Genomic DNA, 46916 nt, shown 5'->3' on the forward strand with positions numbered 1-46916 from the left:
CGCGTTAGAAAAACGGGTACCGGTCGTCATCCCAGCGTTAGAGAGCCTTCCGCATATGCCGGCACGTTGGGCAAGGCTCATTGTCATGGCTCAAGAGATGTTGACCCAACAAGCCGCATCCTAAGGACGGATTCGGCGGAGCGTACCCTTGACCATCCGAACCTCGCCAAAGGTAAAATCAGGATAGGGCAAGGGCTGCTTTCCTATGCCCTTCTTTTCTGCCCTTGCCCTTACTGACCGTTTTTCTCCTTTGGCGAGTGTTGGTCAAGGGCGAATCCGATTCCACCATCCCCTTTATTTCCCTTCAAAAGGTAGCCCGTGATGACTTTTCATAGATTTTTTGACGCTACCCTTTTTTGTGTAAAACGTGATACAGTGAGTATAAGCTGATTATAATGGAAGTAGTGTAAAGAAAAAATATTGACAAAACCGTTGTTCAAACGTATAATTTTCTTTGTTGTCTTGAGGTGATTATCATTGAGATGGTCTATTCATCAGCTTCATCAGTTGCAACATAAAGGGTTGACGATTGACGAAATGGCCGATGTGTCCGAGCTAAAAGAAGTGGACGCTTCCATTCGCGACATTTCACCTGTTCGTATTCACGGACGGGCAGATGTGAGCGCGAAAAAGTTTACGTTTCACTTAACGATCGAAGGGACGATGCAACTCCCTTGTTCTCGTACGCTTGTAGATGTGTCGTATCCATTCGCAATCGAAAGCACAGAAACGTTTTTTTTGAACGATTATGATGCAACAGATGAAGAGTCGCATGTTGTTCAAGGGGATGCGATCGACTTAATGCCGATCGTCAAAGAACTCATTCTCCTTGAAGTGCCGATGCAAGTGTTTAGCGAGCAACCGGATCATCCCGATGCCGTTCCGCAATCCGGAAAAGGATGGACGGTCATTTCGGAAGAAGAATATGAAAACAAAATTGATCCGCGCCTTGCGAAGCTAGCAAAGTTTTTCGAAAACAACAATGAATCTTAAGGGAAGATCCGGAACTACACCGGCCTCCATATTCGCCTAAATCTCTTTAAGGAGGTGGAAATGATGGCAGTACCTTTTAGAAGAACATCGAAAATGAAAAAGAGACTACGTCGTACGCACTTCAAATTGCGCGTACCTGGTATGGTAGAATGCCCAAACTGCGGTGAAATGAAACTTGCTCATCGCGTATGTAAAGTTTGTGGAACATACAAAGGAAAAGACGTTGTAAACAAATAAGAAAAGCGCGGGGAATTGCCCTTGCGCTTTTCTTATTTTGAAGGGAAAAAAGCGCGCGGGAGCGAATAAAAAGGGCGTACATACAGTAAAGGGGAGAGGGGAAAATGATTGAAAAACAACATCATATCGTCTGGTTCACGATTTGTCGTCCGGCAAGACGAAATGCGATTGATTATGCAGTCATGGACGAACTCGAGCAAGCGCTTACGCTCGTTGAACACGACGATGATGCGAAAGTGCTCGTCATTACAGGTGAAGGAGAAGAGGCATTTTGTGCGGGCGGTGACTTGCAAGTGTTTCATCAACTCAAAACAAAAGAAGAAGCGCATGCGATGTTAGCGAAAATGGGTAACATTTTATATCGACTGTTGACGTTGCCAAAACTAACGGTTGCTTTAATCAATGGAACGGCTATTGGCGGAGGTTGTGAATTAGCGACAGCATGCGATTTTCGTTTTGCACGTGCTGGGGCGCGCCTTGGATTTGTGCAAGCGAATTTAGCGATCACAACTGGTTGGGGCGGCGCTGCGATGTTGTTTGAAAAAATGCCGTACGATAAAGCGCTCGATGTATTGTTGCGCGCGCAAACGATGACGGCGGAAGAAGCGGCGCATATCGGCTTCGTTCATCGCATTTTTCCTGACTCGTTGCGCGAACGATGTGAAAAAGAGTTAACGGACTATACGAATAAATCAACGGCCGTCTTGCGCGCTTACAAAGAAGCGGCGGTTGCACGTTGGAAAACAGAAGCATTTCGCCAACGTTTTTTCCTTGAAATTGAACGATGTGCATACTTATGGGAAAGCGACGAGCACAATGAAGCAGTACAATCATTTTTAGCCAAACGAAACAAATAATCGTCTATCTTCTCTATTAGCTGCATACTCATATAGTAAAATGCAGCGAGGAGGGATAGAAATGATGCGCCAAGATGCATGGACAGAGGAAGAAGATGTATTGCTTGCTGAAACGGTGTTAGCTTTTGTGAAGGAAGGTAGCACACAATTACGAGCGTTTGAAGAAGTAGGAAAAAAACTATCGCGAACGGCAGCAGCTTGTGGTTTTCGTTGGAACGCATACGTTCGCAAAAAATATGAAGAAGCGCTAGAGATGGCTAAACAACAAAGAAAAAAGAAAAAAGAGCAACAATCGCCCGAACGTGACATGACGTTACAAGATGTTATTTCCTTTTTACAAACGTTGCAACAACGTGGGGAAGGACAACAAGAAATTGAACAATTGCGTCAACAAGTACGAATGCTCGAAAAAGAAAAAGAAGAGCTTGAAAAGCAACTACAAGCGGTACAACAAGAATACCAAGCGGTCATGCACATTTTAGAGCGTGCACGCCAATTGTCTGTATAGTAGCTGATAGACGCCAGCTACTTTTTTTTATACAATAAAACATAGGAAAAAAAGAGGAGGATTGTTGGGTGCGCATCGGAATTATAGGGGGCGGAGCGGTCGGATTGTTGGCGGCGGCTTACTTTAGTAAAAAATATGATGTGACGATTTATACACGCCGATATGAGCAGGCAGAACAATTACGTACGCATGGGCTGACGGTCATGTATGGCAATGAGCGGACGACGCATCGTGTCCATGCTGAACCGTTCGTTCGAGCCATTGAAGAAGATGTGTTGTTTCTCGCGGTCAAACAATACGATGTAACAAACATATTAAACACGCGCATACATATGCTTCAAGCAAACGCCATGATGTTTTTGCAAAACGGCATGGGGCATGTACCGTATTTACCGCATTTGCCACATAAGCATATTGCGCTTGCTGTCGTTGAACATGGCGCCTTAAAAATCGATGATACGACCGTTTCGCATACCGGCATCGGACGAACGAAATGGAGCGTATGGCGAGGAGAGAAAGAAACGTTTTCATTTTTATCCGAAGTAGATGCGCGCTTTCTATTTGAATACGTTGACGATTGGGAAACGATGTTAATTGAAAAATTAATGGTCAATGTATGTATTAATCCACTTACCGCTTTATTGGGTGTTCCAAACGGCATGTTAGTGACACATGTGCCGTATCGACAAGCGATGGAACAATTGTTTCATGAAGTGGCGTCTATTTTTCAGCTTGAGCAACAGGAGCGCATATGGCGGCACATTCAAACGGTTTGTGAACAAACAGCCGCTAATCGCTCATCGATGTTGCGTGATATCGAGGCAGGGCGGAGAACCGAACTAGATGCGATTTTAGGCTATGTCATCGAGCGGGCGAATGAGCGACACGTTCCAGCCCCAATTAGCACGTTGTTATATGCGCTTGTGAAAGGGAGAGAACTAGAGGGGGAGAAGAAAAAGTGAAAGATGTACTCGCCTCTTTCATTGCAGTAATGATTGTTATGCCGTTTTTTTCGTTTTTTTTCATGTTTGTGCTTGCCAAAACCGTTTTTCGGCGAAAAGGAAAACGTGCGTTTCATTTTGCTGTGAACGGATCGACGATTTTTTTTATTTTTGCTGTTCACGTTTTATTACAAGCCATTTTTCAACGATCGTATATCGTTGAATTGCTCATTTTTTTTATTGTAACATTTATGATTGGAATGATTTTATATTGGAAAAAAACAGGGGATGTATCGTTACAACGAACGTTTAAGCTATATTGGAGAATGCAATTTTTATTATTTACAACCGCTTATATTGGATTGTTTATATATGGGATCATTCATCGTGCCGTGATCGCATTTTCATCATGAATGAGAAAGGAAGTTTACCATGGAAGTCATCGAGCTGTCATTGCCAGCAACGAACCGTTTAGCAACGGAATATATTGAAGGGACGTTTCCCGTTCACGAGGCGTTTCATCCTTGTTCGTTTGAAGAGCGTTTGCAAAAGTTACGAAAACGGACGTACTTACGCGATGCGCTCGTTCATCATTTGCTTGCGTATCATAAGCAGTTTCAGGCAAGCGATCAAACGATTGCAAATATTGAAAAATTGCGCCATCCTGACAGCGTTGTCGTCATTGGAGGACAACAAGCCGGCCTTTTCACTGGACCGCTATATACAATATATAAAATCATTTCTATTATTACATTAGCGAAACAGCAAGAACAACAGCTTGGCGTTCCTGTCGTTCCGGTGTTTTGGATGGCTTCTGAAGACCATGACATCGCAGAAATTAATTATGTGCATGTTGCTGAAGACGGCAAAGTAAAAAAATATGTATATTCCCCATTAGCGAAAGAAAAGCGAATGGCCGCCCACATTGAACTTAATGCAGACGAGCTAACGGAATGGGTTGATGATATATTAAAAACATATGGTGAAACAAATGTGACGAATGAGTTGCGGACATACATACATGAATGTATTGCAAAATCGAGAACGGTGGCGGAATTTTTTGCAAACGTTATTTTCACGTTGTTTGCCAAAGAAGGAATCGTCGTTGTCGATGCGGCTCATCCACAATTGCGAGCGATAGAGCGCGAATGGTTCATGACGCTCGCTCATGAACATGAGGCCATTACACACGCCCTTCAAAACCAACAGCAACATCTCGAACGACTAGGCTACAAAAAAGCGATTGATGTGACGCCGATGTGCGCGCATTTGTTTTACGATGACGGTCAACGTCGCTTGTTGTATTACGACGATACTCAACATTGTTTTTACACAAAAGATGGAGTGTACCGTTTCACACATGATGAACTAAGACAACGAATTGAAAGCGAACCGCAATCGTTTAGCAACAACGTCGTTACACGACCGCTCATGCAAGAATGGTTATTTCCGACGCTCGCTTTTATTGCCGGTCCCGGTGAAATCGCTTATTGGGCGGAGTTAAAACAAGTATTTGAACATTTCCAATGGCATATGCCGCCGATTGTACCGCGCCTTTCGGTTACGCTTGTTGAACGCCACATTGCTACGGATTTGGCGGATGTGCATATGACGGTAGAAGAAGCGTTAACGACTGGCACGAAGCGAGCGCTAGAGGAATGGATACGCAACAATCAACCAGCGGCATTTGATGAGACGTTTCGTGAAGCAAAAAAACAAATGGCACTTATTCACGAACAACTTCGCCAACTCGGCATGCAAGTGGATCCGCATCTGGAGGAAGTGATGTTGAAAAATGCCGAACGAATGGAGACACAAATCGATTATCTTCAACAATTGATTACACGTCGCATGTTACAAAAACATGACGTACATGTGCGTAAATATGAGCGTATTGAGCTGTCGCTGTGCCCGAACAATATGCCACAAGAACGCGTTTGGAACGTGCTTTACTATATGAATCGGTACGGTCTAGACTTTGTTGACCGTCTGCTTCATGTCGATTATCGTTGGAACGGCATGCATAAAATTGTATATATTTAACTATTTTCGTCGATAAAAAAATCCTGTCGCGTACAGGATTTTTTTTGTATACAATAGAATAGTTCGGAAGTAAGTAGTGAATTTTGTGAAATGATGGTACAATACAATTGCACTCATTTTTTACGTATTTTTTAGGTAGGTGACATCGTTGTTTCATCATGTAACGGTATTATTAAAAGAAACTGTTGACGGATTAAATGTTAAAAAAGATGGTACATATGTAGATTGTACGCTCGGCGGAGCTGGACATAGCGAATATTTATTATCGCAATTATCGCCAGAAGGACGATTGTTTGCTTTTGATCAAGATGATGTGGCGATTCGTCATGCACAACAAAAACTCGAACGATATAGCGGACAGTTTACAATCATTAAAAGTAACTTTCGCTATTTGAAACAACAGCTAGCGCTTTACGGTGTGCATGAAGTAGACGGCATTTTATTTGATCTCGGCGTATCATCACCGCAGTTAGATATGCCTGAACGCGGCTTTAGTTATCAACATGAGGCACCGCTCGACATGCGCATGGATCGCGACCAAACATTAACCGCATACGACGTTGTCAACACATGGCCATATGAGCAACTTGTGAAAATTTTTTTCCAATATGGCGAAGAAAAATTTTCAAAGGCGATTGCTCGTAAAATTGAGCAAGCGCGCAAGCAAAAGCCAATTGAAACGACAACGGAGCTTTCAGATATTATTAAAGAAGCGATTCCGGCACCAGCGCGTCGCACGGGAGGTCATCCGGCAAAACGCGTGTTTCAAGCGATTCGCATCGCGGTCAACGATGAATTGCGCGCGTTTGAAGAAGCGATTGAACAAGCGATCGATTTATTAAAGCCAGGGGGACGCATTAGCGTCATTACGTTCCATTCGCTTGAAGACCGCATTTGTAAGCTAGCGTTTAAACAAGCAAGTGAAACACCGCACTTGCCGCCAGGATTGCCGGTCATTCCAGATGAGTATAAACCGAAATTAAAAATGATTACAAAAAAACCGATCGTTCCGTCCGAAGAAGAATTGCAACGTAATCACCGCGCACGATCTGCAAAATTGCGCATCGCTGAAAAACTGTAAAAGGGGGAATGGTGTATGGCTGCTGTTCGCATGCAACAAAAAGTACAAAAAGTACAACAAGAACAACACGTTCAACGTGTACCGAGAAAAAAACCGAAACGGAACATACGTTGGACGGCTGGAGAGAAAATCGTATTTGTTTCGTTTCTTGCCTTTGCGCTATATAGTAGCGTCACGATCATCTCGAATCAATTTACAATTTATCATGTCAATAAAGAAGTGCAACAGTTGCAAACGAGCATTGAAGAGCAAGAAAAACGAAACCGTGATTTATATGTGCAAGTACAAGAGTTAAGCACATATGAACGTATTTTAGCGAAAGCGAAAGAGCTCGGCCTTACATTAAACGAAAATAACGTAAAAGTTGTGCAGGACTGATGCCAGATGAGAAAGCATAAACATACGCATAGAGGAGCAGCTATATGTTTCGGTTTTTTTAGCTTGCTCTTTTTTCTATTGTTTGGACGTTTCGTTTATTTACAAGCAACAGGTGTTGCGGACGGACAAGTGTTAGCGGTCGAGGCGCAAAAACGGTATTTAAAAAAACAAGTGCTTGAAGCGAAGCGCGGAACGATTTTTGATCGAGACGGGGAAATCATCGCTGAAGACATTCCTTCATATACAGTTGCCGCCATTCTCGATCCGGACATGCCACAACATGTGACCGATCCTGAAAAAACAGCACAAAAGTTGGCACCGCTATTAAAGATGGACGTGGCGGATGTTGAGCGCATTTTAAAAAGGAAAGCGAAGCAAGTCGAGTTCGGTCCGAACGGTCGAGGAATTACCCAAACGTTGAAGCAAAAAATTGAGGCGTTAGAGCTTCCGGGCATTACTTTCATACGTGACTCGAAACGATTTTACCCGAACGGCACATTTGCTTCGTACGTTGTCGGCTACGCACAAAAAGATGAAGCAACGAACGAAGTGGAAGGAAAAATGGGCATTGAAAAGCAGTTTAATGAGCAGCTGAAAGAAAAAGATGGACACGTTGCTTATGAAGGCGATCCACAAGGATTTAAACTCCCGTATGCAGACGAACAAATCGTCCCACCACAAAATGGAAATAATATTTATTTAACGATCGATAAACACATTCAAACGTTTTTAGAAGATGCGATGAACGCTGTTGAAAAACAATATGCACCGAAAAAAATGATCGCCATTGTTGCCGATCCGAAAACAGGGGCGATTTTAGCGATGAGCACGCGCCCAAGTTTTGATCCGAACAAACGAAACATTGAAAACTACTTTAACGATGCGATTTCTTATCCGTACGAGCCGGGATCGACAATGAAAATTTTTACGCTCGCTGCGGCGGTGAATGAAGGAGTATTTCAGCCGAATGAAACGTACCAGTCCGGTTCATATCAAGTCGGTTCTCATCGCGTTCGTGACCATAACAAAGTCGGTTGGGGGCAAATTACGTTTCTTGAAGGGGTGCAACGTTCATCAAACGTCGCATTCGCAAAAATTGTGCGCGAAAAATTAGGAGAAGATCGCTTTTTGCAATACTTACATCGTTTCCACTTTAATGAACCAACCGGCATTGAGTTGCCGGGTGAAAAAACCGGAAACATTTTATATCGTTATCCGATCGAAAAAGTGACGACAGGCTTTGGACAAGGGACGTCGGTCACACCAATTCAACAAGTTCAAGCAGCTACCGCCATCGCAAACGGTGGGAAAATGATGAAGCCGTACGTTGTCGATCGTATTGTCGATCCGGAAAGCGGAAAAACGGTCGTAAAACATGAACCGACTGTTGTCGATACGCCGATTTCAAAACAAACAGCCGAAAAAGTACTCGACATTTTAGAAACGGTCGTCACATCTGAAAAAGGAACAGGACGTCCGTATCAAATTGAAGGCTACCGCGTCGCAGGAAAAACCGGAACGGCGCAAATTCCAGATCCGAAAGGCGGGTATTTAACCGGTCATCAAAACTATATCTTTTCGTTTTTAGGAATGGCACCGCGTGAAAATCCGCGTTTAATTATGTATGTTGCGGTGCAACAACCAAACATTTCATATACGGAAACAGGAGCAGCTCCCGTATCCATGATTTTTAATTCTGTCATGAAAAGTAGTTTACAATATTTAAACATTCAACCGACGGTGGAGAAAAAACGAGTGAAAAAAGAAAAAAGCATTTCGCTGCCTTCCTATGTCGGTCAATCGGTTGAACAAGCTACGCAGTCATTGAAAAATCAAGGGTTACACGTAACGATCATCGGAAAAGGAACGAAAGTGCGTGCACAATTTCCGAAGGCAGGGGAACACGTCGTCGCCCCAGATCGCGTCTTGTTGCAAACGGACGGAAACGCCATGATGCCTGATGTCACAGGCTGGTCGCTGCGCGATGTCATGAAGCTTGCGGAACTGTTGCAGTTAAAGCCAAGCTTTATCGGCAATGGATACGTATTTAGGCAAAATATTACGCCGGGGGCAGTGATCAAACGAAACGACTATATCATTGTCGAGCTGGCGAAACCATCGGAAATCGATGAAAAGCAGCAAACCGAAACAGAACAACAAGAAGCAGACGGTCCGGTCGATTAGTTCTATATGAAACGGTACAAGCATATAGTGGAACGAGCCGAAACATATAAGGAGGTTCCGCTATATGCGTGCAGTAACTGTTCGAAAACGATTGACGGTCGTTTTGTTGATTGGATTTCTCATTTTTGCGATTATTGACATTCGTCTCGGTTATGTGCAATTTGTTTTAGGAGATATGTTAACAGAGCGGGCGAAAGATTTATGGAGTCGAAATATCCCATTTGAGCCAGAGCGTGGAGAAATCGTCGATCGCAACGGGGTGCCTTTAGCAACAAACATGAGTGCCCCATCTGTGCTCGTCGTCCCAAGACAAATTGAAAACCCATCGGAAGTAGCAAACGAGCTCGCGCGCATATTGCACATGCCGGTAGAAAAAGCATATAAACATGTGACGAAAAAAACATCAATTGAACGCATTCATCCAGAAGGGCGAAAAATTTCGAACGAGCAAGCGAAACAAATTCGCGACTTAGGGATGAAAGGAGTATACATCGCTGAAGATTCAAAACGGTATTATCCGTTCGGAAGTTATTTATCGCACGTGCTTGGCTTTGCCGGAATTGATAACCAAGGATTAATGGGGCTTGAGCTTTATTACGATAAACAATTGAGCGGCAAGCCAGGTTCCGTTCAATTTTATTCCGATGCAAAAGGGAAGCGCATGCCAGGGATGGCCGATGCGTATACGCCACCTGTCGATGGACTTGATTTAAAATTGACCATCGATACACGCGTCCAAACCATTTTAGAACGAGAACTGACGATTGCAGAGGCGACGTATCGCCCGGACGGAATTATTGCGATTGCGATGAATCCAAACAACGGTGAAATTTTAGGAATGGCAAGCCGTCCGACATTTGACCCCGCTGACTTTCAAAACGTGCCACCTGAAATTTTTAATCGCAATTTGCCTATTTGGAGCACGTACGAACCGGGATCAACGTTTAAAATTATTACGCTGGCTGCAGCTTTAGAGGAAAAAAAAGTTGATTTATTAAAAGAACATTTTTACGATCCAGGATATGTTAAAGTTGCTGGGGCGACGCTTCATTGTTGGAAACGTGGCGGCCATGGCGATCAAACGTTTCTTGAAGTCGTTCAAAACTCTTGCAACCCCGGATTTGTAGAGCTTGGTGACCGACTCGGTAAAGAAAAACTATTTGAATATATTCGTGCATTTGGCTTCGGTGAAAAAACGGGCATTGATTTACAAGGGGAAGGAAAAGGTATTTTGTTTCCACTTCATCGTGTCGGACCGGTCGAACAAGCAACGACCGCTTTCGGTCAAGGAGTAGCCGTCACGCCGATTCAACAAGTGGTGGCGGTCGCTGCTGCTGTAAATGGAGGTATTTTATACCAACCTTATATTGCAAAAGAGTGGCTTGATCCAGTCACAGGAGAAGTTATACAACGACAAACGCCAAAAGCAAAAAGAAGGGTTATTTCCGAGGAAACGTCAAAACAAATTCGTTATGCGCTCGAAAGCGTTGTAGCACAAGGAACAGGGAAGGGTGCGTTTGTCGATGGGTATCGTGTCGGTGGCAAAACCGGAACAGCCCAAAAAGCAAAAGACGGTCAATATTTAAAAGACAACCATATCGTTTCATTTATCGGCTTTGCGCCAGCGGATGATCCACAAATTGTTGTATATGTGGCGGTCGATAATCCGAAAGGGACAGTGCAATTTGGTGGCGTTGTGGCGGCACCGATTGTTGGAAATATTATGGAAGATAGCTTACGTGCACTCGGTGTGAAACCGCGTAAACAACAAATTGAAAAAGAAACGACGTGGCTCGATCCGCGCTATGTAGAAGTGCCAAATTTAATCGGTTTAACAAAAAAAGATTTGCAACAGCAGCTTTTTCACTTAAAATTAGATGGTAGTGGCGAAGGCGATACAGTCATTGAACAGGCGCCGAAGCCTGGAGTCAAAGTGAAAGAAGGAGCGACGATCCGGGTTTATTTTGGAACGAAACGGTAAAGCCTAGAGGAAGTATCCTCATGGCTTCTTTTTCTGTTTATATAAAGAAGAAAGGAACGATCGGTATGAAGTTACAAACGTTGCTTCAACATTTACATAGCTTTACCCCACTTACAACAGAAAATCCGACGATCACATCGATCGATATGGATTCAAGAGACGTACAGCAAGGTTCGTTATTTGTTTGTATCAAAGGATTTACAGTAGATGGACACGATTTTGCTGAACAAGCGGTCGCCCGCGGAGCCGTTGCAGTCGTGGCCGAAAAACCGCTCACATTGCCTGTGCCGGTCATTTACGTGAACGATAGCCGCCGTGCACTTGCTGTATTAGCCGATGCATTTTACGGTCAGCCGACGCATCAGCTGCATGTCATTGGTGTAACAGGAACAAACGGAAAAACGACGACGACACATTTCATTGAGCGCATATGCCGCCATGCTGGAAAAAAAACCGGGCTCATCGGCACGATTAACATGAAAATTGGTGATGAAACGTATGATGTAAAAAATACAACACCTGAATCGCTCGTTTTACAAAAAATGTTTCGTAAAATGGTTGACGCGCATGTGGACATTGTTGCGATGGAAGTATCATCTCACGCGCTACATATGGGAAGAGTACACGGATGTGACTTTGATGTCGCTGTGTTTACCAACTTAACGCAAGATCATTTAGACTACCATCAAACGATGGAGCATTATCGTTGGTCGAAAGGGTTATTGTTTGCGCAACTTGGCAATCGTTTCGATCATCAACGTCCGAAGTTTGCGATATTGAATGCGGACGATGCTGCCTCAGAAGAATATAAAAAAAGCACAGCAGCGACAGTTGTAACATACGGCATTCATCATCAAAGCGACATTATGGCGAAACATATTGAGATAACAACGAGTGGCACAACATTTCAACTTGTTACTCCGATCGAAACCGTACAAGTGAAAACGAAGCTCATCGGCATGTTTAATGTATATAATTTGTTAGCTGCGGTAGGCGCTTGTCTCGTCTCAAACATTCCGCTTCGTGCGATTGTGGAAGCCATTGCTGACATCGAAGGCGTTCCGGGGCGTTTTGAAGTCGTTAATGCCGGTCAGCCGTTTACCGTCATCGTCGATTACGCTCATACGCCAGATAGTTTAGAAAACGTATTGCAGACCATTCAACAGTTTGCCAAAAAGCGTATATTTGTCGTTGTCGGTTGCGGTGGAGACCGCGATCGGACGAAGCGACCATTGATGGCGCAAATCGCTGTTAAATATAGCGATGTCCCGATTTTTACGTCGGATAATCCGCGTTCAGAAGATCCGATGGCCATTTTAAACGACATGAAACAAGGGGTAGCTGAAGACGTTGTGTGCATTGTCGATCGAAAAGAGGCAATTACATATGCGATTGAGCAAGCCGAAAAAGACGATGTCGTTTTAATTGCGGGAAAAGGTCATGAGACGTATCAAATCATCGGGAAAGACGTGTTATATTTTGATGATCGTGTCGTCGCACGCGAAGCTATTCAACGAAGAACAGATCAATAGAAGATGAGGAAGGTGCAACGATCATGAACGAAAAAGTCATTTTGTTTACGGCAGGGCTTGCCTTTATGATTACGGTTGTGCTATCGCCAATTTTCATTCCATTTTTAAGGCGATTAAAATTCGGGCAAAGTATTCGTGAAGAAGGACCAAAATCCCATCAAAAAAAATCAGGCACGCCGACGATGGGCGGATTAATGATTTTATTGTCGCTCTCGATTACAACGTTTATGATGAGCGATGTATTTTTTGAACGAACGCCACAAACGTATTTACTGTTGTTTGTGACACTTGGCTACGGATTGCTCGGCTTTATTGACGACTTCATTAAAGTGGTCATGAAACGTAACCTTGGTTTAACGAGCAAGCAAAAACTAGCCGGACAACTATTGATTGCGCTCATCTTTTACTTTTTCTTTCAACATTACAGCATTTCAACGGTCGTCTCGATTCCTGGGACGGATATGTCTATAGACTTAGGCGTCGCTTATATTTTGCTTATTATTTTTATGCTTGTTGGCGGCTCCAATGCGGTCAATTTAACGGACGGCTTAGACGGGTTGCTAGCAGGAACAGCAGCGATTGCGTTTGGTGCATATGCTGTATTAGCTTGGAATCAAGGGCAATATGACATCGCCATTTTTAGCGTTGCTGTCGTTGGTGCCTTGCTCGGATTTCTCGTCTTTAACGCGCACCCTGCGAAAGTGTTTATGGGTGATACCGGTTCGCTTGCGCTTGGCGGGGCGATTGTCGCCATTGCGATTTTAACGAAACTTGAAATATTACTGGCGATTATCGGTGGCGTATTCGTCATTGAAACGTTATCGGTCATCATTCAAGTCATTTCGTTTAAAACGACAGGGAAACGTGTGTTTCGTATGAGTCCGTTGCACCATCATTACGAGTTAATCGGCTGGTCAGAGTGGCGCGTTGTCGCGACATTTTGGGCGGTCGGCTTATTGTTTGCCATTTTAGGAATTTATATTGAGGTGTGGGTATAATGTACAACGGAAAAAAAGTGTTTGTATTAGGTTTAGCAAAAAGTGGATGGGCAGCAGCAAAACGGCTTCGTGAGCTCGGTGCTGATGTTGTTGTCAACGATCGCAATGAACCGAGTGAGCAGGAAAAGCAAGAGTTAGAAGCGCTTGGCGTCCGTCTCGTATGTGGAGGTCATCCGCTTGAGTTGCTTGATGAGCCGTTTGATTTCGTCGTAAAAAATCCCGGCATTCCGTACTCCAATGCGCTCGTTCAAAAAGCGCTCGACAAACACATTCCGATTATTACGGAAGTCGAAATTGCGTATGAAACGTCAAAAGCTCCGATTATCGGCATTACAGGGTCAAACGGAAAAACGACGACGACGACCTTGATTTATCACATGTTGCAAGAAGCGAAACGGCGACCGCTCATTGCAGGAAATATCGGAACCGTTGCGTGCGAAGTTGCTAAACACGCGACAAAAGACGATGTCATCGTGATGGAATTATCTTCGTTTCAACTGCTCGGAACGATCCGTTTTCGTCCACACATCGCTGTGTTGTTAAACATTTTCGATGCGCATTTAGATTATCATGGGACGAAAGAAGCGTACGCAGAAGCGAAAGGAAACATTTTTAAAAATCAAACGGAAACGGACTATGCTGTCGTCAATGCGGATGATCCGATTGTCATGCAATTAGCGGAAAAAAGCCGCGCAAAAAAAGTGCCGTTTTCAGCAACTACACCATTATCGTACGGAGCAACGGTGAAAGAAGGCGCCATTTATTTTCATGACGAGCGAATCATCGACATTACCGACGTGGCGTTACGCGGAAAGCACAATCTCGAAAATATATTAGCCGCTGTTGCCGCAACGAAGCTCGCAGGTGCAGACAATGAAGCGATTCGCCGGGTATTGACGACGTTTACAGGCGTTCCTCATCGTTTGCAGTTTGTCGCTGAAATCAATGGGCGAAAATTTTACAATGATTCAAAAGCGACAAACATATTAGCGACACAAAAAGCGTTAAGCGCTTTTCATGAGCCGGTCATTTTGCTTGCCGGTGGATTAGATCGCGGCAACGAGTTTGATGAGTTACTTCCTTACTTTCAACATGTGAAAGCCGTCATTACGTTTGGACAGACGGCGCCAAAAATTGAACGCATCGCGCGCGAAGCAGGAATACAGCAAGTGAAACGTGTCGATAATGTGGAACAAGCAGCTTTTGCCGCATATGAATGGTCATCACCGGGCGATGTCATTTTACTTTCCCCAGCGTGTGCAAGTTGGGACCAATATAAAACTTTCGAACAACGTGGGGACATGTTTGTACATGCGGTGCATAAGCTTAAATAAGACGAATTTTAAGTAAATTGAGGTGTTCCGCATTGCATGGAAAAAAGTCTGCACCTGATTTTTTGTTAATGATTATCACGTTTTCGTTGTTGGCGATCGGGCTTGTTATGGTGTATAGCGCTAGCGCCATTTGGGCGGATTACAAGTTTCATGATTCGTTTTTCTTTGCTAAACGCCAACTATTGTTCGCAGGGGTTGGCATTGTTGCGATGTTTTTTTTCATGAACATCGACTATTGGACGTGGCGCACGTGGGCGAAAGTGTTGCTTATTGTTTGTTTTATACTTCTCGTTCTCGTCTTAATTCCAGGCATCGGCATGGTGCGCAACGGTTCACGCAGCTGGATTGGCGTTGGCGCATTTTCCATTCAGCCATCTGAATTTATGAAAATGGCGATGATCGCATTTTTAGCAAAATATTTATCTGAAAACCAAAAAAAAATCGCATCATTTAAACAAGGGTTACTTCCGTCTTTAACGCTCGTGTTTATTGCATTTGGTATGATTATGTTGCAACCGGATTTAGGGACGGGAACGGTCATGGTTGGCACGTGCATCGTCATGATTTTTGTCGCTGGCGCGCGCATGAGCCATTTCCTCGTCCTCGGTTTGCTCGGATTGGCAGGGTTTGCCGGACTTGTATTATCCGCTCCGTATCGTATTAAGCGCATTACGTCATTTTTAAATCCATGGGAAGATCCGCTAGGTAGCGGTTTTCAAATTATTCAATCGCTTTATGCGATCGGGCCGGGCGGGCTGTTTGGGCTTGGACTCGGGCAAAGCCGCCAAAAGTTTTTTTACTTGCCCGAGCCACAAACCGACTTTATTTTTGCTATTTTAGCAGAAGAACTCGGATTTATCGGCGGTTCGCTCGTGCTGCTTCTTTTCAGTTTATTGCTTTGGCGTGGCATTCGCATTGCCTTAGGGGCGCCTGATTTGTACGGCAGTTTTTTAGCTGTCGGCATCATTGCGATGGTCGCGATTCAAGTCATGATTAATATCGGAGTCGTGACCGGATTAATGCCGGTGACGGGCATTACATTGCCTTTTTTAAGCTATGGCGGTTCGTCATTGACGCTCATGCTTATGGCGATTGGTGTCTTGTTAAACATTAGCCGTTATGCGCGATATTAAAGGCTGACTTCACGGAAGTCAGCTTCTTCTGTTACTTTCGATGAGGGGGAAAAACGATGAAAATTGTAGTGAGTGGTGGCGGAACAGGAGGTCATATTTATCCTGCGCTTGCGTTTATTCATGAAGTAAAAAAACAACATCCAAACGTCGATGTATTATATATTGGGACAAAAAAAGGGTTAGAAAGCACGATCGTTCCAAGGGAAAACATCCCGTTTCATGCGATTGACATTAGTGGATTAAAACGTAGTCTTTCATTGGAAAACGTCAAAACGCTTGTGCGCTTTATAAAAAGTGTTCACGCATGCAAAAAACTGTTGAAACAATACAACCCAGACGTTGTGCTCGGCACAGGGGGATACGTATGCGGACCTGTCGTATATGCAGCAGCGAAATTAGGCATCCCGACGATCATTCATGAACAAAACAGTATCCCGGGATTGACGAATACGTTTTTAAGCCGTTATGCCGATAAAGTTGCCGTTTGCTTCGAAGAAACAAAGGAATATTTTCCAAACAAAAAAGTTGTATTAACAGGAAACCCGCGCGCGTCAGAAGTCGTAGGAAAAGACGGACGAGAAGCGAGACGGTCGCTCGGATTAGATGAACAGAAAAAGACGGTACTCATTGTCGGTGGCAGTCGCGGTGCCCGTCCGATCAATGAGGCGTTTTTACAAGTGCTTCATGAAGTCGAACAAAAACCGTATCAATTTTTATATGTTACAGGCGACGTTCATTATGATAAAGTAATAAAGGCAGTAGGAGATGTCGGCAATCCGCCAAATGTCATTATTCGTCCATTTATTCACAACATGCCGGAAGTGTTAGGTGGGGTCGATGTGATCGTTGCGCGTGCAGGTGCAACGACGCTGGCAGAAATTACAGCGCTTGGCATTCCGAGCATTTTAATTCCGAGCCCGTATGTGACAAATAATCACCAAGAAAAAAATGCCCGGGCGCTTGAGAAAAAAGGGGCAGCGATCGTTCGTTTAGAAAGCGAATTGACAGGTGTGCGTTTGCTTGACGATATCGACCGCATTTTGTTAGACGAACAGACGTTGACAAACATGAAAGAAGCGGCGTTTCGACTAGGTATTCGCGATGCAGCGGAACGTTTATATCGCGTCATGGTGGAGATGATTTCATAAATTGCATACGATATAGGAAAAAGGTAGAGGAGGTAAAACATTGGAAAAACTACGTGAAGAGCTCCTGCAAGCTAACGTTGGAACAGTGAAAGAAAACGAGCGTATGGCCAGTCATACAACAATTAAAATTGGCGGACCTGCTGACCTTTTCGTTGAGCCAAAAAATATAGATGGTTTAAAAAAGACGATGGAAATCGTCCGAAAATATGATGTACCTTGGCGTGCGATCGGTCGCGGTTCGAACTTACTCGTATTAGATGAAGGGATTGAAGGTGTTGTCATTAAACTTGGTGAAGGATTAGATGATTTATACATTCATGATACAGAAGTGACAGTTGGCGGAGGATATTCGCTCATTAAACTGGCGACCGTCATTAGTAAACAAGGATTGTCCGGCCTTGAGTTTGCGGGAGGCATTCCGGGAACGGTGGGCGGAGCGGTATATATGAACGCCGGCGCTCACGGTTCCGATATGTCGCGCATCGTGAAAAAAGCACAAATTTTGTTTGAGGACGGAACGATTGAATGGCTAACAAATGAAGAGATGGAATTTTCGTATCGTACGTCCGTCCTACAAACAAAGCGTAAAGGCATTTGCATCGCAGCCACGCTTGAAATGAAAAAAGGAAACCGCGATGAAATTGTGGCAGCGATGCAAAAAAATAAAGATTATCGCCGCGAAACACAACCGTGGAACTACCCGTGTGCGGGAAGTATCTTTCGCAACCCCCTTCCACAATACGCTGGTCAGTTAATTGAACAAGCGGGGCTAAAAGGATATACGATTGGCGGAGCAAAAATTTCTGAACAACATGCGAATTTTATCGTCAACGCAGGCGGAGCAACGGCAAAAGATGTACTTGAGCTCATCGATTATGTAAAAAAGACGATTCACAACTTGTATGGTGTATCATTGCAAACAGAAGTTGAAATTGTTGGACGGAAGTAATACATTTTCCCCATCCTAATTTTTTCTATATTATGCTATAATAGAAATAGAGACAACGAACTAACGGTTGCTCATATGCACCGTTAGTTTTCTTGTTATTTTGATTTGGTCCATCGACCGAGGTGGAGTGAATGGGAAAAGGAAAAGTTGTTGTTCTTGAAGAACGTGTACCAAAATTAAAAGAGCAGCGAAGACAACGTGCAAATCGCTTACTCATTGCATATATCGCTTTATTTTTTATGCTTTTGCTAGGCGTCGTTTATGCGCAGTCGCCACTAAGCAACGTTGCTGTCATCCACGTCGAAGGAAATCATCATATCGCTTCCGAAGATGTGATTCAATTAAGCGGCGTGACGAAAAAGACGAGCTTTTGGAAAGTAAAAAAAGCAGAAGTGGAACAACGGATTAAACAACATCCGGAAGTGGAAGAAGTACATGTAAAAAAACGAATCCCGAATCGCATTGATATTGTTGTCGTTGAACGAAAGCGGATCGCTTACATTTTGGACAAGCATTCCTTTTTGCCGATTTTAGATAACGGAAAAGTGCTGACGCATGCCAAACGAACGATTCCAAGCGATGCGCCGATTTTAGTCGGATGGAAAGAAGGGGAGGCTATTCAAGAAATGGCCACCCAATTGGCAAACACGCCAAGTTCGATTTTAAACCTCATCTCAGAAATTCATTATACCCCAAACTCATCGGATCAAAGGCATATTACTGTCTATATGAATGATGGCATAGAAGTGAGTGCTACCGTCGATCGTTTTGCGGAAAAAATTGTTCATTATCCTTCGATTGTCAGTCAGTTACAGCCAGGGGCAAAAGGCGTCCTTCATTTAGAGATGAGCACATATTTCAAACCATACGAAGCAGATGAAGGGAATGACAAAAACGATGAAAATAAACGGTAGCCATGTCATTTTATCGTTCGTTTGTTTAGTTTTAGGGTTTATGTTGGCATTCTCGTATCAACTGACGAAAAAAGAGACGGCCAATCGTCAGCTTGAACGCCAATGGAGTAAAGAATATGAGTATCGTCAACAGCTTATTGAACAGCAAGAACAAAATCAAAAGCTACAAGCAGAGTTGTTTAAAAAGCAACAACGCGTTCGAGAAATGGAAAAAGAATTAGCAAGCGAGGAGCGAGTTTATTTTAACCTTGTCGAAGATGCGGAACGATTGCGCATGTATCTTGGCAAAGTGAAAGTAAAAGGAAAAGGAGTAGAAGTCATGCTATCTGATGCTTCATACATCCCTTCCGAAGCGAACGCCACAAATTACATTGTTCACGAACAACATGTGTTTCAAGTTGTCAATGAACTATTGATTGCCGGGGCGTCTGCGATATCCATTAACGGTCAACGATTATCGCACCGATCGTATATCGTTTGCAACGGCCCGGTCATTGAAATAGATGGGATGCAACACCCCGCCCCGTTCGTTATTCAAGCGATTGGTGATCCGAACGTACTGATCCCTGCGTTAACGATCGCTGGTGGCGTCAAAGACCAACTAACGAGCGACCATATTGTTGTTGACATTGTAGAAAAATCGGAAATTACAATGGAACCGTTGATGCAAAAATAAGAGGAGGAGCGATGTTGACGCGAAAAACGACATGGCATTTTACGTTTGTCTCGCTTATTATCGGTTTCATGTTGGCGATCCAATTTCAAACGAGCCACGAACCAGATGTGCGCGACACACGTGACATATGGGAAATACGACAAGATTTAAAAAAAGAGCAAGAGTTACATAAACAACTGTTACATGAAATACGAAAATACGAAGAAACGTTAGAAAAATATGAGCAACAGCGTTCAGAAAATAAAGGAGCGATTCTTCGTCAAACGGTAGAGGAATTAAAAAAAGAAGCAGGGCTAACGGAAGTGGTCGGGGAGGGTGTCGTGCTTTATGTCGAACAAATGTATGATGAATCGTACGTCGGTCCGGTTAGCGATACAGTGTCTGCGGAGTTGCTTCGCCGGCTCATGAACGAATTAAATATGTATGGCGCTCAATATGTATCGATTGCTGATCAACGCATCGTCAACACGACGGTCATTCGCGACATTAACGGTGTGACGAAAGTGGATTCGTACCCGCTACGCTCTTTCCCTTTTGAAATTAAAGTGATTGCGGCAGACGCAGAAAAAATGTACAACCGGCTCAAAGCGTCGACGATTGCCGATGACTTTGCCCTTGAAAATTTACTTCTTACGATTTCAGAGCCACAACAACGTGTCGTCATTCCTCCATACGATGGGACGGTGCGCGTCAAACAAATGGAAGCAGTCGAAGATGCTAGGAGGTGAACATGATGTGGCTTCCGTTGCTCGGCCTTGTCGTTGGCATATTGCTCGGATTGTTGACGGATTGGCGCATTCCGAGCGAATATGCGAACTACTTATCCATCGCGGTGCTCGCAGCGTTTGATACGCTCATAGGCGGCATTCGTGCACATTTGCAAAATATTTACGATGAGCACGTATTTGTATCTGGATTTTTTTTTAATATTATTTTAGCAACAAGTTTAGCTTTTCTCGGTGTGCATCTTGGTGTAGACTTGTATTTAGCAGCTGTATTTGCGTTCGGTGTGCGCCTGTTTCAAAACATCGCTGTCATCCGCCGAATTTTGCTAACGAAATGGTTAGAAAGCCGTCAAAAAAATCGTTTATAAAAAAGGGAATGCTGTTCGAATGTGGAATATAGTGTTGATATACATAACAACGTTCATTTTGTAAAGGAGGTGCCACCAGAATGAACAGCAACGATTTTTATGTTAGTCTTGACATCGGTACGTCCAGTGTAAAAGTCATCATTGGCGAAATGATTAACGATCAGTTAAACATTATCGGTGTCGGCAATGTGAAATCGCAAGGGCTGAAAAAAGGCTCCATTATTGATATAGATGAAACGGTACAATCGATTAAACGAGCGATTGAACAAGCGGAACGGATGGTCGGCGTAACGATTAAAGGCGCCATTGTCGGAGTAAACGGCAATCACATTCAACTTCAACCGTGCAACGGGATTGTCGCTGTATCAAGCGAAAATAAGGAAATTACGAATGAAGACGTCACGCGCGTCATCGAAGCAGCACAAGTCGTTTCCGTTCCACCAGAGCGCGAAATTATTGATGTCATTCCAAAACAGTTTATCGTTGACGGGCTTGATGGCATTAACGACCCGCGCGGCATGTTAGGTGTCCGATTAGAAATGGAAGGAACGATGATTACCGCATCGAAAACGGCTTTACATAACGTGCTTCGCTGTGTTGAACGAGCGGGGTTAGAAGTGCTTGATGTATGTCTTCAACCGCTAGCGGCAGCCTCAATTGCGCTATCGAAAGATGAAAAAAACTTAGGTGTGGCACTCATTGATATCGGTGGCGGTTCAACGACGGTCGCTGTGTTTGAACAAGGGTTTTTACAAGCAACGACCGTGCTTCCGATCGGTGGTGAACATATTACAAAAGATTTATCGATCGGCATGCGTACATCGACAGAAGATGCAGAACGCATTAAACTAAAACATGGACATGCGTTTTACGATCTTGCGTCTGAAGAAGAAGTATTTAGCGTTCCAATTATCGGCACGGACCAACATCAACAATTTAGCCAATTAGAAATTGCGGATATGATTGAAGCGCGTGTAGAAGAAATTTTACAAATGGCACAAGCAGAAATTCGTCGACGCGGATTCCGTGATTTGCCTGGTGGCTATGTGTTAACGGGTGGGACAGTCAATATGCCGGGCGTATTAGAACTTGCCGAAGCGATTTTTGAACATACTGTTCGCGTGGCGATGCCGGATTATATTGGTGTTCGTGATCCACAATATACAAACGGTGTCGGTTTAATTCAATTCGCCTATAAAAATGCGAAGTTACAAGGAAGACACGTTCCTGTTCTTTCTTCTAGCGCGGCAAACGATTTCCAGACGGAGAAAAAGGCGCATAAAGCGCCAGCAAAACCGAAACAAAAAGAAGAACATTTAGGACATAAAGTCAAGAAATTTTTCGGATACTTTTTTGAATGACAATTTGAATGGCTAGGAGGATTATCATGTTGGAGTTTGACACGACTGTTGATCAGTTAGCGACAATTAAAGTAATTGGTGTCGGTGGCGGCGGAAATAACGCTGTCAATCGCATGATTGAACACGGAGTACAAGGTGTTGAATTTATTGCAGTCAATACAGATGCTCAAGCGTTAAACTTATCAAAGGCTCCAATTAAGCTGCAAATTGGCGCGAAGTTGACACGTGGATTAGGTGCAGGGGCAAATCCAGAAGTAGGAAAAAAAGCAGCAGAAGAAAGTAAAGAACAAATTGAAGAAGCGCTCAAAGGTGCCGATATGGTATTCGTCACAGCCGGTATGGGCGGAGGAACAGGAACGGGTGCGGCTCCAGTCATCGCTCAAATCGCGCGTGATTTAGGTGCGCTTACTGTTGGTGTCGTGACACGACCATTTACATTTGAAGGAAGAAAGCGTGCGATGCAAGCGGCAAGCGGTATTGCGGCGATGAAAGAAGCAGTCGATACACTCATTGTCATTCCGAACGATCGTCTGTTAGAAATTGTAGACAAAAATACGCCGATGTTAGAAGCGTTCCGCGAAGCAGACAACGTGCTTCGTCAAGGTGTACAAGGCATCTCTGACTTAATTGCCGTACCGGGATTAATTAACTTAGATTTTGCTGATGTGAAAACGATTATGTCAAATAAAGGTTCAGCTCTGATGGGAATCGGTGTAGCAACAGGAGAGAACCGTGCCGCAGAAGCAGCGAAAAAAGCGATCTCTAGCCCGCTATTAGAAACGTCCATCGACGGTGCGCAAGGGGTATTAATGAACATTACAGGCGGTACGAACTTAAGCTTATACGAAGTGCAAGAAGCAGCTGACATCGTCGCATCAGCTGCCGACCAAGACGTCAATATGATTTTTGGTTCGGTCATTAACGAAAACTTAAAAGACGAAATTATTGTGACTGTCATCGCGACAGGATTTAACGAAGAAGTGAATCAAGTGAAAGCAACACGACAAGCGGTTGTCAAACCGAACGTTGGCGTCAAACGCGAGAAAAAAGAAGAGCCGATTGACTACTCGCCAACGCGCGGACAACAAGCAGAAGATCCGCTTGACATTCCAGCTTTCCTGCGCAACCGCAATCGTCGTCGTTAAAAAAACGCTCACTACGTGTGGGCGTTTTTTATTTTCATCATCTGACAAAATCTCTAAAGAAATGACGTCATCGTTTGACATACTTTTCTATTGAAAGTGCTATATACTAGTTTCAAGATAAGGAGGGGATGCCGCTGATTTATGCCGATCTTGTATGGTTATTAAATCTTTGTTTTGATGCAATGTTACTATGGCTTGCGGCGATTATGTTAAAGCGCCGTGTTCGGTTATGGCGGCTTATGCTTGCGGCATTATTCGGCTCGCTGCTTGTGTTGCTTATTTTCACGCCTTTTGCCTATATGATGTCTCATGTCGCAACAAAACTCATCGTCTCTTTTTTCATCGTTTGGATTTGTTTTGGCTTTCATCGTTTTCGTTTTTTTATCGAAAATGTGCTCGCTTTTTATTTTGCCACGTTTATGATGGGCGGAGGGCTCATTGCATTTCACTTTTTACTACAAAGTGAAATCACAGCTTATTCATCACGATGGATTTTGCATTCCACTTCGGTTAGCTGGTTGTTTGTCGTCATGATGTTTCCGATTTTATGGTTGTTATCTAAGGCGCAAATGGGAACGATTCGGGAAAAAAAATTACGCTTTGAACATGTCATTGACGTACGTGTGACATGTTTTGGACAAACGGTATGTTTAAAAGGATTAGTCGATAGCGGAAACCAGTTGCGCGACCCGTTAACAAACACACCGGTCATGATTGTGGAATTGCAACCGTTCGCACATATATTTCCTCCAACCGTTTTACAAATGATTCACAACCGGACGTACACAGATGACATCCCGAGCGAATGGGTTAGTCGTATACGTTTCGTTCCATATCGAGCCGTTGGTGTCGAGCAACAGCTATTAATCGCAATGAAACTAGACGACGTGCAATGGTCGGACGGAAAACAATGGACATCTGTTACAAAAGTGCTTGTTGGTTTTCACCCGTCGTCGCTTTCCGCTGACGGAGAGTACAACTGCATCGTTCATCCGCATATGGTCATGTCGCAAGCTTCGTAATTATTATGATTATACGGCCGATTGTGCCGAAATAGAAGGGGGATTTTATGAAGTTATTCAAATTGCGCCTCACGTATTTATGGTACAAACTACTAAAAAAATTAGGGCTCAAAGCGGACGAAATTTATTACATCGGTGGAAGCGAAGCGTTGCCACCTCCGCTCACTAAAGAGGAAGAAGAAATGCTTTTAAAAAAACTTCCTTCTGGAGATGAAACGGCTCGTTCACTACTTATTGAACGAAATCTTCGCCTTGTCGTTTACATTGCTCGAAAATTTGAAAATACCGGCATTAACATTGAGGATTTAATTAGCATTGGTACGATTGGATTAATTAAAGCGGTCAATACGTTTAATCCGGAAAAAAAAATTAAGCTCGCTACATATGCGTCGCGCTGTATTGAAAATGAAATTTTAATGTATTTACGGCGCAACAATAAAGTGCGCTCGGAAGTATCGTTTGATGAACCGTTAAACATTGACTGGGACGGCAATGAACTGTTGTTGTCTGACGTATTAGGCACAGAAGATGACGTCATTACGAAAGATTTAGAGGCAAATATTGATCGCAGTTTACTATTTCGCGCCCTTGACCAATTGAGTGACAGAGAGAAACAAATTATGGAACTTCGCTTCGGGCTAAGTGGTGGCGAAGAAAAAACACAAAAAGATGTTGCGGATTTATTAGGCATTTCTCAATCGTACATTTCCCGTCTAGAAAAGCGAATTATTAAACGATTGCGAAAAGAATTTAACAAAATGATGTAATGCATATTTTTCCCTTCGAAGGAGATACTGAAAGCTGACAGCATCTCCTGTAAGGAGGGAAAGACATGGCAAGAAACAAAGTTGAAATTTGCGGCGTTGATACATCGAAACTTCCCGTACTGAAAAACGAAGAAATGCGTGAATTATTTCGGCAAATGCAAGCCGGTGACATATATGCACGCGAAAAATTAATTAACGGGAATTTACGGCTCGTATTAAGCGTCATCCAACGATTTAACAATCGTGGTGAATATGTCGACGATTTGTTTCAAGTCGGCTGTATCGGACTTATGAAATCGATTGATAACTTTGATTTAAGTCAAAACGTGAAATTTTCAACGTATGCCGTACCGATGATTATTGGTGAAATTCGCCGATATTTACGTGACAATAACCCGATTCGTGTGTCCCGCTCGCTGCGCGACATTGCATACAAAGCGTTACAAGTGCGCGAAAAAATGATGAGTGAAACAGCAAAAGAACCGACGGCAGAAGAAATTGCAAAAATTTTAGACGTCCCACACGAAGACATTGTATTTGCGTTAGATGCTATTCAAGATCCTGTGTCGTTATTTGAACCGATTTACAACGATGGTGGCGACCCTATTTACGTGATGGATCAGCTGAGCGATGAGAAAAACCGCGATACAAACTGGATTGAAGAAATCGCGCTCAAAGAAGGGCTTCGTCGCTTAAACGAACGGGAAAAAATGATTATTCGCAAACGATTTTTTCAAGGAAAAACACAAATGGAAGTTGCCGAAGAAATTGGCATCTCGCAAGCACAAGTATCTCGTTTAGAAAAAGCCGCCATTAAACAAATGAATAAAAATATTCAATGGTAAATAACCCCCATGCAGTTGGGGGTTTTTCTATGTGACTACACCCCCTCCCTTATGCATACATATAGAAGATAGAAAGAAGAAAAGGAGCGGGGGAACATGGTGAAAATTTCTGAACTACAACAAAAAGACGTCGTCAATGTTGCCAACGGCAAACGCCTCGGAAATATTGGAGATATTGATATTAATTTAACGACCGGTCAAATTGAAGCCATTATTATTATTGGTGCCGGGAAAGTGCTCGGCTTATTCGGACGGACGGATGAAATCATTATTCCGTGGCGCGATATTGTCAAAGTCGGCGCTGATGTCATTCTCGTTCGATTAGATGGCGATGAATAGTTCAGGTTTTCGGCAAGCTGTGATAAAATAGGAAAAAAAGTGATAAAATTGTACAAAGGATGTCGGACGATGAATGAAATATTTCGACAAGCGCATGAGTCATTGCTTATGTTTGACGACTGGGAAAACGTCATTGTTGCGTTTACAACAAAACGAGGTGGAGTAAGCAGCGAGCCGTTTGCGACGTTAAACGTTGGCATGCACGTCAACGATCATCGACATGCGGTGTATGAAAATCGGAAAAAAGTAGCCGAGCAGTTAAACGTTTCGCTTGATCGCTGGGTATGTGCCGATCAAGTGCACGGCGTACACATCGAAAAAGTGACGAACGAACATGCAGGCAAAGGGGTGCGCACGTACGATACCGCTTTGCCGCATACAGACGGGCTGTACACGCGCGAGCAACAACTCATGTTAGCGCTTTGTTTTGCGGATTGTGTTCCGCTTTACTTTTTTGCCCCAAGTAAAAAGCTCATTGGACTTGCACATGCCGGTTGGAAAGGAACGGTGCATAACATCGCTGGTGAAATGGTGAAGCGGTGGAATGAAGAAGGAGTAGATGCGCGTGATATGTATGTCGTCATTGGGCCATCGATCGGTCGCTGTTGTTATATCGTCGATGATCGCGTCATCACATTCGTTCAAAAGGCGCTAGTCAACTCGTCTCAATCTCTTTATAATGAAACAAGTAAGGGACAGTATGCGCTCGATTTAAAAGAAATGAATAAACAGCTTTTGCAGCAAGCAGGTGTTCCGAGTGAACACATCGCTATTTCATCGTATTGCACAAGCTGTGAGCAGTCATTATTTTTCTCCCACCGTCGCGACGGTGGACAAACAGGAAGAATGATGGCGCTTATTGGCTGGAGGTGATGACATGTCTGTGAAACAACGGTTACAAACGATTCAACAACATATTGCTGAAGCGTGTGAAAAAACAGGACGCAACGCCGCAGACGTTCAAATCGTGGCAGTGACAAAATACGTAAGCATCGCACGCGCAAACGAAGCGGTGAAAGCAGGCATCGTTCATTTAGGTGAAAGTCGTGCCGACGGTTTTTTGCAAAAATATGAAGCAATCGGAAAAGAAGCGACGTGGCATTTTATCGGTACGTTGCAATCGAGAAAAGTAAAACAAATCATCGATTACGTCGACTACATTCATTCGCTTGATCGTCTTTCGTTAGCGGAAGAAATCGACAAACGAGCGAATCGAACAATGAAATGTTTTGTGCAAGTGAACGTCTCAGGAGAGATGTCTAAACATGGATTAGCGCCAGAGGATGTATTTTCGTTTATTGAAACATTATCCGCTTTTTCGCGTATTGAAGTTGTTGGATTGATGACGATGGCGCCATATACGGATGATGAAGCGACGATTCGTCGTTGTTTTCGAACGTTGCGTGAGTTAAAAGAGCGCGTGCAAGAAAAACAATATCCGCATGCTCCATGTACACAACTGTCGATGGGAATGTCAAACGATTACGTCATTGCCGTTGAAGAAGGAGCTACGTTTCTTCGACTTGGTACATGTCTTGTCGGTGAAGAGGAGGTGGAATGATGGGATTTGTGAAAAAAATTCGCGATTTTTTCGATTTAGATGAAGAAAAATGGGAAGAGGATGAATACGAGCAAGAAGAAGTTGCTCAACAACCAAAAGCCGAACAAAAGCAAAACGTCGTCAGTTTACAAAGCGTGCAAAAATCGTCCAAGCTCGTTTTATTTGAACCACGTGCTTACGCAGAAGTACAAGAAATTGCCGACCATTTAAAAAATCGACGTGCTGTTGTCGTCAATGTTCATCGTGTCGACCGCGATCAAGCGCGACGCATCGTTGACTTTTTAAGCGGAACGGTATATGCGATTGGCGGAGACATTCAGCAAGTCGGCTCGACCATTTTTTTATGCACACCGGATAACGTCGATGTGAGCGGCTCGATTTCCATTGTTTCTGATGATGAACCGACAATAAAGAGGTGGTAAATGTGTATTCAATAGCAAACTTTGTAGCAACAGTCATTGAAGTATATTCATATGCGATTATTATTTACATTTTAATGTCTTGGTTTCCAAATGCGCGCGAAACGAAAGTGGGGCAATTTTTTGCCAACATTTGTGAGCCGTATTTAGAGCCGTTTCGTCGCTTCATTCCACCGATTGGCATGATCGACATTTCGCCGATCGTCGCCTTGCTTGTGTTACGCTTTGCGACGGCAGGCGTTTACGGATTAGTCGATATGGTTAGTCGAGGATTGTAATGGATATTTATCAACATTTTCGAAAAGAAGAGCATCATTTTATCGATCTCGTGTGCGAATGGAAGCGGCTTGTGACGGAACAGTACGCTCCGAAACTCACGGACTTTTTAACTCCGCGCGAACAACAAATCGTCCGCTCGATTGTCGGCAACAACGACGAGGTGCACGTTGCTTTTTTTGGCGGTTCATCATCTGTATCTGTTGAACGAAAGCGTGCGCTATTATATCCGCCGTACATGCAACCGAATGAAGATGATTTTCAACTATCGTTGTTTTCCATTCGCTATCCGAAAAAATTTGTGACGCTCGGGCATCGTGATGTGCTCGGTGCCCTTTTGTCACTCGGTGTGAAGCGTGAAAAGTTTGGCGACATCGTCATCGTTGATGATGTCATTCAATTTGTCGTTGCTAAAGAAATTGCACCATTTGTAAAAATGAACGTCACAGCGATTGGAAAAGCAAAAGTATCGTTAGAAGAACAACCACTTTCCCAGCTTCTTGCTGTGAAAGAAGAATGGGAGGAAGAAACGTTTACTGTTTCTTCTTTGAGACTTGATGCGATTTTAGCCCAATGTTTCCGAATATCGCGTCAAAAAGCGCAAGCGCTCATTACTCAAAACTATGCAAAAGTAAATTGGAAAACGGTCGACCAAGCTCATATGGAGTGTCAGGAAGGGGATTTGCTTTCGTTGCGCGGGTATGGCCGCTGCCGACTGCAAGCGGTTGTTGGACAAACAAAAAAGGAAAAATGGCGCATCGTTGTCGAAAAAACAAAATAAAAGCAGGATTTTCGCAAAACATGTCGAAACATACGGTACGTACATAAGATGGAGGTGGGCTACATGCCGTTAACGCCGTTAGATATTCATAATAAAGAATTTAGCCGAGGCTTTCGCGGATATGATGAAGATGAAGTAAATGAGTTTTTAGACCAAGTCATTAAAGATTATGAAATGATCTTGCGTGAAAAAAAGCAGCTTGAAGAAAAAGTAAAAGAGCTGACAGAGCGACTCAACTACTTTACAAATATTGAAGAAACGTTAAATAAATCGATTTTAATCGCCCAGGAAACAGCAGAAGAAGTGAAGCGAAACGCGCAAAAAGAAGCGAAGCTCATCATGAAAGAGGCGGAGAAAAACGCAGATCGCATCATTAGTGAAGCGCTCGCTAAAACGCGGAAAATTGCGATGGAAGTGGAAGAATTAAAACGTCAAGCGAAAGTGTTCCGCAATCGTTTTAAAATGTTAATTGAAGCACAGCTCGATATGTTAAACAACGGCGATTGGGATCATTTATTAGATTACAAGCTTGATGATGAAACGGTGCAAGAAATAACCGAGTCTTGACGGACGACATGGTTATTGCCTATAATATCGAATACAGTTATATCGCAAAAACGATGAAGGGGACAGTAGTTCTTTCATCAGCTTATTTCAGCGAGCCGAGGGCGGTGGAAGCTCGGCATAAGCGAAAGAATGAACATCACCCCGGAGTTCCGTGCCGAACGAATAGTAGGCCACGGCGCGTCATTCCCGTTACGAATGTCGAGTGGGCTATGTTTACATAGTCAATAAGGGTGGTACCGCGAGACCTTCTCGTCCCTTTTGGGCATGAGAAGGTTTTTTTATTTACATAAAAGGAGGTTGATATAATGGATTACAAAGATACGTTACTTATGCCAAAGACCGATTTCCCGATGCGTGGAAATCTTCCACAACGGGAACCACAAATGCAAGCGAAATGGGAAGAGATGGACATTTATCGTAAAGTGCAAGAGCGCACGAAAGATCGTCCGCTGTTTGTGCTGCATGACGGACCGCCGTATGCGAACGGCGACATTCATATGGGCCATGCGCTCAATAAAATTTTAAAAGACTTTATCGTGCGCTATAAATCCATGAGCGGTTATTGTGCCCCGTACGTGCCAGGATGGGATACGCACGGTTTGCCAATTGAAACGGCGCTCACGAAAAATAAAGGCGTCAATCGGAAAGAAATGAGCGTTGCGGAGTTCCGCAAGCTATGCGAACAATATGCATACGAGCAAATCGACCGCCAGCGCGAGCAATTTAAACGACTCGGTGTGCGCGGCGATTGGGACAATCCTTACATTACGTTAACGCCAGAATACGAAGCACAACAAATTAAAGTATTTGGCGAAATGGCGAAAAAAGGATTAATTTATAAAGGATTAAAACCGGTCTATTGGTCTCCATCGAGCGAATCGGCGCTTGCTGAAGCTGAAATTGAATATAAAGATAAACGCTCGCCATCGATTTACGTTGCATTCCCTGTCAAAGACGGAAAAGGGGTGCTTGAAGGCGATGAAAAAATCATCATTTGGACGACAACCCCATGGACGATTCCAGCGAACTTAGGCATCGCTGTTCATCCACAGCTGCAATATAGCGTTGTTGAGGCAGACGGTGGCAAATATGTCGTTGCATCCGAGTTATTACAATCGGTGCAAAAAGAAATCGGTTGGGAACATGTCGCTGTATTAAAAACAGTCAAAGGAAGCGAACTTGAGTACGTCGTTGCGAAACATCCGTTTTACGACCGTGATTCGCTCGTCATTTGCGGCGAACACGTCACAACAGACGCCGGAACAGGTTGCGTCCATACGGCGCCAGGACACGGGGAAGATGACTTTATCGTCGGCCAAACGTACGGCTTAGGTGTCCTTTGCCCTGTCGACGAGCGCGGATATATGACAGAAGAAGCGCCAGGGTTTGCCGGCATGTTTTACGATGATGCGAACAAAGCAATTACAGAAAAGCTACAAGAAGTAGGTGCTTTATTAAAATTATCGTTTATTACCCACTCATATCCGCACGACTGGCGGACGAAGCAACCGACGATTTTCCGTGCGACAGCCCAATGGTTTGCGTCCATTGATAAAATTCGGGATCAATTGTTGCAAGCGGTCGAAGAAACAAAATGGGTGCCAGCATGGGGTGAAATTCGCATCCATAATATGATTCGCGATCGCGGTGATTGGTGCATTTCACGTCAACGTGCATGGGGAGTACCAATTCCAGTCTTTTATGCGGAAAACGGCGAGCCAATTATTACAGATGAAACGATTGAACACGTATCGAACTTGTTCCGCCAATACGGCTCAAACGTTTGGTTTGAACGTGACGCGAAAGATTTACTGCCAGAAGGGTTTACGCATCCAGGTAGCCCGAACGGACGGTTTACGAAAGAGACAGACATTATGGACGTATGGTTCGACTCAGGTTCTTCTCATCAAGCGGTATTGGAAGAACGTGACGATTTACAACGTCCAGCCGATCTTTATTTAGAAGGGTCCGACCAATATCGCGGCTGGTTTAACTCGTCGCTTTCAACCGCAGTTGCCGTCACCGGAAAAGCACCGTATAAAGGGGTATTAAGCCACGGATTCGTGTTAGATGGCGAAGGACGAAAAATGAGCAAATCGCTCGGTAACGTCGTCGTGCCTGCGAAAGTAATGGAACAACTCGGCGCCGATATTTTGCGTCTTTGGGTTGCTTCTGTCGACTATCAAGCAGACGTGCGCATTTCTGACAACATTTTAAAACAAGTCGCAGAAGTGTATCGCAAAATTCGCAACACGTTCCGCTTTATGCTCGGTAACTTATTTGATTTCAACCCTGCGGAACATACGGTGGCGATCGATCAATTGCGCGAAGTCGACCGCTATATGCTCATTAAATTAAATCGTCTCATCGAAAAAGTCAAACAAGCGTATGAAACGTATGAATTTGCGACGATTTACCATGAAGTAAACAACTTCTGTACTGTTGATTTAAGCGCATTTTATTTCGACTTCTCGAAAGACGTATTGTACATCGAAGCGGCAAACAATCATGAACGTCGCTCGATTCAAACGGTGTTGTATGAAACGCTTGTTGCGTTAACAAAACTTGTTGCGCCGATTTTACCGCATACAGCAGATGAAGTATGGTCGTACATTCCGCACGTCCAAGAAGAAAGCGTCCAGCTCGTCGATATGCCGGAAGCAGTGCATATTGATGATGCAGATCGCATCGTTAAAAAATGGGATGCGTTTATGGAATTGCGCGATGAAGTATTAAAAGCGCTAGAAGTGGCGCGCAATGAAAAACTGATTGGTAAGTCGCTTACAGCACATGTCATTTTATATCCGACCGATGAAACGAAAGCGCTCATCGATTCGATTGAAGAAGATATGAAACAGCTATTAATCGTTTCAGCATTTTCAATTGGCGGCGCATTTACAGAAGCACCGAGCGAGGCGCAAACATTTACGAAAACAGCGATTGTCGTCAAACAAGCGGAAGGAAAAACGTGCGCGCGCTGCTGGGTTGTCACACCAACAGTAGGAGAAGATGCAGACCACCCAGAACTATGTCCACGTTGTGCGACAATTGTCAAGCAATAACACCCATCCCCCTTCGCTTTTGAGGGGGGATTGTTTTATGATAAAATGAAAAAGAATTTCGCTTTGGAGGGGTATGATGTTATATTATTTGCTTGCTTTTGTCGTTATATTGATCGACCAATGGACGAAATGGCTTGTCGTTCGCTATATGGAATTAGGCGAAAGCATTCCGATTATCGAAAACGTGTTATACATGACGTCGCATCGCAATCGTGGCGCGGCATGGGGCATGTTGCAAGGGCAATTTTGGCTGTTTTATGTCATTACCATCGTCGTCGTTGTCGGCATCGTCATATACATTCAACGGTTGCAACCGACGCAGCGACTATTTGGTATCGCCCTTGGACTCATGCTTGGCGGCGCGCTCGGCAACTTTATTGATCGCGTGTTTCGAAAAGAAGTCGTTGACTTTGTGCATACGTATATTTTTAATTATAGCTTTCCGATTTTTAACGTCGCCGATGCAGCATTAACGATCGGTGTTGCGCTCATGTTTATTTATACATGGATCGAAGAAAAACAACGAAAGGGAATGAGCGATGGAGCAAATTCAACTCACGATTGAAGAACAACATGATGGGGAACGCATTGATAAAGTGATTGCTGAATTAAATGAACAATGGTCGCGTTCTCAAGTACAACAATGGTTAAAAGAAGGGCATGTGCTCGTTAACGGCAAAGCAGTGAAACCGAATTACAAATGCCATGTCGATGATGACGTGGTTATTTCCATTCCTGATCCGGAGCCGTTAGATGTGAAACCGGAGCCAATTCCGCTTGACATTTATTATGAAGATGCAGACGTGCTAGTTGTCAATAAGCCGCGGGGCATGGTCGTTCATCCAGCACCAGGGCATATGCACGGGACGCTTGTCAACGCATTGCTTGCTCATTGTCAAGACCTTTCAGGCATTAACGGTGTATTGCGACCAGGCATTGTTCATCGCATTGATAAAGATACGTCTGGTTTATTAATGATCGCAAAAAATGATTTGGCGCACGAGTCGCTTGTTAATCAACTTGTAAACAAAACGGTGACGCGCAAATATGTTGCAATTGTTCACGGCGTCATTCCGCACGATTACGGGACGATTGATGCGCCAATCGGGCGCGACCCACGCGATCGTCAAAGTATGGCGGTCGTTGAAAACGGAAAAGAAGCGGTGACGCATTTTCGCGTTCTTGAACGATTTGAACATTATACGTTTGTGGAGTGTCAACTCGAAACAGGGCGAACACATCAAATTCGCGTCCATATGAAATATATCGGCTATCCGCTTGCGGGTGATCCGAAATACGGTCCGCGCAAAACGTTACCGATTGATGGACAAGCGCTTCATGCCGGCGTATTAGGATTTCATCACCCGCGCACAGGCGAATATTTGCAGTTTGAAGCCCCGATGCCTCATGAATTTGAACGATTGCTCGACATGTTGCGAAATAATCGTTGACAAACGAAACAAGGAAACGTAAAATGAACTCAAGTGAACAAAGACCTTTAAGTTCAGTCCCGTGAGGCTGAGAAGGTGTCGGATCTAGGTGACGTATGCCTACATGTACCCTCTCGCCAAACGGTGAGGGGGTTTTTTTGTAAAAGACAAGAAAGTATAAAATTTCAGATTTAGGGAGCTGTCTAGCTCCAAGCGCCATCGGTGTGATGCGCTCCGCCCTTTCTTTCGGCGGCAGCCTCCTCGGTGGGGCTTGTGCGCTCTTCGCGGAGCCAAGGATGGCGACATTTCGCCGTTGCCCGCAGGATGCGGGCTGCCTTTAGGTGAAATTAGGGCGCTTTGCGCTTTTCTTATGGAGGTGAAACGATGCAAAAAGCGATCGTATTAGATGAACAAGCGATTCGACGCGCATTGACGCGCATTGCCCACGAAATTATTGAGCGCAATAAAGGGATTGACGGCTGTGTGCTCGTCGGCATTAAAACGCGCGGCATTTACTTAGCAAAACGATTAGCCGAACGCATTGAACAAATTGAAGGAACATCCATTCCTGTTGGCGAGCTAGACATTACATTGTACCGCGACGATTTAACGGTAAAAACGGACGATCGCGAACCGCTTGTGAAAGGAACGGACGTCCCGTTTTCTGTTACGAATCAAAAAGTCATTTTAGTTGATGACGTATTATTTACAGGCCGAACGGTGCGCGCAGCAATGGATGCCGTGATGGATCTTGGACGTCCGGCACAAATTCAATTGGCGGTGCTCGTTGATCGCGGTCATCGTGAATTGCCAATTCGCGCTGATTTTGTCGGCAAAAACATTCCGACGTCAAGCTCGGAAATGATCGTCGTCGAATTGAAAGAAGTAGACGACATCGATCAAGTCAGCATACATGAATAAAGCACCCTTTTTAAAGGCAGTCCAGTGAGGCTGACAAAGGGGATTCGTTTCCTACACCCTCTTTGTGCCTTTGTACGGACAAAGAGGGTTTTTTATATAAAAGAAAGGGAGAGAGAAGATGAACAAACCAGTATTAGACGTGAAAGATGTCCCTTCTTTCGGGCAGCTTGTTACACTTAGTTTACAACATTTATTTGCGATGTTTGGTGCAACGATTTTAGTGCCGTATTTAGTCGGACTAAGTCCAGCGATGGCGCTCATTTCAAGCGGACTCGGCACACTCGCCTTTTTAATCGTCACAAAATGGCAAGTTCCTGCGTACCTCGGTTCATCATTTGCGTTTATTACACCCATTATTGCAGCCAAAGCAGCTGGTGGTCCGGGTGCGGCGATGATCGGCAGCTTTTTAGCCGGACTCGTATATGGCATCGTCGCTTTAGCGATTAAAAAAGCAGGGTATCGTTGGATTATGAATTTACTCCCGCCAATCGTTGTCGGTCCAGTCATTATCGTCATCGGTTTAGGATTAGCCAACGTCGCCGTCAGCATGGCGATGAACGGTCCAGACGGAAAATATAGCTTGACGCACTTTTCTGTTGCAGTTGTGACGCTTGCCGCAACAATTATGTTCTCGATTTTATCGCGAGGAATGTTTAGTCTTGTGCCTGTCCTTATGGGCATTATCGTCGGTTACGTGTACGCGTTAGCTGTCGGTGTCGTCGATTTATCAGGGGTGGCGAAAGCAAAATGGCTTGAGATGCCTGATTTCTTATTGCCGTTCGTTCATTATGACGTGCGTGTGACGCTCGATATTGTGCTTTTGATGGTGCCTGTGGCGATTGTGACATTATCTGAACATATCGGTCATCAGCTCGTATTAAGCAAAGTCGTTGGGCGCGACTACATTAAAGAACCAGGTTTACATCGCTCCATTTTCGGTGACGGATTAGCAACGATGATTTCTGCGCTCATCGGTGGTCCACCGAAGACGACATACGGCGAAAATATCGGCGTATTAGCAATTACACGCGTATATAGTGTGTACGTGTTAGCTGGCGCCGCTGTCCTTGCGATCGCGTTCGGATTTCTCGGTAAAGTGACAGCGCTCATTAGCTCCATTCCGACGCCGGTCATGGGTGGTGTATCCATCTTATTGTTTGGAATTATCGCTTCTTCTGGTTTGCGCATGCTTGTCGATAGTAAAATCGACTTTGGAGATAAACGAAACTTAGTCATTTCATCTGTCATTCTCGTCATTGGCATCGGGGATGCTGTTGTCAAAGTATCAGAACAATTTGAAGTGCACGGTATGGCGCTTGCAGCCATCACAGGTATCGTATTAAACCTCATTTTGCCAGGTCGCCCGAAAGTGTCGGATAGTGTATTTGAACAAAAACATGATGTCGCATAACACACCTTTTAAAAGAAGTCCAGCGAGGCTTACAAAGGTGTGACAGAGGAAATCCGTTCATTGAAACGGCCTCTTTCCTCATGCTTTTGAAACACCTTGCCTCGCTCGGCAAGGTGTTTTTTACTAAAAAGGAGGAGTTTTATATGCATTTACTTACGTTAACAGAGTTATCAGTTGATGAAGTGCTTGCCATTTTGCATGAAGCGGAACGATTTGCAAACGGAGAGACGTGGCGAGTGAATAAACAAACGTTCGTTGCCAACTTATTTTTTGAGCCGAGCACGCGCACAAAATGTAGCTTTGAAATTGCGGAACGAAAACTTGGGCTTGAAGTCATTCCGTTTGATGCAGACATGTCGAGCGTCCAAAAAGGCGAAACGTTGTACGATACGATTCGGACGTTGCAAGCGATCGGTGTGGAATCAGTCGTCATTCGCCACCCATCTGATCATTACTTTGACTCACTTCGCGAAACGATTCATATCCCGATCATTAACGCCGGTGACGGATGCGGTCACCATCCGACCCAATCGTTACTGGACTTAATGACGATTCGTCAACAGTTTGGCACATTTATAGGGCTTCATATCGCAATCGTTGGTGACATTCGTCATAGCCGAGTGGCACGTTCCAATGCTGAAATATTAACAAGGCTAGGCGCAAATGTCTTATTTTGCAGCCCGCCTGAGTGGCAAGATATAACGAATCCGTATGGCACGTACGTCGAATTCGATACAGCCGTAAAAGAGGCAGATGTGATTATGCTTCTTCGCATTCAACATGAGCGGCATGAAGAAAAAATGGGATGGACGAAAGAACAATATCACGAGCAATACGGCTTAACGATCGCGCGGGAAAAACAAATGAAAAAAACGAGCATCATTTTACACCCAGCTCCAGTCAATCGCGACGTAGAAATCGCAAGCGAGCTCGTTGAGTGTGAACGCTCACGCATTTTTAAACAAATGGAAAACGGCGTATACGTGCGCATGGCTGTATTAAAACGAGCAATACAAAAAGGGGGAACAAAACATGACTATCATTTTCAAACGTGCACGCTTGCTTAATCAACAAGGCGAGCTGACGTTAGCTGATATAAAAATGAACGACGGGCGCATCGTTCAAATCGCACCTCACATCGCTGTAAGCGATCATGACGAGGTGATCGACGTGTGTGAACAGTTTGTCGCGCCGGGATTTATCGACGTACACGTTCATTTGCGCGAACCGGGTGGGGAACATAAAGAAACGATCGCTACAGGTACGCTTGCTGCTGCCAAAGGCGGATTTACGACGATTGCGGCGATGCCAAACACAAAACCTGTACCCGATACGAAACAACAAATGGCATGGCTCGTTAACCGCATTCGCGAAACGGCGCACGTGCGCGTGTTACCATATGCTTCGATTACGATACGTCAAGCAGGAAAACAGCTCGTCGATTTTGCCGCCTTAAAAGAAGCAGGGGCGTTCGCATTTACAGACGATGGTGTTGGCGTGCAAAGCGCACGTATGATGTATGAGGCGATGAAACAAGCCGCTTCTCTCGATATGCCAATTGTCGCGCATTGTGAAGACGAAACGCTCACGTATAAAGGATGCGTGCATGACGGATCATTTGCAAAGCGGCATGGGCTTTTAGGCATTCCTTCCGTTTGCGAATCTGTACATATTGCACGCGATGTGCTGTTAGCGGAGGCGACAGGATGTCACTACCACGTTTGCCATATAAGTACGAAACAATCGGTGCGCATCGTTCGCGAGGCGAAGCAAGCAGGCATTCGCGTCACTGCCGAAGTCACACCGCACCATTTACTGCTTTGCGACGAAGATATTCATTCGTTAGACGCGAATTTTAAAATGAATCCACCGTTGCGAGCGAAAGAAGATCAACAAGCGTTAATCGAAGGATTACTTGACGGAACGATTGATTTTATCGCAACTGACCATGCCCCGCATACAGAAGAAGAAAAAAGCGAAGGGATGGCACTTGCTCCGTTTGGCATTGTCGGATTAGAAACCGCCTTTCCGCTCTTATATACGCATCTTGTTGAAAAAGGGATATGCACGTTAAAACAGCTCGTCGATTGGCTTTCAAAAAAGCCAGCGGAGACGTTTCGCATCGAAGGCGGGGAACTAAAAGTTGGCGCGAAAGCAGATGTAGTTGTCATCGATTTACATCATGAACAAGTCATTGATCCTCATACATTTGCTTCAAAAGGAAAAAACACACCGTTTGCCGGTTGGACATGTAAAGGATGGCCGACGATGACGATTGTAGATGGAAAAATTGTTTGGCAGAAAGGAAGAGAGAGATGAAACGACAACTGATTTTAGAAGATGGGACTCGCTTTGTTGGCGAGGCGTTTGGAAGTGAACGACAAACAATCGGTGAAGTCGTGTTTAACACCGGGATGACAGGATATCAAGAAATTTTAACCGACCCGTCATATTGCGGGCAAATCGTGACGATGACGTATCCTTTGATCGGAAACTATGGCATAAACCGCGACGACTTCGAATCGATTGAACCGCATGTGTTCGGTTTTATCGTAAAAGAAGCGTGCGCATCCCCTTCTAATTGGCGAAGCGAGCTAACGATTGACGAATATTTGCGCATAAAAAACATTCCGGGGTTGGCCGGTGTCGATACGCGGAAACTAACGCGCATCATTCGCCAATACGGCACGCTAAAAGGAATGATTTGTGACATGGACGTGTCCGTTTCCGAGGCGGTCGCTTATTTAAAAGAAGCGGAACTTGCGCGCGATCAAGTGAAGCGCGTATCGACAAAAAGCCCATACGCTAGCCCAGGGCGCGGCCATCGCGTCGTTTTAATCGACTTCGGCATGAAGCACGGCATTTTGCGCGAACTAAATAAACGTCATTGCGACGTCATCGTATTACCATACAACGCAACCGCAGAAGATGTGTTGCAACTTCATCCCGACGGCGTTATGTTATCAAACGGACCAGGGGATCCGAAAGATGTACCAGAAGCCATTGACATGATTCAAAACATACTTGGTCACGTTCCGCTTTTTGGGATTTGCCTTGGGCATCAACTGTTTGCGCTTGCCTGCGGAGCGAATACGGAAAAAATGAAGTTCGGTCATCGCGGTTCCAATCATCCGGTGAAACATATTGAAACAGGAAAAGTAGCGATCACTTCACAAAATCACGGTTACACAGTTACAGAACAGTCACTCGTTCATACGCGATTAGAAGTGACGCATATCGCATTAAACGACGGAACGATTGAAGGGCTTCGTCATAAAGATGTTCCCGCGTTTACGGTGCAATATCATCCGGAAGCGTCGCCTGGTCCAGAAGATGCCAATCATTTATTCGATGATTTTATCGCGATGATTGAACAGTTTAAAAAAGAAAGAGGTGTCGTTCATGCCTAAACGTCAAGATATTGAAACGATTCTCGTCATCGGTTCTGGACCGATCGTCATCGGGCAGGCAGCGGAGTTTGATTATGCTGGGACGCAAGCATGTTTAGCGTTAAAAGAAGAAGGGTATAAAGTCATTCTCGTCAACTCCAATCCAGCGACGATTATGACCGATACACAAATTGCTGACAAAGTGTATATGGAGCCGTTAACGCTCGAATTTGTCGCGCGCGTCATTCGAAAAGAACGTCCCGATGCGATTTTGCCGACGCTCGGCGGACAGACGGGGTTAAACTTAGCCGTCGAATTAGCGAAAGCGGGAGTACTTGAAGAATGCGGCGTTGAAATTCTCGGCACGAAATTAGAAGCGATTGAAAAAGCAGAAGACCGCGAACAATTTCGCGCGCTTATGAACGAACTCGGTGAGCCGGTGCCAGAAAGCGCGATCGTGCATAGTTTACAAGAAGCGTATGCGTTCGTTGACCAAATTGGCTATCCGGTCATCGTTCGTCCGGCGTTTACGCTCGGCGGAACAGGCGGAGGCATTTGTACGAACGAAGAAGAGCTTGTCGACATCGTTTCAAGCGGCTTAAAAATGAGCCCTGTGCATCAATGTTTACTAGAAAAAAGCATCGCCGGCTATAAAGAAATTGAATATGAAGTGATGCGCGATGCGAAAGACAATGCGATCGTCGTCTGCAATATGGAAAATATCGATCCGGTCGGCATTCATACGGGCGATTCGATCGTCGTCGCCCCAAGCCAAACGTTAAGCGATCGCGAATATCAACTGTTGCGAAACGCCTCGCTTCGCATTATTCGTGCGCTCGGTATTGAAGGAGGTTGCAACGTTCAGCTCGCTCTTGATCCGCACAGTTTTCAATATTACGTCATCGAAGTGAATCCGCGCGTCAGTCGCTCATCGGCGCTTGCATCGAAAGCAACGGGGTATCCGATTGCGAAACTCGCCGCAAAAATTGCCGTCGGTTTAACGCTTGATGAAATGATGAATCCTGTGACAGGAAAAACGTACGCTTGCTTTGAACCGACGCTTGATTACGTCGTCACAAAAATTCCGCGCTTTCCGTTTGATAAATTTGAATCAGCGAACCGCCATCTCGGCACGCAAATGAAAGCGACAGGAGAAGTGATGGCGATCGGGCGCACGTTTGAAGAATCGCTATTAAAAGCGGTACGCTCGCTTGAAACGAACGTCTATCATTTGGAACTAAAAGAACAAGTCGATGATGCATTACTACAAAAACGCATTCAAAGAGCGGGAGATGAACGGCTATTTTATATTGCAGAAGCGTTTCGTCGCGGCGTAACGGTTGAACAAGTGCATGCATGGAGTCAAATCGATCCGTTCTTTTTAACGAAAATGGCAGGCATCGTACAGTACGAATTTGTTTTACGCGAACATGTTGGTGATATCGACGTACTAAAAAAAGCGAAAGAAATGGGCTTTTCCGATGTGGCGATTGCGAAATGCTGGCAAATGACAGAACGCGACGTCTATGAGCTGCGGAAACGCGCTCGCATAACGCCTGTATATAAAATGGTCGATACGTGTGCCGCAGAATTTGAATCGGAAACGCCGTATTATTACAGCACATATGAAGAAGAAAACGAATCGCTCGTTACGCCGCGCGAAAGTGTCGTCGTCCTCGGCTCTGGTCCGATTCGTATCGGGCAAGGGATCGAGTTCGACTACGCGACCGTTCATTGTGTATGGGCGATTAAAGAAGCAGGGTACGAAGCGATCATTATTAACAACAATCCGGAGACGGTATCGACCGACTTTAGCATTTCCGATAAGCTATACTTTGAACCGTTAACGATTGAAGATGTGATGCACGTCATCGATTTAGAACAGCCAATGGGCGTCATCGTTCAATTTGGCGGCCAAACCGCGATCAATTTAGCGGCGGAATTAGCGGCGCGCGGGGTGCGCATTCTCGGCACGTCGCTTGAAGATTTAGATCGTGCCGAAAACCGCGACAAATTTGAGCGGACGCTTGCGCAACTCGGCATTCCACAACCGAAAGGAAAAACAGCGTTTTCCGTTGAAGAAGCGGTACACATTGCTGAAGACATCGGCTATCCTGTTCTCGTGCGCCCGTCGTATGTGCTCGGCGGTCGGGCGATGGAAATCGTCTATAAAAAAGAAGAGCTGCTACATTATATGGAGCACGCGGTGAAAGTAAATCCGCAACACCCGGTATTAATTGACCGTTATTTAATCGGAAAAGAAATCGAAGTCGATGCGATTTCTGACGGGGAAGACGTATTCATTCCGGGCATTATGGAACATATTGAGCGCGCTGGTGTCCATTCGGGCGATTCGATCGCCGTCTATCCGCCGCAAACGTTAACAAAAGACGTTCAACAAAAAATTGTCGACTATACGATTGCGCTGGCGAAAGGGTTGCGCATCGTTGGATTGTTGAACATTCAGTTCGTGTTATATGACGGCGAGGTGTACGTGTTAGAAGTCAATCCACGTTCAAGCCGCACCGTTCCATTTTTAAGTAAAATTACGAACGTCCCGATGGCCAATCTCGCGACAAAAGTTATCTTAGGGGCGAAGTTAAAAGAACTTGGCTACTACACCGGATTGAAAGAAGAAAGCGAAGGCGTATATGTGAAAGCACCGGTCTTTTCATTTGCGAAATTGCGCAACGTCGATATTTCGCTCGGTCCAGAAATGAAATCGACGGGCGAAGTGATCGGGAAGGATGAAACGTTTGCGAAGGCGCTTTATAAAGGGCTTGTCGCTTCGGGGATTCACATTCGTCCGTACGGGGCAGTTTTATTAACGATTGCCGATAAAGATAAAGAAGAAGCGATCGACATCGCCCGTCGCTTTTACAATATTGGATATCAGTTGCTTGCGACAAATGGCACCGCGCAAACGTTGCGCGAAGCGAACATTCCTGTGACTGTCGTCGCGAAAATTCATACCGGCACACCGAACATTCTTGACGTCATTCGCCAAGGCGAAGCGCAAGTTGTCATTAACACGTTAACAAAAGGAAAAGAAACGGAAAGCGACGGCTTCCGCATTCGGCGCGAAGCGGTAGAAAACGGCATCCCTTGTTTAACGTCGCTCGATACAGCGAAAGCGATGCTTCTCGTTTTAGAAGCGATGACGTTTTCGACAACAGCGATGGCAGAAAAGAAGGTGGGCGTATGAACGAACATATGACAATCATCTCCAATCGCCAAATAGCGAAAGGCATTTATGAATTGACGCTCGCTAGTTCACTCGTTCAGCGCATGCACACGCCCGGGCAATTTGTGCATGTCAAAGTAGCAAACGTCGCCCCACTGTTGCGCCGGCCGCTCAGCCTTTGCGACATCAATCACGAAGCAGGCGAATGTACGATCGTTTACCGTGCGGAAGGGACAGGCACAACGCTCCTTTCGCAAAAACAGCCTGGGGAGACGCTCGATGTGCTCGGTCCGCTCGGAAACGGCTTTCCGCTTTCCGCCCTTTCTAGCGAACAGCGTGCCCTTCTTGTCGGCGGCGGCATCGGGGTGCCCCCGTTATATGAACTAGCGAAACAACTAGTGAAAAACGGTGTATGTGTGACGATCGTGCTCGGCTTTCAAACGAAAGACGTCGTCTTTTACGAGGAACGCTTCGCCTCGTTCGGCAAAACGTATGTGGCGACTGCAGACGGCTCGTACGGCATGAAAGGGTTTGTTACCGACGTCATTGAACATCACGCTCTTTCGTTTGATGTGCTATATGCGTGCGGACCGAAGCCGATGTTAAAAGCATTACAACAACAATTTCCGCATAAAGAACTATATTTGTCATTAGAAGAACGGATGGGTTGCGGTGTCGGCGCTTGTTTCGCATGCGTATGTCGCGTGCCGCATAGCGAAACAGCATATAAAAAAGTATGTAGCGACGGGCCGGTATTTCGAGCGGGGGAGGTCGTGTTATGAACCGATTAGCAGTTGAATTGCCAGGACTTTCGCTAAAAAATCCGATTATGCCTGCCTCAGGTTGTTTCGGATTCGGACGGGAATACGCGAAATTTTACGACTTAAGCGTCCTTGGAGCCATCATGATTAAAGCGACGACGCTTGAAGCGCGCTTTGGCAATCCGACGCCGCGCGTCGCCGAGACGCCAAGCGGCATGTTAAATGCAATCGGACTGCAAAACCCCGGTATAGACAAAGTGCTAGCTGAAGAACTTCCGTGGTTAGCGCAATACGACGTACCGATTATCGCTAACATTGCTGGCTCAACGGTAGAGGAATATGTAGAAGTCGCCAAGCGCATATCAAAAGCGCCAAACGTTCATGCGCTTGAGCTAAATATTTCATGCCCAAACGTGAAAAAGGGCGGCATCGCATTTGGAACAGTTCCAGAAGTCGCTGCGGAGCTGACGCGGGCGGTAAAAGAAGTGTCTGCCGTGCCTGTGTATGTGAAACTATCTCCAAATGTGACAAACATTGTCGCGATGGCAAAAGCGATTGAACGAGCGGGAGCAGACGGATTGACGATGATTAATACGTTATTAGGTATGCGCATTGACGTCAAAACAGCGAAGCCGATTTTAGCGAACGTAACCGGCGGGTTATCCGGTCCAGCCATTAAACCGATTGCACTGCGAATGATTTATGAAGTAAGCCAGGCGGTATCGCTTCCGATTATCGGCATGGGTGGCATTCAAAGTGCGGAAGATGTGATTGAGTTTTTTTACGCTGGTGCGAGCGCGGTCGCGATCGGAACAGCGCATTTTATCGACCCGTACGTTTGTCCAAATGTGATTCGCGATTTGCCACCGCTTTTAGATGAACTTGGCATTCAACATATTTCGGAATGTACGGGAAGGAGCTGGAACAATGGACAAACCGTTTATTGTGGCGCTTGATTTTTCATCCAAGGAAGAAGTGTGGTCGTTTTTACAGCTATTTTCTGATACGTCGCTCTTTTTAAAAGTCGGCATGGAACTATATTTTCAAGAAGGTCCAACGATCATCGACGAGTTAAAACAGCGCGGACATCATATTTTTTTAGATTTAAAGCTTCATGATATTCCGCATACAGTGAAACGAGCGATGAAAGGCTTGGCGAAATTAGGTGTCGATTTAGTAAACGTTCATGCATCGGGAGGATGCGCGATGATGCGCGCAGCGGTCGAAGGATTAGAAGAAGGGACGCCTCCTGGAATGAAGCGTCCGCGTTGCATTGCGGTGACGCAACTAACGAGCACAAACGAACGCATGCTTCACGATGAATTGTTAATTGACCGGACGATGAATGAAACGGTACTTCATTACGCTAAGCTTGCATACGATAACGGGCTTGACGGCGTCGTTTGTTCCGCAAAAGAAGTGCCGCTTCTTCGCGCAACTTTCGGGTCATCGTTTATCACTGTCACCCCAGGCATTCGCTTTGCGGACGATCAAGCGGACGATCAAGTGCGCATCGTCACACCTAATCAGGCGAAACAGCGCGGAACAAACTATATCGTCATCGGACGAAGCATCACAAAAGCGCATGATCCGTATGCGGCATATGAGCGGTTAAAACAAGAATGGGATGGTGGACAATGATGAAAAAAGAAATCGCAAAACAATTACTTTCCATCGGTGCGGTGTCGTTAAGCCCAAACGAACCGTTTACTTGGTCTTCCGGCATACAAGCCCCCATTTATTGCGACAATCGGTTGACGTTAGCGCACCCGACGACGAGACGAATGATTGCTGATGAACTAACCGCGCTTATTCGCACGCATTTTCCAACCGTTCAAGTCGTTGCTGGCACAGCTACTGCAGGCATTCCTCATGCCGCATGGGTGAGCGAACGGCTCGATGTGCCGATGTGTTACGTGCGCAGTCAAGCGAAAGGACACGGAAAAGGAAAACAAATTGAAGGGAAAATCGAAGCAGGTCAACATGTCGTCGTCATTGAAGATTTAATTTCAACAGGCGGCAGCTCACTCAATGCCGTACGCGCTTTGCGGGAGGCAGGATGTCACGTACTTGGCGTCGTTGCGATTTTTACATACGGATTACAAAAAGGAAAACGAGCGTTTGAACGCGAACACGTTCCGGTCTATACAGTGACTGATTACGATGCGCTAATGGAAACAGCGATGGAACTCGGCATCATTACCGAAGAAGAGCGAGCGACGTTACATCATTGGCGTGAGCAATTAGAAGCATAAAGAAAAGGGTGTCCAACGAGCGACACCCTTTTCTTACACTTATTTCGTGGAAATGACGTTTGTTTTCAAATAGTGGATATCGTTTGCTTGTTGAATCGAACGGAGTGATAACGCTTGTAGGATCGTTTCTTGATGAGCTATTTTCTCAAACCCTTCTTCCATTTGTTGCGACAACTGCTCGATTTGCTGTTTGATAGATGGAATTTCTTGTACATGCAACTCAACAACAGTCATTCGTTCCATCAACTGCCCAACCATTTCCCGAATAGCTGGCACAAGCGCCACATCGTCTTTCGTTGCCATATGTTGTTCAATACTTGCAATATCGTCTTTTGTGGCCATTGTCTGTTCGATATGCTCCACACGGTGTTCAAGCGCATGCATACTGTCTTCCAGAGCGGCCACATCGTCTTTCGTTGCCATACGTTGTTCGATGCTTG

At 44.9% G+C, this 46916-nt stretch carries 46 protein-coding genes, 1 pseudogene and 1 other annotated feature; of the genes and pseudogenes, 46 read left to right on the forward strand and 1 reads right to left on the reverse strand.

Going from position 1 to position 46916, the window contains the following annotated elements; all coding sequences use genetic code 11:
- Nucleotides 1–477 precede the first annotated feature (477 nt).
- The 46 genes from ASC42_RS11630 to pyrE all read left to right on the forward strand — a co-directional run bounded on the left by ASC42_RS11630 (nt 478) and on the right by pyrE (nt 46476).
- Nucleotides 478–993, forward strand: a complete 516-nt coding sequence (locus tag ASC42_RS11630) for a YceD family protein (RefSeq protein WP_055441890.1) — start codon at nt 478–480, stop codon at nt 991–993.
- 63 nt (nt 994–1056) lie between these two features.
- The gene (rpmF, locus tag ASC42_RS11635; RefSeq protein ID WP_003395111.1) at nt 1057–1230 is read left to right on the forward strand and encodes a 50S ribosomal protein L32; all 174 of its coding nucleotides are present in this window, start codon (nt 1057–1059) and stop codon (nt 1228–1230) included.
- A 104-nt stretch (nt 1231–1334) separates the two neighbouring features.
- Nucleotides 1335–2087, forward strand: coding sequence for an enoyl-CoA hydratase/isomerase family protein (locus ASC42_RS11640; protein WP_055441891.1), 753 nt, complete (start codon nt 1335–1337; stop codon nt 2085–2087).
- A 61-nt stretch (nt 2088–2148) separates the two neighbouring features.
- Nucleotides 2149–2595 (forward strand): RsfA family transcriptional regulator, encoded by a 447-nt coding sequence (locus ASC42_RS11645; RefSeq protein ID WP_032101545.1) that lies wholly within the window; start codon nt 2149–2151, stop codon nt 2593–2595.
- 68 nt (nt 2596–2663) lie between these two features.
- Nucleotides 2664–3557 (forward strand): 2-dehydropantoate 2-reductase, encoded by an 894-nt coding sequence (locus tag ASC42_RS11650; RefSeq protein WP_055441892.1) that lies wholly within the window; start codon nt 2664–2666, stop codon nt 3555–3557.
- Complete coding sequence (locus ASC42_RS11655) at nt 3554–3949, forward strand: DUF3397 domain-containing protein (RefSeq protein WP_055441893.1); 396 nt, start codon at nt 3554–3556, stop codon at nt 3947–3949. The genes ASC42_RS11650 and ASC42_RS11655 overlap by 4 nt, the downstream gene beginning before the upstream one ends.
- A 19-nt stretch (nt 3950–3968) precedes the next feature.
- Nucleotides 3969–5579, forward strand: coding sequence for a bacillithiol biosynthesis cysteine-adding enzyme BshC (gene bshC / locus ASC42_RS11660; protein WP_055441894.1), 1611 nt, complete (start codon nt 3969–3971; stop codon nt 5577–5579).
- Between the two features lie 148 nt (nt 5580–5727).
- A complete protein-coding gene (gene rsmH, locus ASC42_RS11665; protein WP_055441895.1) occupies nt 5728–6660 on the forward strand; it encodes a 16S rRNA (cytosine(1402)-N(4))-methyltransferase RsmH in 933 nt (310 codons plus the stop codon).
- Nucleotides 6661–6675: 15 nt separating this feature from the next.
- On the forward strand, nt 6676–7038 hold the full coding sequence (gene ftsL / locus ASC42_RS11670) for a cell division protein FtsL (RefSeq protein WP_082435729.1): 363 nt from the start codon (nt 6676–6678) through the stop codon (nt 7036–7038).
- Nucleotides 7039–7044: 6 nt separating this feature from the next.
- A complete protein-coding gene (locus ASC42_RS11675) occupies nt 7045–9222 on the forward strand; it encodes a penicillin-binding protein (protein ID WP_055441896.1) in 2178 nt (725 codons plus the stop codon).
- A gap of 64 nt (nt 9223–9286) precedes the next feature.
- Complete coding sequence (locus ASC42_RS11680) at nt 9287–11203, forward strand: stage V sporulation protein D (RefSeq protein ID WP_055441897.1); 1917 nt, start codon at nt 9287–9289, stop codon at nt 11201–11203.
- Between the two features lie 65 nt (nt 11204–11268).
- Entirely contained in the window at nt 11269–12735 is a 1467-nt protein-coding gene (locus tag ASC42_RS11685) for a UDP-N-acetylmuramoyl-L-alanyl-D-glutamate--2,6-diaminopimelate ligase (RefSeq protein ID WP_055441922.1), read from the forward strand.
- Nucleotides 12736–12758: 23 nt separating this feature from the next.
- Nucleotides 12759–13733: a phospho-N-acetylmuramoyl-pentapeptide-transferase gene (gene mraY, locus ASC42_RS11690; RefSeq protein WP_055441898.1), complete on the forward strand. Its 975-nt coding sequence runs from the start codon at nt 12759–12761 to the stop codon at nt 13731–13733.
- Entirely contained in the window at nt 13733–15067 is a 1335-nt protein-coding gene (murD, locus tag ASC42_RS11695; RefSeq protein WP_055441899.1) for a UDP-N-acetylmuramoyl-L-alanine--D-glutamate ligase, read from the forward strand. Before mraY ends, murD begins: the two co-directional genes overlap by 1 nt.
- A gap of 32 nt (nt 15068–15099) precedes the next feature.
- Nucleotides 15100–16200, forward strand: coding sequence for a stage V sporulation protein E (gene spoVE / locus ASC42_RS11700; RefSeq protein ID WP_141653529.1), 1101 nt, complete (start codon nt 15100–15102; stop codon nt 16198–16200).
- Nucleotides 16201–16256: 56 nt separating this feature from the next.
- A complete protein-coding gene (gene murG, locus ASC42_RS11705) occupies nt 16257–17348 on the forward strand; it encodes an undecaprenyldiphospho-muramoylpentapeptide beta-N-acetylglucosaminyltransferase (RefSeq protein ID WP_055441900.1) in 1092 nt (363 codons plus the stop codon).
- A 40-nt stretch (nt 17349–17388) separates the two neighbouring features.
- Entirely contained in the window at nt 17389–18297 is a 909-nt protein-coding gene (gene murB / locus ASC42_RS11710) for a UDP-N-acetylmuramate dehydrogenase (protein WP_055441901.1), read from the forward strand.
- A gap of 131 nt (nt 18298–18428) precedes the next feature.
- Nucleotides 18429–19211, forward strand: a complete 783-nt coding sequence (locus ASC42_RS11715) for a cell division protein FtsQ/DivIB (protein WP_032101535.1) — start codon at nt 18429–18431, stop codon at nt 19209–19211.
- The gene (locus tag ASC42_RS11720; RefSeq protein ID WP_082435730.1) at nt 19174–19887 is read left to right on the forward strand and encodes a DUF881 domain-containing protein; all 714 of its coding nucleotides are present in this window, start codon (nt 19174–19176) and stop codon (nt 19885–19887) included. The genes ASC42_RS11715 and ASC42_RS11720 overlap by 38 nt, the downstream gene beginning before the upstream one ends.
- Nucleotides 19888–19898: 11 nt before the next feature.
- Entirely contained in the window at nt 19899–20615 is a 717-nt protein-coding gene (locus ASC42_RS11725; RefSeq protein ID WP_055441902.1) for a DUF881 domain-containing protein, read from the forward strand.
- A 5-nt stretch (nt 20616–20620) separates the two neighbouring features.
- The gene (locus ASC42_RS11730; RefSeq protein WP_055441925.1) at nt 20621–20980 is read left to right on the forward strand and encodes a small basic family protein; all 360 of its coding nucleotides are present in this window, start codon (nt 20621–20623) and stop codon (nt 20978–20980) included.
- 80 nt (nt 20981–21060) lie between these two features.
- Nucleotides 21061–22341, forward strand: a complete 1281-nt coding sequence (gene ftsA / locus ASC42_RS11735; protein WP_055441903.1) for a cell division protein FtsA — start codon at nt 21061–21063, stop codon at nt 22339–22341.
- Nucleotides 22342–22367: 26 nt separating this feature from the next.
- Nucleotides 22368–23486 carry a cell division protein FtsZ gene (gene ftsZ, locus ASC42_RS11740; protein WP_055441904.1) on the forward strand — a complete coding sequence of 373 codons (1119 nt, stop codon included), beginning with the start codon at nt 22368–22370 and terminating at the stop codon, nt 23484–23486.
- 128 nt (nt 23487–23614) lie between these two features.
- Nucleotides 23615–24508 (forward strand): sigma-E processing peptidase SpoIIGA, encoded by an 894-nt coding sequence (spoIIGA, locus tag ASC42_RS11745; RefSeq protein ID WP_055441905.1) that lies wholly within the window; start codon nt 23615–23617, stop codon nt 24506–24508.
- A 47-nt stretch (nt 24509–24555) separates the two neighbouring features.
- The gene (gene sigE / locus ASC42_RS11750) at nt 24556–25275 is read left to right on the forward strand and encodes an RNA polymerase sporulation sigma factor SigE (RefSeq protein ID WP_032101530.1); all 720 of its coding nucleotides are present in this window, start codon (nt 24556–24558) and stop codon (nt 25273–25275) included.
- Between the two features lie 65 nt (nt 25276–25340).
- Nucleotides 25341–26120 (forward strand): RNA polymerase sporulation sigma factor SigG, encoded by a 780-nt coding sequence (gene sigG, locus ASC42_RS11755; RefSeq protein ID WP_055441906.1) that lies wholly within the window; start codon nt 25341–25343, stop codon nt 26118–26120.
- A 96-nt stretch (nt 26121–26216) separates the two neighbouring features.
- Nucleotides 26217–26459: a YlmC/YmxH family sporulation protein gene (locus tag ASC42_RS11760; protein WP_032101528.1), complete on the forward strand. Its 243-nt coding sequence runs from the start codon at nt 26217–26219 to the stop codon at nt 26457–26459.
- A gap of 69 nt (nt 26460–26528) precedes the next feature.
- Nucleotides 26529–27332: a peptidoglycan editing factor PgeF gene (gene pgeF, locus ASC42_RS11765; protein ID WP_055441907.1), complete on the forward strand. Its 804-nt coding sequence runs from the start codon at nt 26529–26531 to the stop codon at nt 27330–27332.
- A 4-nt stretch (nt 27333–27336) separates the two neighbouring features.
- Nucleotides 27337–28020 carry a YggS family pyridoxal phosphate-dependent enzyme gene (locus ASC42_RS11770; RefSeq protein ID WP_055441908.1) on the forward strand — a complete coding sequence of 228 codons (684 nt, stop codon included), beginning with the start codon at nt 27337–27339 and terminating at the stop codon, nt 28018–28020.
- Nucleotides 28020–28442 carry a cell division protein SepF gene (locus ASC42_RS11775; RefSeq protein WP_035046585.1) on the forward strand — a complete coding sequence of 141 codons (423 nt, stop codon included), beginning with the start codon at nt 28020–28022 and terminating at the stop codon, nt 28440–28442. The genes ASC42_RS11770 and ASC42_RS11775 overlap by 1 nt, the downstream gene beginning before the upstream one ends.
- A 2-nt stretch (nt 28443–28444) precedes the next feature.
- Entirely contained in the window at nt 28445–28717 is a 273-nt protein-coding gene (locus ASC42_RS11780) for a YggT family protein (protein WP_055441909.1), read from the forward strand.
- Nucleotides 28717–29496, forward strand: a complete 780-nt coding sequence (locus tag ASC42_RS11785; RefSeq protein WP_055441910.1) for a YlmH family RNA-binding protein — start codon at nt 28717–28719, stop codon at nt 29494–29496. Before ASC42_RS11780 ends, ASC42_RS11785 begins: the two co-directional genes overlap by 1 nt.
- Before the next feature lie 63 nt (nt 29497–29559).
- A complete protein-coding gene (locus ASC42_RS11790) occupies nt 29560–30063 on the forward strand; it encodes a DivIVA domain-containing protein (RefSeq protein WP_055441911.1) in 504 nt (167 codons plus the stop codon).
- Nucleotides 30064–30107: 44 nt separating this feature from the next.
- Nucleotides 30108–30323, forward strand: a binding site (T-box leader).
- 45 nt (nt 30324–30368) lie between these two features.
- A complete protein-coding gene (gene ileS / locus ASC42_RS11795; protein WP_055441912.1) occupies nt 30369–33125 on the forward strand; it encodes an isoleucine--tRNA ligase in 2757 nt (918 codons plus the stop codon).
- A gap of 76 nt (nt 33126–33201) precedes the next feature.
- Nucleotides 33202–33690, forward strand: coding sequence for a signal peptidase II (lspA, locus tag ASC42_RS11800; RefSeq protein ID WP_032101521.1), 489 nt, complete (start codon nt 33202–33204; stop codon nt 33688–33690).
- Complete coding sequence (locus tag ASC42_RS11805) at nt 33665–34576, forward strand: RluA family pseudouridine synthase (protein ID WP_055441913.1); 912 nt, start codon at nt 33665–33667, stop codon at nt 34574–34576. Before lspA ends, ASC42_RS11805 begins: the two co-directional genes overlap by 26 nt.
- 363 nt (nt 34577–34939) lie before the next feature.
- A complete protein-coding gene (gene pyrR, locus ASC42_RS11810; protein ID WP_032101519.1) occupies nt 34940–35476 on the forward strand; it encodes a bifunctional pyr operon transcriptional regulator/uracil phosphoribosyltransferase PyrR in 537 nt (178 codons plus the stop codon).
- Nucleotides 35477–35594: 118 nt separating this feature from the next.
- On the forward strand, nt 35595–36887 hold the full coding sequence (locus tag ASC42_RS11815; RefSeq protein ID WP_035046596.1) for a solute carrier family 23 protein: 1293 nt from the start codon (nt 35595–35597) through the stop codon (nt 36885–36887).
- A gap of 143 nt (nt 36888–37030) precedes the next feature.
- Nucleotides 37031–37954, forward strand: a complete 924-nt coding sequence (locus ASC42_RS11820) for an aspartate carbamoyltransferase catalytic subunit (RefSeq protein WP_055441914.1) — start codon at nt 37031–37033, stop codon at nt 37952–37954.
- Nucleotides 37920–39206, forward strand: coding sequence for a dihydroorotase (locus ASC42_RS11825; RefSeq protein WP_055441915.1), 1287 nt, complete (start codon nt 37920–37922; stop codon nt 39204–39206). Before ASC42_RS11820 ends, ASC42_RS11825 begins: the two co-directional genes overlap by 35 nt.
- A complete protein-coding gene (locus ASC42_RS11830) occupies nt 39203–40297 on the forward strand; it encodes a carbamoyl phosphate synthase small subunit (protein WP_055441916.1) in 1095 nt (364 codons plus the stop codon). Before ASC42_RS11825 ends, ASC42_RS11830 begins: the two co-directional genes overlap by 4 nt.
- The gene (gene carB, locus ASC42_RS11835) at nt 40290–43481 is read left to right on the forward strand and encodes a carbamoyl-phosphate synthase large subunit (protein ID WP_055441917.1); all 3192 of its coding nucleotides are present in this window, start codon (nt 40290–40292) and stop codon (nt 43479–43481) included. Before ASC42_RS11830 ends, carB begins: the two co-directional genes overlap by 8 nt.
- Entirely contained in the window at nt 43478–44242 is a 765-nt protein-coding gene (locus ASC42_RS11840) for a dihydroorotate dehydrogenase electron transfer subunit (protein ID WP_055441918.1), read from the forward strand. The genes carB and ASC42_RS11840 overlap by 4 nt, the downstream gene beginning before the upstream one ends.
- Entirely contained in the window at nt 44239–45177 is a 939-nt protein-coding gene (locus ASC42_RS11845) for a dihydroorotate dehydrogenase (RefSeq protein ID WP_055441919.1), read from the forward strand. The genes ASC42_RS11840 and ASC42_RS11845 overlap by 4 nt, the downstream gene beginning before the upstream one ends.
- On the forward strand, nt 45149–45862 hold the full coding sequence (gene pyrF, locus ASC42_RS11850; protein ID WP_055441920.1) for an orotidine-5'-phosphate decarboxylase: 714 nt from the start codon (nt 45149–45151) through the stop codon (nt 45860–45862). The genes ASC42_RS11845 and pyrF overlap by 29 nt, the downstream gene beginning before the upstream one ends.
- Entirely contained in the window at nt 45862–46476 is a 615-nt protein-coding gene (gene pyrE, locus ASC42_RS11855) for an orotate phosphoribosyltransferase (RefSeq protein ID WP_055441926.1), read from the forward strand. The genes pyrF and pyrE overlap by 1 nt, the downstream gene beginning before the upstream one ends.
- 39 nt (nt 46477–46515) lie before the next feature.
- Here the strand turns inward: pyrE and ASC42_RS14100 are convergent.
- Nucleotides 46516–46916: pseudogene (locus ASC42_RS14100) on the reverse strand (hypothetical protein); the annotation flags it as partial.

It is taken from the genome of Anoxybacillus suryakundensis (assembly GCF_001418025.1).
GTDB classification, from domain to species: domain Bacteria; phylum Bacillota; class Bacilli; order Bacillales; family Anoxybacillaceae; genus Anoxybacillus; species Anoxybacillus tengchongensis.

Coding starts and splice junctions, on each gene's coding strand:
- rpmF (WP_003395111.1), top strand. CDS start 1,057: ATGGCAGTACCTTTTAGAAGAACATCGAAAATGAAAAAGAGACTACGT.
- ASC42_RS11640 (WP_055441891.1), top strand. CDS start 1,335: ATGATTGAAAAACAACATCATATCGTCTGGTTCACGATTTGTCGTCCG.
- ASC42_RS11645 (WP_032101545.1), top strand. CDS start 2,149: ATGATGCGCCAAGATGCATGGACAGAGGAAGAAGATGTATTGCTTGCT.
- bshC (WP_055441894.1), top strand. CDS start 3,969: ATGGAAGTCATCGAGCTGTCATTGCCAGCAACGAACCGTTTAGCAACG.
- ftsL (WP_082435729.1), top strand. CDS start 6,676: ATGGCTGCTGTTCGCATGCAACAAAAAGTACAAAAAGTACAACAAGAA.
- ASC42_RS11675 (WP_055441896.1), top strand. CDS start 7,045: ATGAGAAAGCATAAACATACGCATAGAGGAGCAGCTATATGTTTCGGT.
- ASC42_RS11680 (WP_055441897.1), top strand. CDS start 9,287: ATGCGTGCAGTAACTGTTCGAAAACGATTGACGGTCGTTTTGTTGATT.
- ASC42_RS11685 (WP_055441922.1), top strand. CDS start 11,269: ATGAAGTTACAAACGTTGCTTCAACATTTACATAGCTTTACCCCACTT.
- mraY (WP_055441898.1), top strand. CDS start 12,759: ATGAACGAAAAAGTCATTTTGTTTACGGCAGGGCTTGCCTTTATGATT.
- murD (WP_055441899.1), top strand. CDS start 13,733: ATGTACAACGGAAAAAAAGTGTTTGTATTAGGTTTAGCAAAAAGTGGA.
- murG (WP_055441900.1), top strand. CDS start 16,257: ATGAAAATTGTAGTGAGTGGTGGCGGAACAGGAGGTCATATTTATCCT.
- ASC42_RS11715 (WP_032101535.1), top strand. CDS start 18,429: ATGGGAAAAGGAAAAGTTGTTGTTCTTGAAGAACGTGTACCAAAATTA.
- ASC42_RS11720 (WP_082435730.1), top strand. CDS start 19,174: ATGAAGGGAATGACAAAAACGATGAAAATAAACGGTAGCCATGTCATT.
- ASC42_RS11725 (WP_055441902.1), top strand. CDS start 19,899: ATGTTGACGCGAAAAACGACATGGCATTTTACGTTTGTCTCGCTTATT.
- ASC42_RS11730 (WP_055441925.1), top strand. CDS start 20,621: ATGTGGCTTCCGTTGCTCGGCCTTGTCGTTGGCATATTGCTCGGATTG.
- ftsA (WP_055441903.1), top strand. CDS start 21,061: ATGAACAGCAACGATTTTTATGTTAGTCTTGACATCGGTACGTCCAGT.
- ftsZ (WP_055441904.1), top strand. CDS start 22,368: ATGTTGGAGTTTGACACGACTGTTGATCAGTTAGCGACAATTAAAGTA.
- spoIIGA (WP_055441905.1), top strand. CDS start 23,615: ATGCCGCTGATTTATGCCGATCTTGTATGGTTATTAAATCTTTGTTTT.
- sigE (WP_032101530.1), top strand. CDS start 24,556: ATGAAGTTATTCAAATTGCGCCTCACGTATTTATGGTACAAACTACTA.
- sigG (WP_055441906.1), top strand. CDS start 25,341: ATGGCAAGAAACAAAGTTGAAATTTGCGGCGTTGATACATCGAAACTT.
- ASC42_RS11760 (WP_032101528.1), top strand. CDS start 26,217: ATGGTGAAAATTTCTGAACTACAACAAAAAGACGTCGTCAATGTTGCC.
- pgeF (WP_055441907.1), top strand. CDS start 26,529: ATGAATGAAATATTTCGACAAGCGCATGAGTCATTGCTTATGTTTGAC.
- ASC42_RS11770 (WP_055441908.1), top strand. CDS start 27,337: ATGTCTGTGAAACAACGGTTACAAACGATTCAACAACATATTGCTGAA.
- ASC42_RS11775 (WP_035046585.1), top strand. CDS start 28,020: ATGGGATTTGTGAAAAAAATTCGCGATTTTTTCGATTTAGATGAAGAA.
- ASC42_RS11785 (WP_055441910.1), top strand. CDS start 28,717: ATGGATATTTATCAACATTTTCGAAAAGAAGAGCATCATTTTATCGAT.
- ASC42_RS11790 (WP_055441911.1), top strand. CDS start 29,560: ATGCCGTTAACGCCGTTAGATATTCATAATAAAGAATTTAGCCGAGGC.
- ileS (WP_055441912.1), top strand. CDS start 30,369: ATGGATTACAAAGATACGTTACTTATGCCAAAGACCGATTTCCCGATG.
- lspA (WP_032101521.1), top strand. CDS start 33,202: ATGTTATATTATTTGCTTGCTTTTGTCGTTATATTGATCGACCAATGG.
- ASC42_RS11805 (WP_055441913.1), top strand. CDS start 33,665: ATGGAGCAAATTCAACTCACGATTGAAGAACAACATGATGGGGAACGC.
- pyrR (WP_032101519.1), top strand. CDS start 34,940: ATGCAAAAAGCGATCGTATTAGATGAACAAGCGATTCGACGCGCATTG.
- ASC42_RS11815 (WP_035046596.1), top strand. CDS start 35,595: ATGAACAAACCAGTATTAGACGTGAAAGATGTCCCTTCTTTCGGGCAG.
- ASC42_RS11820 (WP_055441914.1), top strand. CDS start 37,031: ATGCATTTACTTACGTTAACAGAGTTATCAGTTGATGAAGTGCTTGCC.
- ASC42_RS11825 (WP_055441915.1), top strand. CDS start 37,920: ATGACTATCATTTTCAAACGTGCACGCTTGCTTAATCAACAAGGCGAG.
- ASC42_RS11830 (WP_055441916.1), top strand. CDS start 39,203: ATGAAACGACAACTGATTTTAGAAGATGGGACTCGCTTTGTTGGCGAG.
- carB (WP_055441917.1), top strand. CDS start 40,290: ATGCCTAAACGTCAAGATATTGAAACGATTCTCGTCATCGGTTCTGGA.
- ASC42_RS11840 (WP_055441918.1), top strand. CDS start 43,478: ATGAACGAACATATGACAATCATCTCCAATCGCCAAATAGCGAAAGGC.
- ASC42_RS11845 (WP_055441919.1), top strand. CDS start 44,239: ATGAACCGATTAGCAGTTGAATTGCCAGGACTTTCGCTAAAAAATCCG.
- pyrF (WP_055441920.1), top strand. CDS start 45,149: ATGGACAAACCGTTTATTGTGGCGCTTGATTTTTCATCCAAGGAAGAA.
- pyrE (WP_055441926.1), top strand. CDS start 45,862: ATGAAAAAAGAAATCGCAAAACAATTACTTTCCATCGGTGCGGTGTCG.